Source organism: Variovorax ureilyticus, assembly GCF_050632185.1.
GTDB lineage: Bacteria > Pseudomonadota > Gammaproteobacteria > Burkholderiales > Burkholderiaceae_C > Variovorax > Variovorax ureilyticus_A.
Genome location: NZ_CP192579.1, coordinates 57,672 through 112,759, shown reverse-complemented (window position 1 = coordinate 112,759; position 55,088 = coordinate 57,672). Strand labels below are relative to the sequence as shown.

General features: G+C 68.0%; 51 protein-coding genes and 6 pseudogenes (2 of these 57 cut by a window edge). 26 read left to right on the top strand and 31 right to left on the bottom strand.

Translation table 11 applies throughout. The annotated features are described in order from the left end of the window. The 4 genes from paaA to ACQ858_RS00510 all read right to left on the bottom strand — a co-directional run. Positions 1–733 carry the 5' portion of a 1,2-phenylacetyl-CoA epoxidase subunit PaaA gene (gene paaA / locus ACQ858_RS00525; RefSeq protein WP_431274955.1) on the bottom strand. Its footprint begins 281 nt before the window's first position, so the window shows 733 of its 1,014 coding nt (coding positions 1–733); it begins with the start codon at positions 731–733; its stop codon lies off the left edge, out of view. A 33-nt stretch (positions 734–766) separates the two neighbouring features. Beyond that, the gene (gene paaK, locus ACQ858_RS00520) at positions 767–2,083 is read right to left on the bottom strand and encodes a phenylacetate--CoA ligase PaaK (protein WP_431276943.1); all 1,317 of its coding nucleotides are present in this window, start codon (positions 2,081–2,083) and stop codon (positions 767–769) included. Positions 2,084–2,109: 26 nt separating this feature from the next. Beyond that, on the bottom strand, positions 2,110–2,559 hold the full coding sequence (gene paaI / locus ACQ858_RS00515) for a hydroxyphenylacetyl-CoA thioesterase PaaI (protein ID WP_431274954.1): 450 nt from the start codon (positions 2,557–2,559) through the stop codon (positions 2,110–2,112). Between the two features lie 160 nt (positions 2,560–2,719). Continuing rightward, positions 2,720–3,520: an enoyl-CoA hydratase-related protein gene (locus ACQ858_RS00510; RefSeq protein ID WP_431274953.1), complete on the bottom strand. Its 801-nt coding sequence runs from the start codon at positions 3,518–3,520 to the stop codon at positions 2,720–2,722. A 186-nt stretch (positions 3,521–3,706) separates the two neighbouring features. Here ACQ858_RS00510 and ACQ858_RS00505 point away from each other — a divergent pair, with 186 nt between their 5' ends. Continuing rightward, positions 3,707–4,309, top strand: coding sequence for a phenylacetic acid degradation protein PaaY (locus ACQ858_RS00505; protein WP_431274952.1), 603 nt, complete (start codon positions 3,707–3,709; stop codon positions 4,307–4,309). Positions 4,310–4,377: 68 nt separating this feature from the next. Here ACQ858_RS00505 and ACQ858_RS00500 read toward each other — a convergent pair whose 3' ends face one another. Then, positions 4,378–5,091 carry a PH domain-containing protein gene (locus ACQ858_RS00500; protein ID WP_431276942.1) on the bottom strand — a complete coding sequence of 238 codons (714 nt, stop codon included), beginning with the start codon at positions 5,089–5,091 and terminating at the stop codon, positions 4,378–4,380. On the opposite strand from ACQ858_RS00500, the gene ACQ858_RS00495 reads away from it, so the two are divergent. Continuing rightward, complete coding sequence (locus ACQ858_RS00495; protein WP_431274951.1) at positions 5,090–6,877, top strand: carboxylesterase/lipase family protein; 1,788 nt, start codon at positions 5,090–5,092, stop codon at positions 6,875–6,877. The genes ACQ858_RS00500 and ACQ858_RS00495 overlap by 2 nt on opposite strands. A 10-nt stretch (positions 6,878–6,887) precedes the next feature. On the opposite strand, the pseudogene ACQ858_RS00490 reads toward ACQ858_RS00495, so the two are convergent. Together ACQ858_RS00490 and rpe are read right to left on the bottom strand one after the other, a co-directional pair. Then, positions 6,888–7,887 (bottom strand): annotated as a pseudogene (locus tag ACQ858_RS00490) (succinylglutamate desuccinylase/aspartoacylase family protein). A gap of 80 nt (positions 7,888–7,967) precedes the next feature. Further along, entirely contained in the window at positions 7,968–8,663 is a 696-nt protein-coding gene (gene rpe / locus ACQ858_RS00485) for a ribulose-phosphate 3-epimerase (RefSeq protein WP_431274950.1), read from the bottom strand. Between rpe and apaG the strand changes: the two are divergent. The 4 genes and pseudogenes from apaG to thiL all read left to right on the top strand — a co-directional run. After that, positions 8,559–9,014: pseudogene (apaG, locus tag ACQ858_RS00480) on the top strand (Co2+/Mg2+ efflux protein ApaG); the annotation flags it as partial. The gene rpe and the pseudogene apaG sit on opposite strands and share 105 nt — an antisense overlap. 249 nt (positions 9,015–9,263) lie before the next feature. Continuing rightward, the gene (locus tag ACQ858_RS00475) at positions 9,264–10,532 is read left to right on the top strand and encodes a cation:proton antiporter (protein WP_431276941.1); all 1,269 of its coding nucleotides are present in this window, start codon (positions 9,264–9,266) and stop codon (positions 10,530–10,532) included. 124 nt (positions 10,533–10,656) lie between these two features. Beyond that, the gene (locus tag ACQ858_RS00470; RefSeq protein WP_431276940.1) at positions 10,657–11,802 is read left to right on the top strand and encodes a YbdK family carboxylate-amine ligase; all 1,146 of its coding nucleotides are present in this window, start codon (positions 10,657–10,659) and stop codon (positions 11,800–11,802) included. 76 nt (positions 11,803–11,878) lie between these two features. Next, positions 11,879–12,841: a thiamine-phosphate kinase gene (gene thiL, locus ACQ858_RS00465; protein WP_431274949.1), complete on the top strand. Its 963-nt coding sequence runs from the start codon at positions 11,879–11,881 to the stop codon at positions 12,839–12,841. Between the two features lie 24 nt (positions 12,842–12,865). Here the strand turns inward: thiL and ACQ858_RS00460 are convergent, their stop codons facing one another. Beyond that, the gene (locus ACQ858_RS00460) at positions 12,866–14,683 is read right to left on the bottom strand and encodes an ATP-binding response regulator (protein WP_431274948.1); all 1,818 of its coding nucleotides are present in this window, start codon (positions 14,681–14,683) and stop codon (positions 12,866–12,868) included. Beyond that, positions 14,683–15,303: a response regulator gene (locus ACQ858_RS00455; RefSeq protein WP_431274947.1), complete on the bottom strand. Its 621-nt coding sequence runs from the start codon at positions 15,301–15,303 to the stop codon at positions 14,683–14,685. The genes ACQ858_RS00460 and ACQ858_RS00455 overlap by 1 nt, the downstream gene beginning before the upstream one ends. Here ACQ858_RS00455 and ACQ858_RS00450 point away from each other — a divergent pair. Further along, positions 15,302–15,640, top strand: a complete 339-nt coding sequence (locus tag ACQ858_RS00450) for a hypothetical protein (protein ID WP_431274946.1) — start codon at positions 15,302–15,304, stop codon at positions 15,638–15,640. The two genes, ACQ858_RS00455 and ACQ858_RS00450, sit on opposite strands and share 2 nt — an antisense overlap. Before the next feature lie 15 nt (positions 15,641–15,655). Here ACQ858_RS00450 and ACQ858_RS00445 read toward each other — a convergent pair whose 3' ends face one another. After that, the gene (locus tag ACQ858_RS00445; protein ID WP_431274945.1) at positions 15,656–16,561 is read right to left on the bottom strand and encodes a LysR family transcriptional regulator; all 906 of its coding nucleotides are present in this window, start codon (positions 16,559–16,561) and stop codon (positions 15,656–15,658) included. A gap of 94 nt (positions 16,562–16,655) precedes the next feature. On the opposite strand from ACQ858_RS00445, the gene ACQ858_RS00440 reads away from it, so the two are divergent. Genes ACQ858_RS00440 through ACQ858_RS00410 form a run of 7 tightly spaced genes read left to right on the top strand, consistent with a single transcriptional unit; the run spans position 16,656 to position 21,757 of the window. Then, complete coding sequence (locus ACQ858_RS00440; RefSeq protein WP_431274944.1) at positions 16,656–17,645, top strand: Bug family tripartite tricarboxylate transporter substrate binding protein; 990 nt, start codon at positions 16,656–16,658, stop codon at positions 17,643–17,645. Between the two features lie 7 nt (positions 17,646–17,652). Then, positions 17,653–19,323, top strand: a complete 1,671-nt coding sequence (locus tag ACQ858_RS00435) for an FAD-dependent oxidoreductase (RefSeq protein WP_431274943.1) — start codon at positions 17,653–17,655, stop codon at positions 19,321–19,323. Positions 19,324–19,377: 54 nt separating this feature from the next. Further along, entirely contained in the window at positions 19,378–19,938 is a 561-nt protein-coding gene (locus ACQ858_RS00430; RefSeq protein ID WP_431274942.1) for a phosphatidylglycerophosphatase A family protein, read from the top strand. 5 nt (positions 19,939–19,943) lie between these two features. Further along, on the top strand, positions 19,944–20,453 hold the full coding sequence (locus ACQ858_RS00425) for a CinA family protein (RefSeq protein WP_431274941.1): 510 nt from the start codon (positions 19,944–19,946) through the stop codon (positions 20,451–20,453). A 3-nt stretch (positions 20,454–20,456) separates the two neighbouring features. Further along, complete coding sequence (locus ACQ858_RS00420) at positions 20,457–20,954, top strand: nuclear transport factor 2 family protein (RefSeq protein WP_431274940.1); 498 nt, start codon at positions 20,457–20,459, stop codon at positions 20,952–20,954. 16 nt (positions 20,955–20,970) lie between these two features. After that, positions 20,971–21,279, top strand: coding sequence for a GNAT family N-acetyltransferase (locus ACQ858_RS00415; RefSeq protein WP_431274939.1), 309 nt, complete (start codon positions 20,971–20,973; stop codon positions 21,277–21,279). A 34-nt stretch (positions 21,280–21,313) separates the two neighbouring features. After that, entirely contained in the window at positions 21,314–21,757 is a 444-nt protein-coding gene (locus ACQ858_RS00410; protein ID WP_431274938.1) for a GFA family protein, read from the top strand. Between the two features lie 7 nt (positions 21,758–21,764). Here ACQ858_RS00410 and ACQ858_RS00405 read toward each other — a convergent pair whose 3' ends face one another. Next, on the bottom strand, positions 21,765–22,943 hold the full coding sequence (locus ACQ858_RS00405) for an MFS transporter (protein ID WP_431276939.1): 1,179 nt from the start codon (positions 22,941–22,943) through the stop codon (positions 21,765–21,767). A 58-nt stretch (positions 22,944–23,001) separates the two neighbouring features. Beyond that, positions 23,002–23,753, bottom strand: a pseudogene (locus ACQ858_RS00400) (UPF0149 family protein); the annotation flags it as partial. Positions 23,754–23,970: 217 nt separating this feature from the next. On the opposite strand from ACQ858_RS00400, the gene ACQ858_RS00395 reads away from it, so the two are divergent. Further along, positions 23,971–24,825: a hypothetical protein gene (locus ACQ858_RS00395; protein WP_431274937.1), complete on the top strand. Its 855-nt coding sequence runs from the start codon at positions 23,971–23,973 to the stop codon at positions 24,823–24,825. A 31-nt stretch (positions 24,826–24,856) separates the two neighbouring features. On the opposite strand, the gene ACQ858_RS00390 is transcribed toward ACQ858_RS00395, so the two are convergent. The 5 genes and pseudogenes from ACQ858_RS00390 to ACQ858_RS00370 form a co-directional block, all read right to left on the bottom strand. After that, positions 24,857–25,192 (bottom strand): FAD-dependent oxidoreductase, encoded by a 336-nt coding sequence (locus ACQ858_RS00390; RefSeq protein WP_431274936.1) that lies wholly within the window; start codon positions 25,190–25,192, stop codon positions 24,857–24,859. A gap of 112 nt (positions 25,193–25,304) precedes the next feature. Then, positions 25,305–26,093 (bottom strand): annotated as a pseudogene (locus ACQ858_RS00385) (flavin monoamine oxidase family protein); the annotation flags it as partial. A gap of 9 nt (positions 26,094–26,102) precedes the next feature. Beyond that, positions 26,103–26,504 (bottom strand): putative toxin-antitoxin system toxin component, PIN family, encoded by a 402-nt coding sequence (locus tag ACQ858_RS00380; protein ID WP_431274935.1) that lies wholly within the window; start codon positions 26,502–26,504, stop codon positions 26,103–26,105. Between the two features lie 21 nt (positions 26,505–26,525). After that, positions 26,526–27,230, bottom strand: coding sequence for a glutathione S-transferase N-terminal domain-containing protein (locus ACQ858_RS00375; protein ID WP_431274934.1), 705 nt, complete (start codon positions 27,228–27,230; stop codon positions 26,526–26,528). 99 nt (positions 27,231–27,329) lie between these two features. Beyond that, entirely contained in the window at positions 27,330–28,601 is a 1,272-nt protein-coding gene (locus ACQ858_RS00370; protein WP_431274933.1) for a THUMP domain-containing class I SAM-dependent RNA methyltransferase, read from the bottom strand. A gap of 56 nt (positions 28,602–28,657) precedes the next feature. Here ACQ858_RS00370 and ACQ858_RS00365 point away from each other — a divergent pair, with 56 nt between their 5' ends. After that, positions 28,658–30,466 (top strand): hybrid sensor histidine kinase/response regulator, encoded by a 1,809-nt coding sequence (locus ACQ858_RS00365; RefSeq protein ID WP_431274932.1) that lies wholly within the window; start codon positions 28,658–28,660, stop codon positions 30,464–30,466. A gap of 51 nt (positions 30,467–30,517) precedes the next feature. Here ACQ858_RS00365 and ACQ858_RS00360 read toward each other — a convergent pair whose 3' ends face one another. The 6 genes and pseudogenes from ACQ858_RS00360 to argS all read right to left on the bottom strand — a co-directional run bounded on the left by ACQ858_RS00360 (position 30,518) and on the right by argS (position 36,888). Next, a complete protein-coding gene (locus ACQ858_RS00360) occupies positions 30,518–32,101 on the bottom strand; it encodes an RNA polymerase factor sigma-54 (RefSeq protein ID WP_431274931.1) in 1,584 nt (527 codons plus the stop codon). Between the two features lie 21 nt (positions 32,102–32,122). Beyond that, the gene (gene lptB, locus ACQ858_RS00355; protein ID WP_431274930.1) at positions 32,123–32,917 is read right to left on the bottom strand and encodes an LPS export ABC transporter ATP-binding protein; all 795 of its coding nucleotides are present in this window, start codon (positions 32,915–32,917) and stop codon (positions 32,123–32,125) included. Next, positions 32,914–33,588: a lipopolysaccharide transport periplasmic protein LptA gene (lptA, locus tag ACQ858_RS00350; RefSeq protein WP_431276938.1), complete on the bottom strand. Its 675-nt coding sequence runs from the start codon at positions 33,586–33,588 to the stop codon at positions 32,914–32,916. Before lptA ends, lptB begins: the two co-directional genes overlap by 4 nt. 140 nt (positions 33,589–33,728) lie before the next feature. Further along, positions 33,729–34,370, bottom strand: a complete 642-nt coding sequence (locus ACQ858_RS00345; RefSeq protein WP_431274929.1) for a thiol:disulfide interchange protein DsbA/DsbL — start codon at positions 34,368–34,370, stop codon at positions 33,729–33,731. A gap of 76 nt (positions 34,371–34,446) precedes the next feature. After that, entirely contained in the window at positions 34,447–35,199 is a 753-nt protein-coding gene (locus tag ACQ858_RS00340) for an SPOR domain-containing protein (protein WP_431274928.1), read from the bottom strand. A 14-nt stretch (positions 35,200–35,213) separates the two neighbouring features. Then, positions 35,214–36,888: pseudogene (gene argS, locus ACQ858_RS00335) on the bottom strand (arginine--tRNA ligase). A 132-nt stretch (positions 36,889–37,020) separates the two neighbouring features. On the opposite strand from argS, the gene ACQ858_RS00330 reads away from it, so the two are divergent. After that, on the top strand, positions 37,021–37,278 hold the full coding sequence (locus ACQ858_RS00330) for a hypothetical protein (protein WP_431274927.1): 258 nt from the start codon (positions 37,021–37,023) through the stop codon (positions 37,276–37,278). 124 nt (positions 37,279–37,402) lie between these two features. On the opposite strand, the gene ACQ858_RS00325 is transcribed toward ACQ858_RS00330, so the two are convergent. Genes ACQ858_RS00325 through ACQ858_RS00310 form a run of 4 tightly spaced genes read right to left on the bottom strand, consistent with a single transcriptional unit; the run spans position 37,403 to position 42,051 of the window. After that, positions 37,403–39,433, bottom strand: a complete 2,031-nt coding sequence (locus ACQ858_RS00325; protein WP_431274926.1) for a spermidine synthase — start codon at positions 39,431–39,433, stop codon at positions 37,403–37,405. A gap of 4 nt (positions 39,434–39,437) precedes the next feature. Continuing rightward, positions 39,438–39,896: a DUF2214 family protein gene (locus tag ACQ858_RS00320; protein ID WP_431274925.1), complete on the bottom strand. Its 459-nt coding sequence runs from the start codon at positions 39,894–39,896 to the stop codon at positions 39,438–39,440. Further along, on the bottom strand, positions 39,893–40,852 hold the full coding sequence (locus ACQ858_RS00315; RefSeq protein WP_431274924.1) for a LysR family transcriptional regulator: 960 nt from the start codon (positions 40,850–40,852) through the stop codon (positions 39,893–39,895). The genes ACQ858_RS00320 and ACQ858_RS00315 overlap by 4 nt, the downstream gene beginning before the upstream one ends. Before the next feature lie 11 nt (positions 40,853–40,863). Further along, complete coding sequence (locus ACQ858_RS00310) at positions 40,864–42,051, bottom strand: CaiB/BaiF CoA transferase family protein (RefSeq protein WP_431274923.1); 1,188 nt, start codon at positions 42,049–42,051, stop codon at positions 40,864–40,866. Between the two features lie 218 nt (positions 42,052–42,269). Between ACQ858_RS00310 and ACQ858_RS00305 the strand changes: the two genes are divergently transcribed. Further along, positions 42,270–44,444, top strand: coding sequence for a malate synthase G (locus ACQ858_RS00305; RefSeq protein ID WP_431274922.1), 2,175 nt, complete (start codon positions 42,270–42,272; stop codon positions 44,442–44,444). 64 nt (positions 44,445–44,508) lie between these two features. Here ACQ858_RS00305 and ACQ858_RS00300 read toward each other — a convergent pair whose 3' ends face one another. Next, positions 44,509–45,315 (bottom strand): ProQ/FINO family protein, encoded by an 807-nt coding sequence (locus ACQ858_RS00300; protein ID WP_431274921.1) that lies wholly within the window; start codon positions 45,313–45,315, stop codon positions 44,509–44,511. Between the two features lie 66 nt (positions 45,316–45,381). Continuing rightward, positions 45,382–46,317: a LysR substrate-binding domain-containing protein gene (locus tag ACQ858_RS00295; RefSeq protein ID WP_431274920.1), complete on the bottom strand. Its 936-nt coding sequence runs from the start codon at positions 46,315–46,317 to the stop codon at positions 45,382–45,384. A gap of 80 nt (positions 46,318–46,397) precedes the next feature. Here ACQ858_RS00295 and ACQ858_RS00290 point away from each other — a divergent pair, with 80 nt between their 5' ends. The 8 genes and pseudogenes from ACQ858_RS00290 (at position 46,398) to ACQ858_RS00255 (ending at position 54,031) form a co-directional block, all read left to right on the top strand. Further along, positions 46,398–46,715 carry a DUF2917 domain-containing protein gene (locus ACQ858_RS00290; protein ID WP_431274919.1) on the top strand — a complete coding sequence of 106 codons (318 nt, stop codon included), beginning with the start codon at positions 46,398–46,400 and terminating at the stop codon, positions 46,713–46,715. A 90-nt stretch (positions 46,716–46,805) separates the two neighbouring features. Next, positions 46,806–47,984, top strand: a complete 1,179-nt coding sequence (locus tag ACQ858_RS00285; RefSeq protein ID WP_431274918.1) for an acetyl-CoA C-acetyltransferase — start codon at positions 46,806–46,808, stop codon at positions 47,982–47,984. 1 nt (position 47,985) lies between these two features. After that, positions 47,986–48,783, top strand: a complete 798-nt coding sequence (locus ACQ858_RS00280) for an enoyl-CoA hydratase-related protein (RefSeq protein WP_431274917.1) — start codon at positions 47,986–47,988, stop codon at positions 48,781–48,783. Positions 48,784–48,788: 5 nt separating this feature from the next. Next, positions 48,789–49,952 (top strand): acyl-CoA dehydrogenase family protein, encoded by a 1,164-nt coding sequence (locus ACQ858_RS00275; RefSeq protein WP_431274916.1) that lies wholly within the window; start codon positions 48,789–48,791, stop codon positions 49,950–49,952. Between the two features lie 56 nt (positions 49,953–50,008). After that, a complete protein-coding gene (locus tag ACQ858_RS00270; RefSeq protein ID WP_431274915.1) occupies positions 50,009–51,265 on the top strand; it encodes a 6-phosphofructokinase in 1,257 nt (418 codons plus the stop codon). Beyond that, positions 51,265–51,483, top strand: a complete 219-nt coding sequence (locus ACQ858_RS00265; RefSeq protein WP_431274914.1) for a cysteine-rich CWC family protein — start codon at positions 51,265–51,267, stop codon at positions 51,481–51,483. The genes ACQ858_RS00270 and ACQ858_RS00265 overlap by 1 nt, the downstream gene beginning before the upstream one ends. A 112-nt stretch (positions 51,484–51,595) precedes the next feature. Further along, positions 51,596–53,064: pseudogene (locus ACQ858_RS00260) on the top strand (DHA2 family efflux MFS transporter permease subunit). 130 nt (positions 53,065–53,194) lie between these two features. Beyond that, on the top strand, positions 53,195–54,031 hold the full coding sequence (locus tag ACQ858_RS00255; RefSeq protein ID WP_431274913.1) for a class II glutamine amidotransferase: 837 nt from the start codon (positions 53,195–53,197) through the stop codon (positions 54,029–54,031). A gap of 50 nt (positions 54,032–54,081) precedes the next feature. On the opposite strand, the gene gshB is transcribed toward ACQ858_RS00255, so the two are convergent. Together gshB and ACQ858_RS00245 are read right to left on the bottom strand one after the other, a co-directional pair. Further along, complete coding sequence (gene gshB, locus ACQ858_RS00250; RefSeq protein ID WP_431274912.1) at positions 54,082–55,032, bottom strand: glutathione synthase; 951 nt, start codon at positions 55,030–55,032, stop codon at positions 54,082–54,084. Between the two features lie 36 nt (positions 55,033–55,068). Then, positions 55,069–55,088, bottom strand: partial view of a benzoate/H(+) symporter BenE family transporter gene (locus ACQ858_RS00245; protein WP_431274911.1) — the 3' portion only. 1,192 nt of this gene lie beyond the right edge of the window; 20 of the gene's 1,212 nt are visible here — the last part of the coding sequence; its start codon lies off the right edge, out of view — the gene reads right to left on this strand; it ends in the stop codon at positions 55,069–55,071.

Genomic DNA, 55,088 nt, shown 5'->3' with positions numbered 1-55,088 from the left:
CGTTCGAGATGCGCTTGATGCCCCAGCGCATCGATTGCGCGGAGTTGGGCGACTGGTCGTCCGGCGGGCCGAACATCATGATCGACGGCCACCACCAGCGGTTGACCGCGTCCTGCACCATGGCCTTCTGCGCCTCGGTGCCGTGCTGCATCATCGTGAGCAGCGCCTCGAAGCCCTGGCGCTGGTGGAAGCTCTCTTCGCGGCAGATGCGGATCATCGCGCGCGCATACGGCGCGTAGGAGCAGCGGCAGATCGGCACCTGGTTCATGATCGCGGCGCCGTCGACCAGCCAGCCGATGGTGCCCATGTCGGCCCAGTTCAGCGTGGGGTAGTTGAAGATCGAGCTGTACTTGGCGCGGCCGGTGTGCAGCGCCTCGAGCATCTGGTCGCGCGAGGTGCCGAGCGTCTCGGCGGCCGAATACAGATACAGACCGTGGCCGGCTTCATCCTGGATCTTGGCGAGCAGGATCGCCTTGCGCTTGAGCGTCGGCGCGCGCGTGACCCAGTTGCCTTCGGGCAGCATGCCGACGATCTCGGAGTGCGCGTGCTGGCTGATCTGGCGCAGCAGCGTCTTGCGGTAGTGCTCGGGCATCCAGTCCTTGGCCTCGATGAAATCGCCCGCGTCGATGCGCGCGTCGAAGCGCTCTTCGAGCTGCATTTCATCGGCCGAGCGCACGGCCTTCTTGCCGTCCTCGGGGTCCTTGCCCATCGTGTCCATGGCTTGGGTGTACATGGCGATCCTTTCGGTTTGTTCAGTCCTTGACCGTCACTTCGGACGGTGGTCATTCACGCGCTTGGCCTTGCCAGTCAGCGTGCGTTCGATCGAATCCGGCGCGAGCACCTGCACCCGCGTGCTGATGCCGACCAGCGTCTTGATGCGGTGTTGCAGCCAGCCCGAGATTTCGCGCAGCTCGGCCGCATCGACCGACGCGGCCGCCGGCTGCAGCTCGCAGCGCACTTCCACCTCGTCGAGCAGGCCCGAGCGGCTCACGTTGATCTGGTACTGGCCGGAGAGCTTGGCGTGCTGGAGCACGATCTCCTCGATCTGCGTCGGGAAGACGTTCACGCCGCGGATGATCAGCATGTCGTCCGAGCGGCCGACGATCTTGCCCATGCGGCGGAACGAGCGCGCGGTGGGTGCGAGCAGGCGCGTGAGATCGCGCGTGCGGTAGCGGATGATCGGCAGCGCTTCCTTGGTGAGCGAGGTGAAGACCAGTTCGCCTTCCGAGCCCTCGGGCAGCACTTCGCCGGTCTCGGGGTCGATGATCTCGGGATAGAAGTGGTCCTCCCAGATCACCGGACCGTCCTTGGTCTCGATGCATTCGCTCGCGACGCCGGGGCCCATCACTTCGGAGAGGCCGTAGATGTCGACCGCATCGATGCCGGCCTTCGCCTCGATCTCGTGGCGCATCGCTTCGGTCCACGGCTCGGCGCCGAAGATGCCGACCTTGAGCGAACTTTCGCGCGGGTCCAGTCCCTGGCGCACGAACTCCTCCACGATCACCTGCATGTAGCTCGGCGTGACCATGATGATGTCGGGCTTGAAGTCGCGGATGAGCTGCACCTGCTTCTCGGTCTGGCCGCCGGACATCGGCACCACCGTGCAGCCGAGCTTCTCGGCGCCGTAGTGCGCGCCGAGGCCACCGGTGAAGAGGCCGTAGCCGTAGGCCACATGCACCATGTCGCCCGCGCGGCCGCCCGCGGCCCGGATCGATCGCGCAACCAGCGTGGCCCAGGTGTCGATGTCGCTGCGCGTATAGCCCACCACCGTGGGCTTGCCCGTGGTGCCCGACGACGCATGGATGCGCGACACCTTCTCGCGCGGCACCGCGAAGAGACCGAAGGGATAGTTGTCGCGCAGGTCCTTCTTGGTCGTGAACGGGAACTTGGACAGGTCGCCGAGCTGCTTCAGATCGCTCGGATGCACGCCCTTCTCGTCGAAGGCCTTGCGGTAGTGCGGCACGTTGTCGTAGGCGTGCTGGAGGGTCCAGCGCAGGCGCTGCAGTTGCAGCGCCTGGATCTCGTCGCGGCTCGCGGTCTCGATCGCTTCGAGTTCGCCGGGGCGGGGTTGCTTCACGGGCATGAGCATGGATGTCTCCTGGTGGCGGCTCACGCGGCGACGGCCGGCTTGCCTTTGAGGGTGTAGGAGCGGCCGCGGAAGACCGCGATGCGCTCATTGCGCTGGTTGGTGATCTCGCAGTCGTAGACGCCGGTGCGGCCGGCCTTCGACACTTCGAAGCTGCGCGCGGTGAGCACGTCGCCTTCGCGGCCGGGTGCCATCAGGTCCACCGAGAAGCCCGAGGCCACGGTGAGCTCGTTGTACGAGTTGCAGGCGTAGGCGAAGGCGGTGTCCGCGAGCGTGGTGATCAGGCCGCCGTGGCAGATGTCGTGGCCATTGAGCATGTCGGTGCGCACGGTCATCGATACCGTCGCGTGGCCGGGCGTGCATTCGACGACCTGCATGCCGAGGCCTTTGGCGGCGCGGTCGTTGGCGAACATGCGTTCGCGGACCAGGTCGGCGATCTGCTGCGGGGTGCGTTCGGAATAAGGTGTGGGCATATCAGGTTTCCAAGGCCCCGCGCATCGCCCGCGTCGCATGACAACGGCACAGCCGAGACCAGAAACCCCGCGGAACCGGCTTTGCCGGGCCGCCGGGGTTGCCCCCGGAGAGGGGTGTCCGAGCCACACGAAGTGGGCGAGGCTGGGGGTGAACTTCATTTCAGCGGTCAGTGAACGTGGGCGTGCGCTTTGCGCCGAACGCGGCGACACCTTCGAGGTAGTCGTGCGCGCGGCCCAGCTCGGCCTGCAGCGCGGCTTCGTGGTCGAGCGCCTGGTCGAGCGTGAGGTGCTGCGCCGCATCGATCGCGGCGCGCGTGGCCGCCAGCGCCTTCACGGGCATGGCGGCGAGGCGCTCCGCGAGCTTGCGTGCCTCGTCTGCGAGGGTTGCGTCTTCGACGCATTTCCAGATCAGGCCGATGCGTTCGGCTTCGACAGCGGTGAGCTTGTCGCCCAGCATCGCGAGGCCCAGCGCACGCGCGCGGCCGACGATGCGCGGCAGCAGCCAGGTGCCGCCGGTGTCGGGCACCAGGCCGATCTTCGCGAAGGCCTGAATGAAACTCGCCGACTGCGCGGCCAGCACCAGGTCGCAGTTGAGCGCGAGGTTCGCGCCCGCGCCGGCCGCGACGCCGTTGACGGCGGCGATCACCGGCACCGGCATCGACTTGAGGCGCTTCACCAGCGGCGTGTAGTGCAGTTCGATGGCGCGGCTCAGGTCCTTGGGCGGCTCGCCGGCGGGCGACGGCGCGACCATCGGATCGGCCAGATCCTGCCCGGCGCAGAAGCCGCGGCCGGCGCCTGTGAGGACCACGCAGCGCACGGCGGCATCCGCCGCCGCCGCATCGAGCGCGGCGCGAAGCTGCTCGTGCATGGCGCCGTTGAAACTGTTGAGCGCGGCGGGCCGGTTGAGCGTGAGCGTCAGAACCGGGCCGTCCTGCGAGGCGAGGACGAGTGCGTCGGACAAGCGGTGTCTCCAGTCGTGGGAACGGGGGTCGGGGCGCCGGCCGGGTCTTGATCTGCGTCAAGAGTATTATTGACCGACCGGTCGGTGAATCATAAGATCGCCACCAATCCTGACGCAAGTCAAACTTGCACAGGGTTAACCCTTGACTCGAAACGGCCCGTAACGGCCCAGAAACAGGAGACAACCTTGCCCTGCTATTCCATCGAAGGCGTGGTGCCGGTCATCGACCCGAGCGCCTACGTGCACCCCACCGCCGTGCTGATCGGCGACGTGATCGTGGGGCCCGAGTGCTACGTCGGCCCGTGCGCCGTGCTGCGCGGCGACTTCGGCCGCATCGAGCTCAAACGCGGCTCCAACCTGCAGGACACCTGCGTGGTCCACGGCTTTCCGCAGCAGGACACGGTGGTGGAAGAAAACGGCCATATCGGCCACGGTGCGGTGCTGCACAGCTGCATCGTGCGGCGCAACGCGCTGGTCGGCATGAACGCGGTCGTGATGGACGAGGCCGAAGTGGGCGAAGCCGCGATCCTCGCGGCCTGTGCCTTCGTGCCCGCCGGCAAGAAGATCCCGCCGCGGTCGCTCGCCGCGGGCATGCCCGCGAAGGTGATCCGCGAGCTGACCGATCAGGAAGTCGCGTGGAAGCTCGAAGGCACGAAGACCTACCAGGACCTCACGCGGCGAAGCCTCGCGAGCATGCAGCAGGTGGAGGCACTCACCGCGGTCGAGGAGAGCCGACCGCGCGTGCGCGCGCCGGATGTCAAGCCGCTGATCGCGACGAAGCGGGGGTAGCTTTCAAGGCGGCTTTTCCCACGCAACCATGGTGTGAGGCTCGCCCTTCGAAGTCCCTGCCCGAGAAATCAACTTGTGGGTGCATTCGTGATCGTCAGCGCTTTTGCAGCGGCATGGTTGTCCGAGAACTCGAGTGCCAATCGTGGTTTGCCGTCGACGTCAACCAGCAAGTAAGGGCCGGTGATGCGATCCACGAACAATCTGCCACCCGCCCGAGAGTTGAACCAGCCCGATCTGAAGCCGGGGAGCCCCACCCCATTGACTCGAAAACCGACAGCGTCGTCTGCAGACCCTGGCGTCACTTCGCGAACGTCGGTGATACTGGCCAGAGGCACGTCGATCGAATAGAAACTCGACTTGACGGTCAGATGAGCGTCCCGGATGGTTACGCTTCGATTGAGCATCGAGAAACCTATGACCGCCAACGTGAGCACGCCGATGGCCAGGATGCTCCAGATAGCGATGTGGCTGGCGCTGCCTGCCTGACGCTGGAGCACCATGCCTGCCACGATCGGCCCGATGGCAAGGATCGCAAACAAGGTGGCGAAAGACTTCACGCCGATGTCTTGAAATTGCATAAGAACTGTTCCCTCAGTCGAGTGCTGCTGCCGCGGCGCGATGTCCTGAATGTCGCTCGCCGTCGGCGTCCCCGCGAAGATCATCCGCGAAATGACCGAACAGGGAGTGGCCTGAACCCGCCACGCGAGTCGGGTTTCCCCCGTAGTCGCGCCGGCCCGCCAGCCCTTACCGTTGCGCCCTTCTTCTGGAGGGGACAAGACCATGATGCTCAAGGCCGGCTTGGTGGCGGGATGTGTCGCGATTCTTTCTCAGACGCCCTGCTGGGCGCTCGGGCGCGCGGACGTCATGCGCGACACGCAGTTCGGGAAGGTCGTCGGCATCGACGACTCGGATCGCACGGGAACACTGGCATGGAAGGGCGTGCCCTTCGCGAAGCCGCCGATCGGTGAGCTGCGCTGGAAAGCACCCGCTGATCCAGAACCCTGGCACCGCCCCAGGGCCACCCAGCAGTTCGCCAACGCGTGTGCCCAATACGGCCGCATCTACGGCCCCGGGGCCAACAACCGCTACGACGCGACGATCGGCACCACGCTGAACCAGGCGGTGGGCAGCGAAGACTGCCTGTACCTGAACATCTGGCGCCCGGCGAAGAACGAGCGCAAGGGCGGCAATGGGGACGACAACCCGGGCCAGGGCAACGACAAGGGCGACGACCTGCCGGTGATCGTCTTCGTTCACGGCGGCAGCGATGTGTCGGGCTACACGGCGGACCCGGTCTACGACGGCGCCGCACTCGCCAAGGCCGCGAATGCGGTCGTGGTGACGGTGAACTACCGCCTCGGGATCTTCGGCTTCCTCGACCTGCCGCAACTCAAGTCCGGCACGAGCGGCGTGGGCGACTCCGGCAACTTTGCGCTGCTCGACATCGTCAAGGCGCTCGAATTCGTTCGCGGCAACATCGAAGCTTTCGGGGGCGATCCGCGCAAGGTCACCTTGATGGGCCAGTCAGCGGGCGCCATCAACGTCTATGCGCTGCAGACCTCGCCGCTGGTGACGAACGCGCGTCAGCCGCTCTTCCACCGGCTGGTGCCGCTGAGCGGCGGCATCTCGCTGGCGACCAACCTTCCGCCGGGGCGCATCCCGACCCTCAGCCCGAAATCGACCTACGCGGCCCAGGGCAGCGCCCTGCTCACCCAGCAGCTCATCGCCGACGGGCTCGCTACCGACGCCGCGTCCGCCGCGGCCTACGCCGCGAGCCAGACACCCGCGCAGATCGCCGCCTATCTGCGCTCGAAGAGTCCGGCCGCGCTGTTCACCACGCTGCTGACGCGGCTCGCGCCGCTCGGACTGGCGGGTTCCGGCCCGATACCCGACGGCATCGTCCTGCCGGTCGACCCGATCGCCGCGATCCAGGCCGGCAACTACCTGCGGGTGCCTGTTCTGGCGGGAAACACCCGCGACGAGGCCAAGCTGTTCCCCACCTTCCTCGCGCTGTCACCTGCGCTCGGCGGCGTCAGCGGTCGGCTGGTGAGCGACGCCCTGCTCTTCTCGACACAGTTCGGCTACAACCCGGACGCCCCGCCGACGATCACCATCCCGCAGTGGATTCCGACGGTCTATCTTCCGGTGACGACGCCGGTCACGGGCTTCAATGCGAGGACGGACCTGCTGAACCAGATCTTCTTCATCGCAAGCCGCGACAACGTCCTCAACGCACTGAAGGCGCAGCAGAACGAGGTCTGGTACTACCGCTTCGACTGGGATGAGGAGCCCGCCCCGTGGAACGACATCTACGGTGCCGCGCATGCCTTCGACCTGCCGTTCATCTTCGGCAATTTCGGGCCGTCGCTGTTCTCGAACATCGCGAACTCGACGGCCAACAAGCCGGGCCGGCTCGATCTGTCCGACGCGATGATGAAGAGCCTGGGCGCCTTCGCCAGACGGGGCGATCCCAATGCGCCGGCGGTACTGGGCGTGTCCTGGCAGCCCTGGCCCTCGACGCTCATCTTCGACGCCTCGCCCACGAGCAAGGCGATCTCGCTGCAGTAGGCGACGGGGCCTAGCGGCCCTGTCGCGTCAGGTCCCTGTCGCTCTCCACCGCAAAGTAGAACCACTCGGTTCCCGGCAACGCCTCCGCGTTCGGGAACACGATGAATCCGTCGCGCTCCGCGTGGAGCACGCTGCCGTCCTCGCGCACCGCGATCGGATCGCCGCGCGAGACCGGGTCGAAGGTGGCCCATTCGCGCACGAACTGGTCTTCTTCGTGAAAGCGGTCGACCACGCTGACCAGGCGCAGCAGCGAAGGCTTCGGCGGCGGCACCGCGCCCGGCTCGGGCGCGATCATGCCGAGCAGGCGCAGCGCCGAAAGAATCGCCTCGTAAGCCAGTGCCGGGCGCGGCCGGGTCCTCGTGCTGGCCGCACTCGAGCGTGACGCCGTAGCCGCCGCGGCTACGCATGTATTCGTTGGTGCCCTTGCCGAAAGCCACGTCCATGGGATCGACCGGCCTGCCGCCCGCGCGCTGCGCGACACCCGCCGCGTAGATGTCGAGCCACCCTTCGACCACGCGCGGCGTGCGCAGGTGCAGCGCGAGCTGGCCTTCCTCGAAAGCACGCGCGAAGGGCTCCAGCGTGCCCTGGTTGTCGCGCGGGCCGATCATCGCGAAGGCCTCGCCGGCGCTCTGGAAGGAATGGAGATCGAGCAGCACCTCGTGCCGGTCAAGCAGCGGGCACAGCAGGTTGGTGATGCGGGCCTCGTAGTCGGCCGGCGCCTGGCCCGGTGCGGTGGGCTCGAAAAGGCGGTTGAGGTTGCGCTCGCCTTCGCGCCGCAGACGCCGGCGCGCGAGCGGATTCGCGACCGGCACCATCGTGAGTTGCCCGCGCAGCAGACGCAATGCGCCCGAATCGAATGCGGCCACCGCGCGCTCGATGCCCGCGGTGCCGCAGGTCTCGTCGCCATGGACGCCGCCGAGCACGATGAACTTCGGACCGGGTTCGATCGCGCCGTAGGCGTGGATGCGAAGCGTGTCGTTGGCGGTGAGTGCGGCTGTGGAGGCGGTCATCAGCCGGCCATCCTACAACGCGGGCCCAGGACGGTCCTACCGTGTTTCCCGCGATGGCGCGAACGAGGCGCGGAGCGGGCTCAGGCCTTGAGCGAGGTGTCGAGCTGCTCGCGCATCGCGGTGATCACGCTCTTGTAATCCTTGGCGTTGAAGATGGCGCTGCCGGCCACGAAGGTGTCCGCGCCGGCGCTCGCCACGCGCGCGATGTTGTCTGTCTTGATGCCGCCGTCGACTTCGAGACGGATGTCACGGCCGGTTTCGTCGATGCGCTTGCGCGCGAGTTCGATCTTGCGCAGCGCCGAGTCAATGAAGCTCTGGCCGCCGAAACCGGGGTTCACGCTCATGATGAGGATCAGGTCGATCTCGTCGATCACCCAGTCGAGTGCCTCCAGGCCCGCGCCGGGATTGAACACCAGCCCCGCCTTGCAGCCGGCCGACTTGATCGCCTGGATGCTGCGATGCATGTGCGGCGAGGCGTCAGGATGGAAGCTGATGTAGTCGGCACCGGCCTGCGCGAAGGCCGCGGCAAGCGCATCGACGGGCTCGATCATCAGGTGCACGTCGATCGGCACCGGCGTGCCGTCGGGTGTCTTCGCGTGCGGCTTGAGCGCCTGGCACACCATGGGGCCGAAGGTCAGGTTCGGCACGTAATGGTTGTCCATCACGTCGAAATGGATCCAGTCGGCACCCGCGGCGATGACGTCGCTCACTTCGGCGCCGAGGCGCGCGAAATCGGCCGAAAGAATGGAGGGGGCGATGCGGAAGGGACTGCTCATGGGGTGAATTGTCGCAGTGCCGCAGCCCGGGGGCGATGTAGGATGTCCGGGATGGCCAGCTTCCCAATGACCGTGCAGGTCGAACCCCGATTCCTGCCCGACCAGTCTTCGCCCGAAGACGGTGTGTTCACCTTTGCTTACGCAGTGACGATCACCAACAACGGTGATCGGGCGGCCCAGGTCATTGCCCGTCACTGGTTCATCCAGGATGCCGCAGGCCGCACGCAGGAAGTCGCCGGCCTCGGCGTGATCGGGCAGCAGCCGCTGCTCTCGCCCGGCGAAACCTTCCGCTACACCAGCGGGTGCCGGCTGCAGGCATCGGCCGGTACCATGCACGGCAGCTTCTTCATCGTGACCGAACGGGCCGAACGCTTCGACGTGCCCATTCCCATGTTCGTGCTGGAAGCCGATGCGGGGGCATGCCCACCTCGCGCGTGCTGCACTGAGGTACGTTGCCCACCCCCAGCCTCGCCCACTTCGTGTGGCTCTGCACCCCTCGAGGGGGCGCACCCGGCGGGCCGGCGAAGCCGGTTCCGCGGGCGCCCTGGAACGGGCCACGCCAGTTTCATAGGTCGTGCAAAGCGCGGCGGAGTATTGAGAATGAGTTCTTTCTTTTCCAGTGACCTGCTGGGTTTCTGGGCCGAGTGGGTCCGACCTTCCGCCGGCCTGCCCACCGTGCTGTGGGCCCTCCTGCTGGCGGCTGCCGCGGCGGCCGGCCATCTCATTCAGCGCTACATCGGCATGCCGAAGGTGCTCGGCTATTCGATCGTCGGCACCGTGGTGGGATTCGCCGGTTTCGAAGGCGCGATCTGGCCCCTGCAGGGCATCAGCCTGTTCCTGGTCGAGCTCGGCGTGGCGATCGTGCTGTTCGAGGCGGGCGGCCGGCTGCCGCTGCGCTGGTTTCGCCACAACCCGATGATCCTCGTGCAGAGCATCCTCGAATCGACGCTGACCTACTTCGGCGTCTTCTGGACGCTGCACTGGCTCGACGTACCCGACCCGGTGGCCAATCCCGTCGCGCTGATCGCGATCGTCGCCTCGCCCGCAGTGCTGACGCGCGTGGTGATCGATACGCGCGCCTCCGGCCCCGTGACCGAACGCGCGATGACGCTGGCGACGCTCAACACCTTCTACGCGCTGGCGCTCGGCTATGCGCAGGCCGGCCTGATCGAGCATGCGCCGATCGGCCTCATCCAGAGGCTGCAACCCGTTTTCGTGGTGCTCGGCATGTCCTTCGTGGTCGGCGCGCTGATGGCGCTGTCGCTGCGCTCGGCGCTGCGCGTGATGAGCCCGACCAGCGAGAACACCTCCATCCTGCTGCTGGCGATCATCGCCGCGGGCGCCGCGCTGGCGGCGCACTTCGGCGGCTCCGCGCCGCTCGCGGCGCTCATCGGCGGGGTGCTGCTGAAGGCGCTCAATCCCAGGCCGTGGACGTGGCCGCGCCAGCTCGGCACCGCCGCCACGCTGATCACGATGATGATGTTCGTGCTCGTCTCCACCGTGGCTGCGCAGGCCGACTGGAGCTTGCCGGTCGCGGGCATGGTGCTGGCAATGATCGGCGTGCGCGCCTTCGCCAAGATCGCGGGCGTGGCGATCGCCAATCCGGGCAGCGGTGCCAGCTGGAAGCAGGCCCTGTGGGTGGGCTGCGCGATGTCGCCGCTGTCGTCGATCGCCCTCCTGATCGCGTCGGCTTTCGTGACCGCTTCGCCGCTGCTGGGTGCGATGATCACGCAGATCACGCTGCCGGCCATCCTGCTGATGGAAGTGCTCGGCGCGGTGTTCGCGACGATCGCCATCCACGGCGCCGGCGAGAGTTCCAAGCCCTGGTTTCCCGAGGCCTTCCGCGCCGTGGAGGACACGCAACGATGAGCGCAGCGCCGGACCGCCCCAAGCAAGCTCGCGGCCCCTCGGGGGGCCGAGAGGACGCGCAGTGCCGAGTGTGGGGGCCCCTATGAGCTTGCGCACCCCTCCCGCGCCGTCGAACGCCGACGAGATGCCCAACACGCCGGCAAGCCGCGTGGTGCACATGGAGCGCTTCAACAAGTCGGTCGCGCTCTCGCTCGGCGTCGAGCTCGAACTGCAACTCGTCAACACGCACGACTACGACCTCGCGCCCTATGCCGAAGACATGCTGCGGCTGATGGCGCAGACGCAGCTACCGGGCAGCGTGGTGCCGGAGATGACCTCCAGCATGATCGAGATCTCCACCGGCGTGTGCCACTCCGCGCAGGACGTGCTGGACCAGCTCACGCCGATCCGCGACGCGCTGGTGCGCAACGCCGACAAGCTCAACATCGCGGTGGTCGGCGGCGGCACGCATGCCTTCCAGCAGTGGCACGAGCGGCGCATCTACGACAAGCCGCGCTTTCGCGAGCTGTCGGAGCTCTACGGCTACCTCTCGAAGCAGTTCACCATCTTCGGCCAGCACGTGCACATCGGATGCCCCGACGCGGATGCGGCCTTGCTGATGCTGCATCGCATGTCGCGCTACATCCCGCACTTCATCGCGCTGTCGGCGTCCTCGCCCTTCGTGCAGGGACAGGACACGCAGTTCGATTCGGCGCGGCTCAACTCGGTGTTCGCGTTTCCGCTCTCGGGCCGCGCGCCGTTCACGCTGTCGTGGAAGGAGTTCGAGAACTACTTCATGCGCATGACGCGGACCGGCGTGGTGCGCAGCATGAAGGACTTCTACTGGGACATCCGCCCGAAACCCGAATTCGGCACCATCGAGATCCGCGTGTTCGACACGCCGCTGACCGTCGAGCGCGCCGCCGCGCTCGCGGGCTACGTGCAGTCGCTCGCCGCGTGGTTCCTGCAGGAGCAGCCCTTCACGCCGGTCGAGGACGACTATCTCGTCTACACCTACAACCGCTTCCAGGCCTGCCGCTTCGGGCTCGATGCGGTCTACGTCGATCCGGCGAGCGGCGAGCACATGCCGCTGCGCGACCATATCCTGATGACCATGACCCAACTCGAATGGCACAGCGAGGCGCTCAACGCCACGCAGGGATTGGCCGAACTGCGCACCAGCGTGGAGGCCAATCGCAACGACGCCCGATGGCTGCGCGAGCGGCAGGGCAGGGAAAAGCTGCTGGCCGAGGTGGTGCGGCAGGCGGCGCTGCGCTTCAGGAATGGCTGACCCCAGCGGCCCGGCAAAGCCGGTTCCGCAGGACTCCCGGGATCAGGTTGGGTTTGTGTAGAGAGGAGAGGCAGACATGGGCGAATTCGATTTGATTGCACGCTACTTCACCCGGCCGGTGAAGCGCTCGCCACTGGGCGTGGGCGACGACTGCGCACTGCTGGCGCCGGCCGCGGGCATGCAGCTCGCGGTCTCTTCCGACATGCTGGTCGAAGGCCAGCACTTTCTCTCGACCGTCGATGCCGAGCGGCTCGGCCACAAGTCGCTCGCGGTCAATCTCAGCGACCTCGCGGCCTGCGGGGCGAAGCCCCTCGCGTTCACGCTCGCGCTCGCGCTGCCTGCGGTCGATGAAGAATGGCTCTCCGGCTTTTCGCGCGGCCTCTTCGCGCTGGCGCACCTGCACGACTGCGAGCTGGTCGGCGGCGACACCACGCGCGGGCCGCTCAACATCTGCATCACGGTGTTCGGCGAGGTGCCCGCCGGCGGCGCACTGCTGCGCTCGGGCGCGAAGGCGGGCGACGACGTCTGGGTCAGCGGCACGCTCGGCGATGCGCGGTTGGCGCTCGAAGTGTTCCGCGGCAAGGTGTCGCTGCCGGGCGATCTTTTCGAGCGGGCCCGGGCCCGCATGGAGCTGCCGACGCCGCGCGTCGCGCTCGGGCAGGCGCTGCGCGGCGTCGCGTCCGCCGCGATCGACATCAGCGACGGGCTGGTGGGCGATCTCGGCCACATCCTGAAGGCCAGCAGCGTGGGCGCAACGCTGGATGCCGACGCGGCTGCGGGACTGGTCGGGATCGAGGAATTCGCCAACGATCTCGGCATCGACGCCCTGCGCGCGTGCGCACTCGCAGGCGGCGACGACTACGAACTCGCCTTCACCGCACCGCCGTCGGCGCGCGAGGCGGTCGAGCAGGCCGGCCGCGACGCGTCGGTGCACGTCACGCGCATCGGCCGCATCGAGGCGGAAGCGGGGTTGCGCCTCGTCGATGCACTGGGGCAGCCGGTCGCGCAGCACTACGCCTCCTTCGACCACTTCAGTTAGCCGCCGCGGCCGGGCGGCGCGCGGTCAGGCCCGCTTCAGGCTCGAGCCGGGCGTTGCGTCGAGCAAGGCGAAGGACGAGTCCAGCTCGACATTGTTGAGCACGCACACCAGCCCGTGGTAGAGCTGGTTCGGCGACACCGGCTTGTGCAGCAGCGGCACGCCGCTGGCACGCGCCTCGCGCAGGCGCTGCGGCGCGGTGTCTCCGGTGATGAGCAGTGCCGGCAGCGCCTGGCCGAATTCCGCGCGCAGTGCCGCGATCGCTTCCGCGCCGGTACGCAGTTCACGCAGGCGGTAGTCGCTGATGACGAGCCCCGGCGGACGCAGCCGCGCGAGCGCCAGCGCCTCCTCGATCGAATCGGCCACGTCGCATTCGCAGCCCCATGCGGTCAGCAGCTGTCGCATGCCGGCACGGATCGAGTCGTCGTCGTCGATGACCAGCGCGCGCACGTCGAAGACACGCGAATGGCCGGGAATGACCTCGACGCCGCGGCTCACCACGCCCATCTGGGCCGTCGGCAGTGCGAGGCGAAAGACACTTCCGCGCCCCGGCCGCGAAGCCAGCGTGAGCGCGGTGCCCAACGCGCGCGCCAGCCCCTGCGCGATCGCGAGGCCCAGCCCCAGGCCCTTGCGCCGATCACGCTCCGCATTGCCGAGCTGGTGGAACTCGCGAAAGATGTCCTCGTGCTGCGAAGCCTCGATGCCGATGCCGGTGTCCCACACCTCGATCACCGCACGGCCGCCCCGCTCGCGGCAGGCCACCAGCACGCCGCCGCGCTCGGTGTAGCGGATCGCATTCGACACCAGGTTGCGCAGGATCAGCGCGACCAGCGCCGAATCGGAGCGCACCGCCACATGGGTTTCATGCGAGCGGTAGACGATGCCTTTCGCATCGGCCTGCGGCGCGAGCTCGTTCTCGATCTTGTTGAAGAGCGGCTGCAGCGGGAACACCTGCATCTGCGGCTCGACCACGCCGGCCTCGATGCGCGAGAAGTCGAGCAGCGTGTCGAGCATCTCGGCCGACGCCTGCCGGGTGGCGCGCGCATTGGCGAGCGCGTCCTGCTGCGAGGCCGAGAGCTTGCTGCGCGCGAGCACCTCGAGGAAGAGACCCTGCGCGTGGATCGGCTGGCGCAGATCGTGGCTCGCCGCGGCCAGGAACTTGGACTTCGCGAGATTGGCCTGGTCCGCCTGCTGGTGCGCGGCCTGTGCGTGCTCGGTCTCGACGCGCAGGCGCTCGATCAGCTCCACGTTCTCGAAGCGCAGCTTGATGGCCGCCAGCGCCGCCTTGCCGCTGTTGCGCGCCTGCCCGAGCAGCGTCGCGACGTAGAGAAAACCGGCCACGCCCAGCGCGTTGTAGGCCGGATCGCCCAGCGTCCAGAGCTTGGCGGCGAGCACGGCGAGCTCGGTACTCCCGAACACGATGAACACGGGCAGTACCGGCGCCAGCGAGGACATCGAACTGCCGGCCACGCCCGCGAGCACCGCGACCACCAGCACGCTGCCTGCCATCGTCGTGGTGCCGAGCGCGGCCCAACCCAGCGCACCCCAGATCGCGCCATCGACCGCGTTGAGCACCGTCTGCTGCCACACCAGGCCCGGCGCACGGTCAGGCGGGATCTCCATGGCCAGCATGCGCCGCGCCTCCCGCGCGCACCAGAGCTTGCACAGGATCACCGCGCCCGCCCACGCGCGCAGCCCGGTCGCGTTGTCTTGGTTCGACAGCACCCACACCAGCAGCAGCGCCACGAGGATGGTCGGGACCACCGAGCTGCCGACGTTGCCCAGCAGCAGACGCAGTTGCTCCACCAGCGTGCGCCCTTCGGCGAGGCGCAACGGATTGCGCATCAGGAGACGAGCCCCCTGCGGCGCGCTTCGAAGCCGGCTTCGGAGCGGCTCGACACCTCGAGCGCCGCGAGCACCGCCTGCACGTGGCCGCGCACCGTGTTCTCCGACAAATCGAGACGCCGGCCGATCACCTTGTTCGACAGGCCCTGGCACAGCAAGTCGAGCACCTCGAACTGTCGCGGCGTCAGCAGTTGACGCGCCTGCCCGCCGTCGGCCGGCGGCGCATCGGCGTGAACCGGGGTCTCGACTTCCTGCCCGCGGCGCAGCTTCTCGATGACCGCAAGAATGTTGTCGGCCGTCTCGGCCTTGGAAACGAACGCCGCGGCCCCGCGATCCAGCGCGAGGCGCACGCTCTGCGGCGTGGCGTCGGAAGACAGGATGACCACCGGCGCATCGGGCCACTTGCGCCTGACGAGCGCGATGCCTTCGAGGCCGTTCAGGCCGTGGAGCTGGATGTCGAGCAACACCAGCCCGGGATCGGGCATGGCGGTCTTCATCGCCTCTTCCAGCGAGCCGGCTTCGGCCACTTCCACGTCGGCGATACCGGAGGAAAGCACCATCCGCAATCCGCAGCGGAACATGGCGTGGTCATCAATGAGAAGGATCTTGGCCGGCAGCATGACCCGCGCATTCTGCGCGAAGTCGGTCCGGTCCAAATGGACTATTTACCTCCCGCGGCCGCGTGCCGATGATCTCCTTGTCATGAAGCCAGTGCTCGAAATCCGCCGTGTCGAATCAGACGCCTATTCCTATCGCATCGGCGATCAGGAAGCCGGCGGGTTCTTCGCCTCGATCGAGCACTGCCTGATCGACGCGGCCGCTTCGCTCGGCCACTACTTCGCGAGCGTGGAGCTCAACTTCGAGGGCCTGTTCCTCGGCGCCTGCGCCATCGAGGCCATGCGCCGCACGCCGAAAGCAGTGGCCCAGCGCATCGAGCAGCACTTCCAGCCGGCCTGAGCGGGCGGCGCCTCCTCAACGCTCCTTCAGGGCGAGCCGCAGCGTCTCGATGAAGCTGCGACTCGCCATCGACAGCGAACGCCCCGGCTTGGTCACCACGAAGATGTCGCGCGAGACACGCGGCGCGGCGATTGGCTTGATGATCAACGCCGGATTGCCCACCGCCTTCGCGAAGGCCGAAGGCATGATCGACGCGCCCATGCCACTTTCCGTCATCCAGATCGCGGTCGAGAGAAACGACACCTCGTTGACGACGTTGAGCTCCACGCCCGCGCCACGGGCCGTGCTGTCGATCAGCGGTCGGATGCCGTAGCCCGGCCGAACGGTGATCAGCGGATGGCCGCCGAGGTCACTCCAGCGCACCGCCTTCCTGCCGGCCAGCGGATGGTCGCGCAGGCACACCAGGCTCAGATGGTCGCGCAGCAGGGTCTCGGTCTCGACCGCCGCGCCGGGCCGCTCAGGCGTGCCGATGCCGAAGTCCACGTGCTCGCCGATGATGCGCGAGACGAATTGCTCGGGCGCGCAATCGTCCACCAGGACACGCACCTGTGGATGCGCCTCGCCGAAGCGGCGGATCGCCGACGGCATCAGGAATGAGGCCAGCGTCGGCGTGATCGCGAGACAGACACGGCCGCGCTGAAGCGTTGCGAGCTCGCGAAAGCCCGCGCTCAGGGAATCGACGTCGCGAAGGATGCGCTCGGCCGTCGCGAGCATCTCCTCGGCCGCCGCCGTGGGCTGCAGCGAACGCGTGGTGCGGTCGAACAGCCGCGTGCCCAGGCCCTCCTCGAGTTGGCGGATCAACATGCTCACCGCTGACTGCGTGACATACAGCCTCTCGGCCGCGGCGCTGAGCTTGCGCAGTTGATGCACGCAAACGAAGGCACGCAGCTGCCTCACCGTGGGACTGAAGTTCTGATTCATCAGAAAACATCATATTTCGTTCTGAATTTTTTGATTTACGAATGAATTTCCCCGTCGTCCAATGCGCGCTGGAGACAACTTGAGGTATCGACCCATGAAAAGATTCGCACGCGCCGCGGCGCTGCTGGGCATGGCCTGCGCGCTGGTCGCCGGCACCGTGCAAAGCCAGGCTGCCAGCGGCAGCGATTTCCCCGGCAAGCCGATCCGGATGATCGTCACCTTCCCGCCAGGAGGAAGCGCCGATGCGGTGGTCCGCATGCTGGTGCCGAAGCTGAACGACAAGCTCGGCCAGCCGGTGGTGGTCGACAACCGCCCCGGCGCCGGCGGCAACGTCGGCCTCACGGCCGTGGCGAAGGCGCCGGGCGACGGCTACACGCTGGGCGTCGGCGCCGCCGGGGCGCTGTCGGCGAACTCCAGCCTGTACCCCAACATGCCCTTCGACCCGCTGAAGGATTTCAAGCCGGTGGGCATGCTCGCCGCGATTCCGTTCGTGATCGTGGGCCATCCCTCGGTGCCAGCGAAGACGCTGCAGGGCCTGATCGCACTCGCGAAGGCCCAGCCGGGCAAGCTGTCGATCGGCCACGGCGGCAACGGGACGGCCATGCACCTGTCGGCCGCACTCTTCGGCCAGATGGCGGACGTGAAGCTGGTCGAGGTGCCGTACCGCGGCTCGGGCCCCGCGGCGCTCGATGTGCTGGCGGGCCAGATTCCGCTGGCCGTCGTCGATCTGCCTTCGGCCCTGCAGCAGATCAAGGCGGGCAAGCTGATCGCCTACGCAGTGACCAGCCCGGCCCGCCTGCCGATGCTGCCGGACGTTCCCACCGTCGCCGAAGCAGGATTGCCCGGCTACGACTCGACGGGCTGGTTCGGCGTCGTTGCCCCGGCCGACACGCCGGCGTCGATCGTCGAGCGCCTGAATGCGGAGATCGTCGACGCACTAAGAGACGAGCAGGTCAAGGTCGCGATGCGCAATCTCGGCGTGGAGCCCGCGCCAGGCACACCCAAGGACTTCGACAACTACATCCGCACGGAAACGAAGAAGTGGGCCAAGGTCATCAATACCGCGGGCATCAAGCTGGACTGAGAAACCGATGAAGAACGAAGAACTCCTTGCCGACGTGCTGATCGTCGGCGCCGGCCCCGTGGGCCTGACCCTGGCCATGGACCTGGCCTCGCGCGGCGTGAAGGTCACGATCGCGGAGACCCGCCGCTTTGCCGAGCCGCCCAACGTGAAGTGCAACCACGTATCGGCCCGCACGATGGAAGTGTTCCGTCGCCTGGGCGTGGCGCAAAAGCTGCGCGACGCCGGCCTGCCCGCCGATCATCCGAACGATGTGGTGTTCCGCACCAGCGTGACGGGCATCGAGCTCACACGCATCCCGATCCCCTGCCGCCGCGACCGCTACAAGGAGACCGAAGGCCCTGACGCTTGGTGGCCCACGCCGGAACCGCCGCACCGCATCAACCAGATCTACCTTGAACCGATCCTGCTGCAGCACGCGGCCGAGCTGCCGAACGTGACGCTGCTCAATCGCACGCAGGTCACGGATTTCGAGCAGGACGACGAGGGCGTATCCGCCACCGCCGTCGATCTCGACAACGGCACCGCTCGCACCATCCGCTGCCGCTTCCTGGTGGGCTGCGACGGCGGCAGCTCGGGCGTGCGCAAGAAGATGGGCGCGAAGCTCGAAGGCACCGCCGTGATCCAGCGCGTGCAGTCGACCTTCATCCGTGCACCGGAACTGCGCGCGATGATCCCCGGCAAACCGGCGTGGTCCTACTATTCCGTGAACCCGCGCCGCTGCGGCACCGTGTTCGCCATCGACGGCCACGAGACGTGGCTGGTACACAACCACCTCAATGCCCACGAGCCCGAGTTCGATTCGGTGGACCGCGACTGGGCGATTCGCGAAATCCTTGGCGTCGGCGCCGACTTCCGCTACGAAGTGATCAGCAAGGAAGACTGGGTCGGGCGCCGGCTCGTTGCCGACCGCTTCCGCGACCGCCGCGTGTTCATCGCGGGCGACGCCGCGCATCTGTGGGTGCCGTACGCGGGCTATGGCATGAATGCGGGCATCGCCGATGCCATCAACCTGTCCTGGCTGCTCTCGGCCTGCGTGCAGGGCTGGGCGGACGAGCGCATCCTCGACGCCTACGAGGCCGAGCGGCAGCCGATCACCGAACAGGTGTCGCATTTCGCGATGGACCACGCGCAAAAGATGATCCGTGCCCGCCGCGCCGTACCCGCCGACATCGAGGCCCCCGGCGCCGAAGGCGACGCGCTGCGCGCCGACGTCGGGCGAGAGGCCTACGAGCTCAATGTGCAGCAATTCTGTTGTGGCGGCTTGAACTTCGGCTACTACTACACGGGCTCGCCGATCATCGCCCCCGACGGCGAGGCGCCGCCGGCGTACTCGATGGGCAGCTTCACGCCCTCCACCGTGCCGGGCTGCCGCGCGCCGCATTTCTGGCTCGGCGACGGGCGTTCGCTGTACGACGCCTTCGGTCCCGGCTACACGCTGCTGCGCTTCGATCGCGCGACCGATGTCCGGGCGCTGGTGCGGGCTGCGGCGTCGTCGGGCATGCCGCTGACCGTGATCGACATCGATGCAGCCGACATCCCGCCCGCTTACCGTCACCGGCTGCTGCTCTGCCGTGCCGACCAACATGTCGCATGGCGCGGCGATCACGTGCCGCAAGACGTGGGCGGACTCGTGGCTCGCCTGCGCGGCCAGCCGGTGCGGGAGACGGCCACCGCCTGAGCCCGTTCTCCATTTGCACCGGCGTCGGCGCAGATGGGCGACACTGTCGCCCTCATGTCCGCAGCTTCCCCACCGGGCGCCACGCCCGACTTCTCACCACGTCGCGCCACGGTGCGCTTCATGTTCGCGCATCCGGCGCACCTGATCGCCCTGGGCTTCGGCTCGGGCCTGCCGCGCCGCGCGCCGTGCACCATCGGCACGCTGTGGGCGTGGGCGGCCTACCTCGTCATGCACCTCTGGCTCCCCCACGCGACGATCGGCTGGGTGATCCTCGCATCGCTGCCCATCGGCTGGTGGGCCTGCACCGTGACCGCCCGCCACATGAACGTGGCCGACCCCGGCAATGTCGTGTGGGACGAAGTCGTGGGGTTCTGGATCGTGCTCTGGCTCGTCATGCCTGCCGGACTGCTCATGCAGCTCTTCGCCTTCGCGCTCTTCCGCTTCTTCGACGCGGTCAAGCGCGGTCCCGTGGGCTGGGCCGACCAGCTCTTCAAGCAGAAGGGCGCGACGCCCGAGACGATGCGCTGGCGCGCAGCCGGATTCGGCATCCTCTTCGACGATCTGGTGGCGGCCTTCTGCACGCTGCTGGTGATCGCCGTCTTTCGCGCATGGTGACCACGATGCCCCAGACACCCGCCCTGTCCGATCTCGACACACCCGCGCTGGTGCAGACGCTCGCCGACCTGCTGCAGCGCAAGCACTGGATGATGGCCACCGCCGAGAGCTGCACCGGCGGCCTCATCGCCGGCGCGTGCACCGACCTGTCGGGCTCCAGCAACTGGTTCGAGCGCGGCTTCGTCAGCTATTCGAACGAGGCCAAGGCCGAGCTGCTCGGTGTCGACCCCGCGCTGATCCAGGTGCACGGCGCGGTGAGCGAGCAGGTCGCGCGCGCGATGGCGGCAGGCGCCATCGCGCATTCGAGGGCGCAGGTGGCCGTGGCAGTCACCGGCGTCGCAGGCCCGACCGGCGGCTCGCCGGAAAAGCCGGTGGGCACGGTGTGGTTCGGCTGGTCGGTGGACGGGCAGGTGCGCACCGAGCGCCGCCGCTTCGACGGTGATCGTGCGGCCGTGCGTGGCGCCACCGTTCACATGGCCCTGCAGACGCTGGCCGAAATGATCCTCAAGGCCTGAACCATGACGGCCCCGACCCGCAACGAACAGACCATCCGCCGCTTCTACGACGCCTTCGCACGGCTCGATGCGGACACCATGGCCGCCTGCTACGCAGAGGATGCAAGCTTCGACGACGAGGCCTTCTCGCTGCGCGGCGCGCGCCAGATCGGCGGCATGTGGAAGATGCTGTGCAGCGGCACGCGGGCCAAGGGTGCATCGGTCTGGAAGCTCAGCTACCGTGACGTGCAGGCCGATGCGACCCGCGGGCAGGCGCACTGGGACGCGCACTACCTCTTCAGCGCGACCGGCCGCATCGTCGACAACGCGATCGACTCGCGCTTCACCTTCACGCCCGAGGGCCTCATCGCCACGCAGCGCGACCGCTTCGACTTCTGGCACTGGTCCCGGCAGGCGCTCGGCACGCCAGGCCTGCTGTTGGGCTGGTCGCCGATGCTGCGCAACAAGGTGCGCGCGACGGCCGCCGCCAATCTTGCGACCTTTCTCGCACGTCAACCCTGAACCTCAGGACACACGCATGACCGACATCACGATCACCGACAAGCCCGAGCTGCACCGCTACGAAGCGACCATCGGCAGCGAGCTCGCCGGCTACTGCGAATACAACCTGCTGAGCAATGCGATCATGTTCACGCACACCGAGGTGCTGCCGGCGCACGAGGGCAAGGGTGTCGGCTCCGCGATCGCGCGGCACGTGCTCGACGAAGCGCGGGCACAAGGCCGCCCGGTGATTCCGGTCTGCCAGTTCATCGCCGGATGGCTGCGCAAGCACCCCGAGTACGTGGACATCGTGCAACCCGCGTCGCGGCGCGCTTTCAACATCTGAACCGTCGATCCCGCATCCGACAGAAGGGTCCGCCATGCTGATCCAGGGCGGTTGCCATTGCGGCAACATTACCTTCGACCTCACCTGGGAGCCCGACCCCGCCGAGATACCGGCGCGCGCCTGCGGCTGCTCGTTCTGCGTCAAGCACGGCGGCGTGTGGACGTCCCATCCGGCCGGCACGCTTCGGGTGACGGTGCGCGACCCGTCGCTCGATCCGGGCTACTTCTTCGGAACGCGCACCGGCCGCTTCCACGTCTGCAGCCGGTGCGGCGTGGTGCCGCTCGTGACCTGCCTGCTCGACGGGCGCACCTACGCGGTCGTGAACGTGAACAGCTTCGGCAACGTGGACCGGTCGCTGCTGCGGCCGGTGCCGGCGTCGTTCGAAGGCGAGGACATCGACGCACGCCTCGCGCGCAGAAAGCGCAACTGGATCGGCGACGTGCGCTTCGCCGCGCCGCCGCCGAACGCGGCCGCCTGAGGCGCGTTCAAGCGTCGCTCTTCGGCGCCGGCAGCCACGCGAACGCGATCGTCGCGCCCACCAGCAGCACCGCGATCGTCGCGAGCACCGCCCGGAACGGATCGGCGCCGTGCGCCTGCGCCACCGACGCGGCGACGCCGGTGACCCACTGCATCAGCGCCACGCCGAGGAACATCGCCATCGTGAACACCGCCATCGCCCGGCCGGTGATGCCCGCCGGATACGCCGCGCGCACGTCGGCGTACTGCCAGACGATGAACCCCGACACGAATCCGATCAGCACCGCGCACACGACGTCGACCCACGCACGGGTGAAAAGCGCGATCGCGGCGAAGAAGCCCGCATACGCGACGGCGCAGGCCACGATGCGCCGCCGACGCGCCGGGCCGCCGCGGTCCATGCGGCCGAAGAGCGGCGCACCGAACAGCGAGATGACCGACACGATCAGCGCCACGTTGCCGCTTTGCACCAGCGTGAAGCCGTGGCGCTCCTCCAGCAGGGGACCGAGCCACAACCCACGCAGCGAAATGAAGGCCGCGTAGGTCACCGCGCCGAGCACCATGATGCCGAGCGTGTGCGGCATTGCGAACAGCGCGCCGAACTGCCGCAGCGCCGCCATCACCGATTCGCGCGGCCCGCCGCCCGTCGGCGCAGGCTCGCGCACCCACCAGAGGATCGACAGCCACGCGAGCACCGAAGCGGCCGCGAGCACCGCGAAGCCCATGCGCCACGAATGCTCCTGCACCAGCCACGCGAGCGGGGTGCCGGTCATCAGCATGCCCACGCCGCCGATGCTGAGCACCAGCCCCGAGATCGACGCGAATCGCGTCACCGGAAAGTGCCGCGCGATGAACACGGTGCACACCAGGAAGGCCGGCGCGCAGCCGACGCCGATCAGCACCTGCCCCACGACGAGCAGGCCGTAGCTCGGGGCGAACGCAGAAAGGACGGCGCCAGCGATCGCAAGCGGGAAGGCGGTGAGCATCGTGCGCCGCACACCATGAAGGTCGATGCCGATGCCCATGAAAAGCTGCATCGCGCCGAAGGCGAAATGGAACGCGGCCGAAAAGATCCCAAGCGCCTGCGCCGACAGCCCGAATTCCTTCTGCAGCGGCCCCGCCATGATCGCGCCCACCGTGCGGAAGGCCTGGCTGAGCGCGAAGGCGGTGCACAGCGCGAACACCATGGCCCATGCGGTGCGCGCCGGCAGCGCGGGGGCGGGGTGACTCAGGCCGGTGCTTGCCTCAGGCACCGTGGCACTTCTTGTACTTTTTCCGCTGCCGCAGGGGCAGGGGTCGTTGCGGCCCGGCGTCGCTTCCTTGCGGATGGTCTCCACGCGCGGGCCCATGCTGCGCCAGAGCTGCCGCAGGTCGTACACCGCCCAGATGGCGGCGCCGAAATCGTCCACGCGCTGCTGGCTCACGCTGGGCGGGCCGTCCTCGGCGTACATCGAGACCGTGGGCTGGCCCTTGTCGTCCTCGGTGAGCGTGACGATGGCGTCGAGCGCGTCGTCGAGCATCTGCGCCGCTTCCTTGTCGCGCGGGGCAGCCCATTCGTCCGGCCAGTTCTCGACCGCGTACATGAAGCCGAGCGCCCATACCTGGGCGAAGGACGGGATGGCCTCGCCATCCATCTCGCCACGCTCTTCTTCAGGCAACGCGGCGATGGCGCCGCGTGTGTCGAGCACCTCGGGCTGGAAGGTGCGTTCGTCCTCGAGCGATTCGACGTCGGCGTCGAGCGCGGTCTCGATCTCGCGCCAGCGGCGCTTCCAGCGCCAGACGAACTCCATGTGCTGCGCGGGCGCGAAATCATCGCCGAGCAGCACGGGCCAGTATTCGGCAGGCTCGATCGGCCGGCGCGAGCAGACCAGCGCGGCCATGAAGCCTTCGCAGAATTCCCACTGCGGAATCTCCTCATCGTGCTCGCGCATCGCGTCGAGCGCATTGTCCTGCGCGTCGAAATCGTCGGGGCCGAGCGGCGTGTCCGGGGATGGGGTGGTAGGGGGTGTCGGGAAGGGTTGTCATCTCAGTGCACAGGCAGCCCTCTATGATGCAGCAAGGTTCCCGAAAGACCGCTATTCCTACCCCGTCGATGCCGCCGTTCCCAGCGGGCTGCGCCGCCTTTTCGCATGACGAAATCGCGCAGCCCCATCAGCAGCTGATCCTGTCCGTATGAGCGTTGTCAGACGGAGCGGGATTTCTTCCCGCGTTCAGATGCGAAAAGGCACGGCCTCCGCGCCCGCGCCCCTCGAGGCGGACGGGCCGCCGCAACCCGAGGATTACGCCGAATTCCTGCGCCTCATGCTGCCGCAGCAGGCCAAGGCGGTGTCGAGCCACCGCTTCGGCGGCCAGCGCGTCTGGCTGAAGAAGGCCGGCCCCCGCCACGGCAAGGCGCGCTACCGGCTGCTCGCGGCGATTTCCGGCGTGCTGCGGCTCGATGTGCTGTCGCCGGTGCCCAATCCGGGCGGCGAGGCGGCGATCGAGATCGAAGCGCGGCGGCTGCGCCAGCTCGGCGATGCCGGCCTGCGCGTACCGGCGGTGCTCGCGCAGCAGACGGACGGCATGCTGATTTCCGACCTCGGCGAAAGCGGCCGGTCCGCGGTGGTGCTCCAGGAGCGGCTCGATCAGGCGGCCGCTGCCGGCCCGGCCGCACTGCTCGCGGTCTGGCGCGACGGCCTGGATGCGATCGCCCTCGTGCATTCGCGCGACGCCTACCTGAGCCAGGCCTTTGACCGCAATCTCGTGCAGTGCCCGGACGGCACCATCGGCTACATCGATTTCGAGGACGACCCGGGCGAGACGCTGCCCCTGCCCGAATGCCAGACGCGCGACTGGCTCAGCTACCTGCACTCGACCGCGATGCTGGTCGATGCGGCGTCGCCGCATGCGGCCGCCCAGCATTGGCATGCGGTGCTGGCCGATGCGAGCGACGAGGTGCGCGACCGCCTCACCGTCGCCGCGCGCCGCATGCGCTGGCTGCGGCACCTGCCCTCGGGGCGGCGCTGGGGGCGCGATACGCAGCGCGTGCGGGCGGTGGCGAGCCTGCTGGCGCGCTGGTACGGGCGATAGGCCCGGGCGCGCGACCGCACGCCGGTGCACTTCAAGCCAGCCGGTCCGCGATCCTGAGCCCCGACAGAAACGCACCGCCGCAGGTCTGCGCGAGTTCGAGCGAGGTCGCTTCGCCGGCGAAATGCAGGTGCTCGTCGACGGATGCCGCGAGCGCCACCCGTGCCTCGCCGCCGTCCGGAACGAGATAGGCATAGCTGCCGTGGAACAGCGGATCGGTGGTCCAGCCGGTCACCGCACTGCGGACGAGCCTGCGGCCATGCAGCCCGCCGATGCAGGCCTCGAGGCGGCCGAGAACCTCCTGCGTTGCGTCGGCCTCGGCCGCGCGCGACAGTGCTTCGCCGTACGAACCGCCGGCCAGCGCCACCACGAGCGTGGCGCCATGGGGATGACAGAGAAAGCTCAGCGCGCGGCCCTGGCGCCCGCGCCTCTGAAGCCCAGCCGCTCGGCACGAGCCCCGGCACCGGCGCGTCGAATTCGAGGATCACCTTGTTGAAGTGCCCCATCGGCAGTGCGTCGAGCGCGTTCAGCTTCGCCAGCGGCAGACCCGGAACGAAACGGATGGCCTCTGCACGCAGCACGCCGGTCGAGACGGTGACGATGCAATCGCGTGCGTCGACGACGCCACCGGTCGTTTGGACCTTGATGCGCGGGCCGCTGAAATCGATCTCGCGCACCCACACGCCCAGCGCCACGGGCACGCCGTCCGCAAGCCGCGCGACCAGTGCGCCGAAACCTTCACGCACGAGCCAGTTGGGCGAAGTCGAGCCCTGCTGGCGGAGTCCGCGCACCGACAGTTGCGCGCTGTCGGCGCCGGCGTCGAGCGGGCCGATCGAGTCGCAGGCCCACTGCATCGGCCAGTCCGCGTTGTTGCAGAGCGCCGCGAGAGAAAGATCGTCGCCCGCGTGCTGTGCGATGCGCCGCTCCAGCGCATCGACCGCAGCCTCGACCCGCTTCATCTCGGCGGGCGCCACCGGCCGCCCGTGGTCATGGATCGCGTGCGGTGCGTCCTCGTGGTCCACCAGCGTCATGCCGTGCGACCGGGCCATGTCGGTGAACGGATTGCGATCGGCCTGATGCAGCCACGAACAGCCGCGATCGACCGGAACGGAAAAGCTCTGGCGATCAGTCCACGCGCGCCCACCGACGCGCGAACCGGCTTCGAGGACCAGCACCGACCTGCCGAGCGCCTGAAGCCGCCGCGCCGCCGACAGGCCCGCCGCGCCGGCGCCGACGACGACCACATCGACGGAAGACGCAAGGGGCGGCATGGCGACTCGCTAGAGGGTCGAAACAGCGACGCCGTGCGCCGCGAGCCGCTTGTGCAGCGAGAGCACCGCGCGATCCTTGCTCAGCAGCCGCGCACCATGCGCCACCGCGAGGTCGATGAATATCTGGTCGTCCGGGTCGCTGCACACGCAGGGCGCGCGGGCGGGAACGCCGTCGACCATGTGCGCGCGCGCATCGAAGGCGGCGAGCACTTCGGCGGTCTCCCGGCCGACGGCCGCCAGCCGCAGGGCGATCAGCGGATAGCCGAGCACGCGCTCGAATTCGTCGCGCATCGCGGCCGTGGCAAGCCAGCGCAATTCGCCGGCGGCCAGCGCAGCCCCGAGCGGCGCCCGCTCCGGGTCGTCGAACACCAGCAGGTCGAGGACGATGTTGGTGTCGAGGACAACCACCATGCCGGCGTCCGGGGCGGGTGCTCAGCCGCGGCTCGGGATGTTGAGCCCGGCGATCACTGCCGGACGCGCGACAAAGGCCTCCAGCACGCGCGTGACCTGCGGGAAGTCGGCAATGCCGACGAGGTCCGCCGCGCCGTAGAAGCCGACCAGATTGCGCACCCACGGAAAGATCGCGATGTCGGCGATGGTGTAGTCGTCGCCCATCACCCACTGGCGGCCTTCGAGGTGCTGGTTGAGCACGCGCAGCAGACGCTTGGATTCGTCGACGTAGCGGTCGCGCGGGCGCTTGTCGTCGAAGTTCTTGCCGGCGAATTTGTGGAAGAAGCCGACCTGGCCGAACATCGGCCCGATGCCGCCCATCTGGAACATCAGCCACTGGATGGTCTGGTAGCGCGCCGCCGGGTCCTTGGGCATGAGCTTGCCGGTCTTGTCGGCGAGATAGAGGAGGATGGCGCCGGATTCGAACAGCGGCAGCGGCTTTCCGCCGGGGCCGTCGGGATCGATGATGGCCGGGATCTTGTTGTTGGGATTGAGCGAGAGAAACGCCGGCGACGTCTGGTCGTGCGATTCGAAACTCACCAGATGCGGCTCATAGGGAAGGCCGGTTTCCTCCAGCGCGATCGACACCTTGACGCCGTTGGGCGTGGGCAGCGAATAGAGCTGAAGCCGGTCGGGATGCTGGGCCGGCCACTTCTTCGTGATGGGAAACGCGGAAAGATCGGTCATGTCGTGATGCAGTGAAGTGATGCGGCTCGGAGCCGCGAGGGCTGCATTCTGGCCCAGGCATGCCCGAAGCGTGCGTCGACGGGAATCGCGCGCACAGCCCTACGGCTGAGACGGCGGCGTCGATGGGGCCGGCGCCCGGTCGCGCGCCGAGCCGGCCACCATGTCGAAGCGGAACAGGCGGCACTCGATCGGCCCGTTCCACATCGGCACGCGGCGCGACTCCTTGAGCCGCATGCGCTTGGGCAGCTGCATGTCGGGCGTGAGCACCCAGGCGGTCCAGCCGGCGTAGTTCTTCTTCCAGTGGCTCGCGAGCTGCACGAAGAACTCGCCGCCCTCCTCCGTCTGGGCTTCCTCGCGTCCGCGTGCCGGGGCGTCCGCGCGCCGGCCGCGCGTGACGCCGCCGACCTCGATGCGCTCGCCATACGGCGGGTTGAGCACGATCACGCCCGACGCCGCCGGCGGCATGCGCTGCAGGGCATCGCCGCCGCGGAACTGCACCGCCTGCGCGACACCCGCGCGCTCGGCATTGCGCTCGGCGAAATCGACCATGCGGTGCGACACGTCGGAGCCGAAGACCGGCGTCGGTCGCCGATCGGCGCTGGGAGCGGCCTCGGCCTTCAGGGCGGTCCACACGTGCGACTGGAAGGGCAGCAGCTTCTCGAAACCGAATCGCCGCTGCGACCCCGCCGCGATGCCGGAGGCGATCTGCGCCGCCTCGATCGCGATGGTGCCGCTGCCGCAGCAGGGGTCGTACAGCGTCTGCGGCGAGACCTCGCCGGTTTCCGGGTTCCACCAGCCGCTGGCGGCGAGCATCGCGGCGGCCAGGGTTTCCTTCAGCGGCGCATCGCCCTTGTCCTGCCGCCAGCCGCGCTTGAACAGCGGCTCGCCCGAGGTGTCGATGTAGAGCGTGCAGAGGTCGGTCGTCAGGTGGGCGAAGACCCGCACATCCGGCCATTGCGTCTCGATGCTGGGACGCACGCCATGAGCCTTGGCACGAAAGCGGTCGGCGATCGCATCCTTGATGCGCAGGGTGGCGAAGTTGAGGCTCTGGAGTGGGCTGTGCTGGGCAGTGGTCTCGATCTTGAAGGTCTGCTTCGGCGTGAACCAGACTTCCCAGGCGACGCCGCCCGCGATGGCGTAGAGGTCGTTCTCGCTGCGGTAGGGCGCGTGCGCGACCTCGATCAGCACGCGCTGCGCGAGCCGGCTGTGCAGATTGAGCTTGAGCGCGTCGCGCCAGCCGGCACGCACGCGGACACCACCGCGCGCCGAAAGCAGGTCCTGGCCGACGCGCCCGGTGAGCGCGTGGACTTCCTGCGCGAGGAAGTCCTCCACACCGGCGGCACACGGAAGAAAAAGCGAGAGTTCGTTCACAAGTGCGATTGTCGCCGCGTCTCGATGCTGTTCTACTCCGGACTCAGCAGCAGCCGATGAGCACTTCGACCCATCCCTCAGCGTCCGAGGCTTTCAAAGCCGATCGTTTCGCCGTTCGTTGCGAGGTGTTGCGGCTCAGCGCGCAGCCCAGCGGTGGCATGCTGCTCATCCAGTTCCTGCTCGATTGCGGCGTCGCGGCGCTGTTCGGATGGCAGTACTCGGTGCGCAACGCGGTGATCTGGATCACCCTGATCGCGATCACCACCGCCTACCGCGCCTTCTTTCCGCAGCGCCTTCCCGATCCGCTGACGCGCGACAGCCTGCCCGGCGCGCTGCGCCTGCACACGTTGCGCATCGCGATCCACGAGGGCGCGCACGGCGCGGCGGGCATCCTCCTCTTCGACCCGGCCAACGCGACCACGCAGCTCATGATCGGCGTGGTGGTGATGGCGATGACCCTGTCGTCGGTGTTCTCGGTCTCGTACTTCGCGCCCGCGATGCAGCTGGCGATCACGCTGCTGCTCGCGCCGCTCATCCTGATGAGCGTCGCCTTCGGCGCCCCCATGATGACGACGCTCGCGCTGCTGGGCATCGGCCTCCTGGCCATGGTGTGGCGCCTGGTCGGCGAACGCTCGCGCCAGCTCGAGGAAAACATCGGCCTGCGCCACAACGAAAGCACCTTGCGCGAGCAGGCAATGGCCGGTCTGCGCCAATCGCAGCAGGCGCAGGCCGAGCGGCTGCGCTTCTTCTCGGCCGCCAACCACGACCTGCGTCAGCCGGTGATGGCGATGGGCCTGCAGGCCGAGGTGCTGCGCCACCAGCTCGACGCGGGCGAGGACCCGGTCACGGTGCAGCACACGCTTGCGGCGCTCTCGCGCGCGCAGCAGGCGCTCGAAGGCCTGACGAACCAGCTTCTCGAGATCGGGCGCATCGAGGCCGCGGCCGATCCGATCTCGCCGGTCGCGGTCGCGCTCGCGCCGCTGCTGAATGAGCTGGCCCGCCAGACGGGGACCGGCCGCGTGCGGGTGCGCTGCCCGGACGATGCAGTGGTGTGGACCGACGTGGTCGCCCTGCGCCGCATCCTCGGCAACCTGCTGGACAACGCGCTCAAGTTCACGCCGAGGGGCCGGGTGCTGCTGGCCTGCCGGCGGCGCGTCGACGGATGGCGCGTCGAGGTGCGCGATTCGGGCATCGGCATCGCGCCCGAGTCGCAGGACCGGGTTTTCGGCGACTTCGAGCAGATCGGCAACGTGGAGCGCAACCTGCAGCGCGGCCATGGGCTGGGGCTCGCGATCGTGCGGCGGCTGGCGCTCCGGCTGGGCGTGCAGATCACGCTGCGATCGGCGCCGGGGCGCGGGTCGGTGTTCGGCTTCGAGCTGCCGGCCGCGCCACCGGATGCGCCGATCACCACCGGGATGGGGCTTGCCGCCGAGGCCGCTGCCGCAACGGCGCACGACGCGACGCCACTGCGCCCCGATCTCTCGGTGCTCATCGTGGAGGACAACGCGGTCGTCGCCGACAGCATCGCGGCGCTGCTGCGGCTCTGGGGCGCCCGCGCCCACGTGTGCGGCAGCGCGGTCGAGGCGCTCGCGCTGACGACGCTCGGGGGCTTCAACATCGCCCTGTGCGACATCCGCCTGCCGGGTTCGATCGACGGCATCACGCTGGCGAAGGAACTGCACCGGCGGGCGCCGACACTGGCAATCGCGCTCGTTTCGGCCGACATCGACGACGCCACGCGGGAGCTCGCGAGCCTGCGGGGCTGGCAGGCGCTGCGCAAGCCCGTCCAGCCGGCGGCCCTGCGCGCGCTGCTGGTGCGCATACAGGGCCCGACGCAAGCCGAAAGGGCGGAAAGGGCAAGGTGAGACTGCTGGTGCAGGTCGAGGCGATCAACACCCAGTAGCCGTGAGCACCCCCTAGAGCGCCTTGCGGAGATTCGCCGGCGCGATGCGCAAGGCTTCGCGGTACTTGGCCACGGTGCGGCGCGCGCACTCGATGCCCTGCTCCTTGAGCATCTCGGAGATCTGGCTGTCCGAGAGCGGCTTCTTCTGGTCCTCGGCGGAGACGAACTGCTTGATGAGCGCGCGCACCGCGGTGCTCGATGCGTTGCCGCCGGTCTCGGTGCCGAGCGCCGAGCCGAAGAAGTACTTGAGCTCGACCGTGCCGAAGGGCGTCGCCATGTACTTGGCGGTGGTCACGCGGCTGATGGTCGATTCGTGCAGGCCGAGCTCGTCGGCGATCTCGCGCAGCACCAGCGGGCGCATCGCGAGCTCGCCATGCACGAAGAAGTTCTTCTGCCGCTCGACGATCGCGTTCGACACCCGCAGGATGGTGTCGAAGCGCTGCTGGATGTTCTTGATGAACCAGCGCGCCTCCTGCAGGCGCTGCGACAGCGCCTGGCTGCCCTCGCCCTTGTGCTGCTTGAGCGCGCCGGCATAGATGTCGTGCACGCGCAGGCGCGGCATCACTTCGGGGTTGAGCATCACGCGGAACTTCGCGTTGCTGCCGTTGCCCACGCGCGTGACGATCACGTCGGGCACGATCACGTTGCGCTCCACGTCCACGAAGCGGCGGCCCGGCTTGGGTTCGAGCCTGGCGATGAGCTGCAGCGCCGCGCGGACTTCCTCTTCGTTGCTGTGGGTGAGCGTGGCGAGCCGCTTGAAATCGCGCTTGGCGAGCAGCTCCATCGGCTGCTTGCAGATCGCGATCGCGGTCTTTCGGATCTGCTCTTCCTCCTCGGTCTCGTCCTCGTGCGCGAGGGCGCGAAGCTGGATCGTGAGGCACTCGCCGAGATTGCGCGCGCCCACGCCCGCGGGCTCCAGGCTCTGCAGCAGGCCGAGCGCGACCTGGAAGTGGTGCACCAGGTCGTCGAACTGGTCGTTGTCGTCGCCGGCCAGCCCAGAGGCCAGCGCGGGCAGCGAATCTTCGAGATAGCCGTCGTCGTTGAGCGATTCGATCAGGAAGCGCAGCGCGGCGCTGTCGGTCTCGCTGAGCCGCAGCGCCAGCGCCTGCCGGTGCAGGTAGGACTGGAGCGACTCCTGGCTGCGCGCGAGCTCGGTGGCGTCGGCGCGCTCGTCGTCGCCCTGGTTGCTGGTGCGCGCGGGTGCATCGCCGCCCCATTCGCTGTCGTCGGGCGCGAGGTCGACGGTGCCGTCGCCCTCCCAGTCGGGTTCGCCGTCGAAGCTCTCGGCGACTGCGGGCTCGGCCTCGCCGGTCGCCGTGGCGGTGTCGGACACTGAAGACGATGCGGCGCTGGCGAAGTCGCCTTCGCTTTCCGCGAGCCGATCGTCTTCGCGCACCGGTGCATCGGCGGTTTCAAGGCCGAATTCCTCTCGCGGCGCTTCCTCGACGGTGCGCTCGAGAAAGGGGTTTTCGTCGAGCATCTGCTCGACTTCCTGCGAGAGCTCCAGCGTGGAGAGCTGAAGCAGCCGGATCGACTGCTGCAGCTGGGGAGTCAGCGCGAGATGCTGCGAAACCCGCAGCGAGAGACCCTGTTTCATGACGACCCTGAAGTCCCCGCCTTACATACGGAAATGCTCGCCGAGGTAGACGCGACGCACCTCGGCGTTGTCGACGATCTCCGACGGCGTGCCCTGCGCCAGCACGTGCCCGTCGCTGATGATGAAAGCGTGATCGCAGATGCCGAGGGTCTCGCGCACGTTGTGATCGGTGATCAGCACGCCGATGCCGCGCTCCTTCAGGAAACTGATGATCCGCTGGATTTCGATGACCGCGATCGGATCGATGCCCGCGAACGGCTCGTCGAGCAGGATGAAGCGCGGCTGCGTGGCGAGCGCACGGGCGATCTCGACGCGCCGGCGCTCGCCGCCCGACAGCGCCAGCGCCGGAGAATCGCGCAGGTGGTCGACGCGCAGGTCGGCCAGCAGTTCGGCCAGGCGCTCCTCGATGCGCTGCTTCGACAGCGCCACCGGCCGGCCGCCGGCATCGGGTTCGCGCTGGAGTTCGAGCACGGCGCGGACGTTCTCCTCCACCGTGAGCTTGCGGAAGATCGAGGCTTCCTGCGGGAGGTAGCTCAGGCCCATGCGCGAACGGCGATGGATCGGCATGTGCGCGATCGGCTCGCCGTCGATGGTGATCTCGCCGGCATCGGCACGGACCAGCCCGACGATCATGTAAAACGAGGTGGTCTTGCCCGCGCCGTTCGGGCCGAGCAGGCCGACCACTTCGCCCTTCTGCACGCCCAGCGACACGTCCTTGACCACCTTGCGGCTGCCATAGGACTTCTGCAGGCCGCGCGCCTCGAGGCGGCTGCCGGCGAAATCCGCGCTCTCGTTGAAGCCAGCGGTTTCGATCACTTCTTTGCTTCCCCGCCCAGGGTGGTTGTCGCGCGCAGGCCCTTGCCCGGAGCGGGCGCCTCGGCCGCCGGCGGGGGCGCCTTGTCGCCGGCCGCAGGTTGCGCGGCGGGCTTCGGCGTCAGGATCGCGCGCACGCGCCCGCTCGGCTGACTCGCTACACCGGCATTCGGCGGCAAGCCGGAACCGTTGACGGTGAAGGTGTCGTTGCTCTGGTCGTAGACGATCAGCGGGCCGCTGCTCTCGTCGTTGGGCGTCGCGCCGATCAGGCGGCGCATGACCGCGCGGCGGATGAACTTCACGTTGTCGGCGCGGCTGTCGTATTCGATGGTTTCGGCTTCGCCCTCGATCCACTCGTCGCTGCCGGCGTCGCGCTTCTGCTTGTAGTAGGCGAGCTTGCCGGGTGCGGCGGTGACCACGCCGTATTGGTAGCCCTCCGGGTCCTGGCGCACGTCGATGCGCTCGCCGCGGATGATGATCGTGCCCTTCGTGACGACCACGTTGCCGGTGAAGACGCTGGTCTGCTTGAGGTCGTCGTAACGCATCGAGTCCGCCTCGATGTTCATCGGCTTGGCCCGGTCGGCCTTTTCAGCCTGGGCGACCGATCCGACACCCGCCAATGCCAGGGCCAGCAGGACCGCGCGGCAGAGATGACGAAAGGGGGAATGTGGGATGGCGAATTCATAAGGCACGAAACTTGCAGCACGATTGTATGCGTCCGTTGGACAGGTTTCGCGGCCAGGATGAAAAAGCCCGCCAAGGCGGGCTCTTCGAGGAAGAAGGACGACCGGAGCGACCGTCCCCGGCGATGCGCTCAGCCCTTCTTGGCTTCGCCGATCAGGTAGTCCACGACCTGCAGCGCACGGTCGAGCGAGCCGGCGGTGTCGCCGTCGACGTACCAGCGGCCGGCCACGCCCAACGCCGGAACGCCGGCCACGCGGTAGTCGTTGGTGAGCTGCGCCGCGCGCTTGGCCTTGCCGACCACCGAGAAGGACTTGAACAGCTCGGCGAACTTCTTGGCGTCCAGGCCGGGCTGCTTCTCGGACCACGCGAGGATCGCCGCGTCGCCGAACAGCGGTTGGCGCTGCTTGTGGATGGCATCGAAGATCTGGGGCTGGAATTCATCCACCTTGCCCATCGCCTCGAGCGTGTAGTAGAGGCGCTGCTTGGCTTCTGTGTCGTTGCCCACGAAGGGCACCGGGATGCGCCGGAAGACCACGTTGGGCGGCAGCTTCTTGACCCAGGCTTCCATTTGCGGCTCGAAGGCGGCGCAGTGCGGGCAGTTGTACGAGAAGAATTCCACCACCTCGACCTTGCCGGCCGGTGCATCGACCGGCATCGGCTTGCCGAGCACGATGTAGTCGGTGCCGGCCTTGGGCGGGCGCTGCTGCGCGTGGGAAACCAGGGGAAGAAGACCGAGCGAAGCAGCGGCCAGCGAAAAGTCACGACGTTTCATTGATGAAATTCTCCTTTGCGGCTGAAAGAGCCTGCGCTCCGGGGCGAGTTCCCCGGACACGCGAAGTAAAGAAATGTCAACGCTGGACCCGGACCAGCGCGGATTCGAGTCCGCCACCGTCGAGCCGCTCCTTGAGCAGGTCGGCGTCTTCCTTCTTGTTGAAAGGACCCGCGCGCACCCGGTAGACGGTGCGGCCGGCCTGCTCGCGCTCGGTCACCTTGGCCTCGACGCCCATCAGCGAGAGCTTGGCGCGCTGGGCCTCCGCGTCCTCGGAGGTGCGGAACGCGCCGGCCTGGACGAAGTAGATGAACGGATCGGCGCCCGAGCTCGAACCCGCGCTGGCGTGAGCGGTGGTCGTGCCGGGGCCACCGATACCGGCGCGCGCGCGGGCAAGGTCGCCGAGCGGATCGCTCGACGGCGTCGCGTTCGCCTCGGCGGGAACCGGCGCCGTGCGCGGGCGCGCGGGGGCGGTGTCGGTGCTCTTGGCGCCCGGGGCCACCACGACGGGCACCGGGGCACTTGATGGGTTGAGCGGCCCGACGGTGGCCGGCTGGGGCGCGGCGGTCGTCGGACTCGCGCTCGCGGTCGTCGCGGGCGGACGCGCGGGCTGCTGCTGGGCGGACTTGCCCGCAAGCGGCGCGTTCGGGTCCCAGTCGCGGTTCTTGCGCGCCTCGGCTTCGTCCTGTTCGGGGCCGCCGCGCTGGGTTTTCGTCATGAACGGGATCGGGACCTTGGTCACATAGACCGCGATGCCCAGCGCCACGCCCAGGCCGAGCACCAGTCCGATGATCAGGCCGATGACGGTGTTGCCGCTTTGTCTTTGCTTCATGGTGGGAGTCGAAATCACATCTTCTGCGGCGCGCTCACGCCAAGGACTGCCAGGCCATTGTGCAGCACCTGCGCAGTGGCGGCGACCAGCGCGAGGCGCGCGAGCTTGACGGGTTCCTCGTCGACCAGGATGCGCTCGGCGTCGTAATAGCTGTGATAGGCGGCAGCCAGTTCGCGCAGGTAGAAGGTGACGTCGTGCGGTGCGAAGTCCTTGGCCGCACCGGTGAGCATGGCCGGGTATTTCGCGATTTGCAGCAGCAGCGCCTGCGCGGCCGGGCTTTGCAGCGGCGACAGGTCGACGTCCTTGAGCGATGCCACATCGCCACCCCACGCCGCGAGCACCGAGCAGATGCGCGCATGCGCGTACTGCACGTAGTAGACCGGGTTGTCGTTGTTCTGCGCGAGCGCGAGATCGATATCGAAGGTGTATTCGGTATCGGGCTTGCGGGAGAGCAGGAAGAAGCGCACCGCGTCGGTGCTGGTCCATTCGATCAGGTCGCGCAAGGTGACGTAGCTGCCGGCGCGCTTGCTGATCTTGACCTCTTCGCCGCCGCGCATCACGCGCACCATGGTGTGCAGCACGTAGTCGGGATAGCCGGCCGGAATGCCCACGCCCGCCGCCTGCAGCCCGGCGCGCACGCGCGCAATGGTGCCGTGGTGGTCGGTGCCCTGGATGTTCACCACCTTGTGGAAGCCGCGCTCCCACTTGGCGATGTGATAGGCCACGTCGGGCACGAAGTAGGTGTACGTGCCGTCGCCCTTGCGCATGACGCGGTCCTTGTCGTCGCCGTACTCGGTCGACTTGAGCCACAGCGCGCCGTCCTGCTCGTAGGTCTTGCCGGCGTCGACCAGCTTCTTGACCGTCGCCTCGACGCGGCCGCTGGTGTAGAGGCTCGACTCGAGGTAATAGTTGTCGAAGCGGACCTGGAAGGCCTTGAGGTCCAGGTCCTGCTCGTGGCGCAGATAGGCGACGGCGAACTGGCGGATCGAGTCGATGTCCTCGACGTCGCCGCTCGCGGTGAATTCGCGGTCGTCCGAGCGCACCGTCTTCTTCGCCTTGAAGTCCGCGGCGATGTCGGCGATGTATTCGCCGTTGTAGGCCTGTTCGGGCCAGCCGGCGTCGCCCGGCTTGAGGCCCTTGGCGCGCAGTTGCGTGCTGTTGGCCAGCGTCTGGATCTGCACGCCGGCGTCGTTGTAATAGAACTCGCGATAGACGTCGTGGCCCTGCGTGGCGAGCAGGTTGCAGATCGCGTCGCCGAGCGCCGCCTCGGCGGCCGTGGCCGACGTGCAGCGGGCCGGTCGGGTTGGCGGAGACGAACTCGACGAGCACGCGCTCGCCATCCTTGGGCTGTTCGCCGAAGTGGTCACCCGCGGCGAGCACCTCGCGCACGACCTGCTGCTTGGCGGCCGTCTTGAGGCGGATGTTGAGGAAGCCGGGGCCGGCGATCTCGATCGCATCCACCCACTGGGCGAACACGGGCGTCGCCATCAGCGCCGCGCTGATCTGTTCCGCCAGTTCGCGCGGCTTGCGCTGCAGGGGCTTGGCGAGCTGCATGGCCGCCGTGCAGGCGAAGTCGCCATGCGCCGCGACCTTGGGGGACTCGAACGCGGCCTTGCTGCCGGCGCCGGGCGAGAGGGATTCGAGCGTGTCCGCGAGTGCCGCGAGCAGCTCCTGTTTGACCAATAGCATCGCGGGATTTTACGAGGGCAGGATGACGATCTGTGACGATCGTCATCCAAGAGTCAACATGGGCCGTTAGGGTGGACAGCCCCGGCGGCGGGGGACCACCTGTCGCAACCCATCCTCAAGGATTCTTCCATCATGAAAAAACTCCTTTCCGTGCTGGCCCTGGGCGCCTCCCTCTTCGTCGGTGTGGCTCACGCGCAGACCTGCGACGCCCAGGCCGCCGATAAGAAACTGAGCGGCGCCGCCAAGAACAGCTTCGTCAAGAAATGCGAGAAGGACGCCAAGGCGGCCGCAGCGGCCACCTGTGCCACGAAGGCCGTCGACAAGAACGGCAAGGCGCTGGCAGGCGCAGCCAAGAACAGCTTCATGAAGAAGTGCGAAAAGGAGGGCTGACCCCCAGGCTCGCGCACTTCGTGTCGCTCTCCACCCCTTCCAGGGGCAACCCTAGCGGCCCGGCGAAGCCGGTTCCGCGGGGTTCACCGAACGGGCCTGGCTGCGCCGGCCGCTCGTTCGAGACTTACTTCAGTACGCTGAACAGGTTGTTGTAGTCGTCGGTCCAGGCCTGCAGGCCTGGGATCGGCGCGATGTCCGAACTGGCGCCGCGAATGGGCTCGCGCTTGAGCACCTCCGGGTCGCGCGCGACGAGCACCCAGTCGGTGTTGCGCAGCGCCGGGTCGGCCGGCTCGTCGTGCACGAAGGCGACGTGCAGGCCCTTCGCCAGCGCGATCTTCTCGACCACCGGCGCGAGCGCGAGGAAGCGGTTGGTGACATGGAACGCCACGATGCCATCCGGCTTCATGTGCTTCCAGTAGATGTCCATCGCCTCGCAGGTGATCAGGTGGATCGGCACCGAATCCCCCGAAAAGGCATCGACCGCGAGCACGTCGAAGGACATCGGGCTTTCGCGCTCCAGCGCCAGTCGCGCGTCGCCGAGCACGCGCTCGATGCGGGCACGGCTGTCGGCGAGGAAGCTGAATTCACTGTCGGCCAGCGTGAACACCTCGGGGTTGATCTCGTAGACGCGGTAGACGTCGCCGGTCCGCCCATAGGCGGCCAGCGTGCCGGCGCCCAGGCCGATTAGGCCGACCCGGCGACCTTTCGCAGGTGCGGATTCGATCGCGAGGCCGATGCCGGACGACCGGCCGTAGTAGGTGGTGGGCTCGTGCCGGCGAGAAGCCGCAAGGTACTGCTCGCCGTGCTTGACGGAGCCGTGGTACATCTGGCGGACCTTCTCCTTCGGATCGCCACGGAACGTATCGAGCGTGAGCAGCGTGCCGTAGAAGTTGCGCTGCATCCGCCGCGCCCCCGCCGCGTCCCCCGCCACCTGCAACACCAGGAACCACGCACACGCGGCGGCCAGGCCGAGCGACGCGACCATGCCCACGCGGCGCTGCCGCCACAGCACCGCGGCGATCAGCGCGCACAGCGTCAGTCCCACGCCGAGCTCGTAGTAGGCCGGCAGCACGTGCGGCGCGACGAGCCCGACGCTCACGCCGCCGAGCGCGCCGCCCAGCGACAGCATCAGGTAGAAGCGCGTGAGATACGGCCCGCCCGGCCGCAGCCGCGCCATCTCGCCGTGAAGGAACATGCACAGCGCGAACAGGCCGACGACATAGATCGGCAGCGCGGTCCGCAGATTGGTCCCGAGGCTGTCCTGCAGGCCGAAGGCGCACAGTGCGAGCATCGCTGCGGCCAGCGGCACGAAGACCGCGCGGCGATACCAGCGGTCGCTTTCGAAGGTCAGCACGAAGGTCAGCAGGTACACCGACAGCGGCAGCACCCAGAGGAAGGGAATCGCCGCGACGTTCTGGGTGAGGTGGTTGGTGATCGCCAGCAGCAGCCAGGACCCGAGCGCCGGCAGCGCCAGCCACATCAGGTAGTCGCCTGCCGCCGGTCCGGCCGATGGCGCAACGGTCGCGCCGGACGCCGCGACCGGCAACGGGGCCGGCCAGCGCCGGGAGACGTGCAGCGCCGTGCCGGCGCACAGCAGCACGAACGCTGCATAACCAGCCGACCAGCCCCACGCCTGCTGCACCAGCGAGCTGCGCGGCTCGATCACCACCGGGTAGGCCAGCAAAGAGGCGAGCGAGGCGAAATTCGACAGCGAGAAGTAGCGGTAGACCTGCGTGCCCCAAGGTGTGCGCGCGACCCAGGACTGCACGAGCGGACCTGTGGTCGACAGAAGGAAATAAGGCAGCCCGATCGTGCCGAGCAGCAGACCGAGGATCCACAGCGTCGGGTCCTCGGTGCCGGTCGGCTTCCAGCGCGCATTCGTCACGATGGGCAGGAATGCGAGGCTCGCCAGCAGCAGCCCGACGTGCAGTCGCGCCTGGGCACGGGACGCCAGCCGCCGCGTCACCCAGTCGGAATACGCATAGCCCGCCAGCAGCACGACCTGGAAGAACACCATGCAGATCGACCACACCGCCGCCGAGCCGCCGAACCACGGCAGGATCTGCTTGGCGATCAGCGGCTGGACGAGAAAGAGCAGGAAGGCGCTGGTGAAGATGGTGCCGGCGAACAGCGCCCTGGAGGTCGCCGGCGACATCGCGCTAGCTCCTGGCGCCGAAGCCGCGCGCGAGGAACACCGCGGCCAGCGGGATCAGCGCGATGATGTGCGCCTGGACCATCACCTGCTTGCGCGTCTTGCGCACCTCGGCCTCGGCCGGCAGCGCGCCGCTCGAGCGCAACGCCTTGCGCCAGCGCGAATAGGTCATCGTCGGCCGGATCGACAGCAGGCCGACGACGATGAAGAGCGTCAGCTTCAGATGCAGCAAGGGGTTGGTCCAGTACCACGCCGTGCCCTTCATGCCCCACCAGGTGCGCGCGACGCCGGTCGCGAGCACGGCGATGGCCGCGATGCCGTAGACCCTGTCGACCCGACCGAGCCGCTCGACCACCGCCGCATTCATCCATTCGACCCGGCACAACGCCGCCTCGCTGGAGATGAAGACCACCATCGTCAGGATGGCCAGGATATGCAGGTACGCCAGGATGGCTTCGAGCGTCATTGATGAGATTCCTCGGTTGTCGACGGCCGAGCGATTGTGCCGCCCCAGAACTCCGGACGCGCATAGTGCGCCTTCAGAAAATCGAGCCACAGCCGCACCCGCAGCGGCAGGTGCTTGCGCTGCGGGAAGACCGCGAAGATGCCGTTCGGCGGCGCCGCGAAATCGTCGAGCAGCGGCACCAGCAGGCCGGCGTCGATCTCCGCTTCGACCTCCCAGGTGCTGCGCCACGCGATGCCGTGGCCGGCGAGGCACCAGTCGTGCAGCACCTGGCCGTCCGAGCAATCGAGCGGGCCCGAAGGCTTGAGATGGATGACCTCGTGCTCGCCTTGGCCGGTCGGCACGCGAAACGCCCAGCCGCGCGTCTGCGAGGCATCGCTCGACAGGCTCAGGCAATCGAAGCGCGCCAGCTCCGACGGATGCTTCGGCGCACCATGACGGCGCACGAACTCCGGCGTCGCGACGCAGCGGCGCCGGTTGTCGGCGAGGCGAACGCTCACAAGCGACGAATCCGGCAGATCACCCACCCGCACCGCGCAATCGAAGTTCTCCCCGGCCACGTCGACCACGCGGTCGCTGAGGTTGAGTGAAATGGTGACTTCCGGATGCAGCTGGTGAAAGCGCGGCACCAGCGGCGCAACATGCCGGCGCCCGAAGCCCGCCGGCGCGGTCACGCGCAGATGGCCGCTGGCCTTGACGCCTCCGGCGCTCACGCTCGCCTCGGCGTTGGCGAGCTCGGTCAGGAGCCGCTGGCAATCCTCCAGGAACGCACTGCCCTCGTGCGTGAGCGTGATGCGCCGCGTGGTCCGAATCAGCAGCTTGACGCCGAGCCGCTCTTCGAGCGCATCGATGCGCCGCCCGACGATGGCCGGCGCCACGCCTTCGGCCTTGGCCGCCGCGGTGAGGCTGCCGCGCGCGGCGATCAAGACAAAGGTTTCGAGTTGCTTGAGTCTGTCCATGGAGCGCGTTGCTAGCCCCGCGCGACGGCGCGCGACTTCAACGCGCCGATCTGCGCGTCGCTGTAGCCGACCTCGCGCAGCAGCTCGTCGGTGTGCTCGCCGATCAGCGGCGGCTGCTGGCGGATGCCCAGCCGCTCGCCCCCGAGGGTGAAGGGCATCAGCGGCACCCTCGACTCGCTGCCGTCGTTCATGCGCACCGGCGCAAGGCCGCCGGTGGCGTTGAGGTGCGGATCATCGAACAGCTCCTGCGGCTTGGTGATGGGCGCGAAAGGCAGTTCGTTCTCCTCGAACACCGCGCTGAGTTCCGCCGCGCTGCGATCCGCGAGGCGCGAGCGCAGGACCGGCATCATCCATTCGCGCGCGAGCACCCGGTCGTTGTTGGTGGCAAGGCGCGGATCGGCCCACATCTCGTCGAGCCCGAACGCCTTGCAGAAGATCGCCCATTGCTTGTCGCTGACCACCGCGAGGAAGATCTGCTCGCCGTCCTTCACGGTGAAGACGTCGTAGATGCCCCAGGCCGAGATGCGGCTGGGCATCGGGTCGGCGGCCTTGCCGGTGGCGGCGAACTGCATCATGTGCTGCGCGACGAGGAAGATGTTGTTCTCGAACAGCGCCGATTGCACCTCGCAGCCTTTGCCGGTCCGCTCGCGCTGGCGCAGCGCGGCCATCGCGCCGATCGCGCCGAACATGCCGCCCATGATGTCGTTGACGCTGGTGCCGGCGCGCAAGGGGTCGCCCACGCGGCCGGTCATGTAGGCGAGGCCGCCCATCATCTGCACCACTTCGTCGAGCGCGGTGCGGTGGTCGTAGGGGCCGGGCAGGAAGCCCTTGTGGCTCACGTAGATGAGCCGCGGATTCAGCTTGCGCAGGCTCTCGTAGTCGAGCCCCAGCTTCTTCATCGTGCCGGGCTTGAAGTTCTCGCTCACGATGTCGGCGGTGGCGATCAGGCGCAGCGCGGCTTCGACGCCCTCGGGCTGCTTGAGGTCGAGCGCGATGCTCTTCTTGTTGCGGTTGAAGGTCGGGAAAAAGCCCGCGCCCGACCCCAGCAGCCGGCGGGTGTCGTCGCCCGCGATCGGCTCGACCTTGATGACCTCGGCGCCGAGGTCGCCCAGCAGCATGCCGCAGGTCGGCCCCATCACCATGTGGGTGAATTCGACGACGCGGACGCCGGCGTAGGGCAGCTTGTCGGGAGGATTCATTGGAACTGTCTTCAGTGGTTGCATGGAATTCTCGCTCGACGGTAGCGCCCGGCGCTGGAAGCCGGCGACCGCCCGGCGTAACCTCGTGGATGACGGAGCCCCGCCCCGATTACCCTCATTTTGGTCATCAATCAAACCCGATTTCGACTATTACTCGCCAGCCAGGTATCGAATAAAGTTCCCGGCTGAATCCCGCATTCCCCCAGGAGAAAGAAACCATGACCGCCCGCACCCAAGTCCACGGCCTCCAGGTCGCCAACGAGCTACACCGCTTCATCGAAGACACCGTGCTGCCCGCCACCGGCGTCGACAGCGCCACCTTCTGGAAGGGCTTCGACGCGATCGTCAGCGAGTTCGCGCCGAAGAACATCGCGCTCCTGGCCGAGCGCGACCGTATCCAGGCCGAGATGGACAAGTGGCACAAGGCGCACCCCGGCCCGATCGCCGACATGCCGGCCTACCGCGCCTTTCTCGAATCGATCGGCTACCTGCTGCCGCAACCCAGGGACGCGAAGGCGACCACCGCCAATGTCGATGCCGAGCTGGCGCTGCAGGCCGGCCCGCAGCTCGTGGTGCCGATCCTGAACGCGCGCTATGCGCTCAACGCCGCGAACGCACGCTGGGGCTCGCTGTACGACGCGCTCTATGGCACCGACGCGATTCCCGAAACCGGCGGCGCCGAAAAGGGCAAGGGCTACAACCCGTTGCGCGGCGCGAAGGTGATCGAATTCGCGCGCAACGTGCTCGACCAGGCCGCGCCGCTGGAGAACGGCTCGCACAAGAACGCGACCGGCTACAAGATCGAGAACGGCAAGCTGGTCGTCGCACTGCAAAGCAGCAGCACGGGCCTCAAGAACCCCGAGCAGTTCATCGGCTACCAGGGCGATGCGGCCGCGCCGAAGTCGGTGCTGCTCAAGCACAACGGCATCCACCTCGACATCCAGATCGACCGCAGCACGCCGATCGGCAAGAGCGATGCGGCCGGCGTCAGCGACGTGGTGCTCGAAGCCGCGCTCTCGACCATCCTCGACCTCGAGGACTCGGTGGCCGTGGTCGACGCACAAGACAAGGTGCTCGCCTATTCGAACTGGCTCGGCATCCTGCAAGGCACGCTGACCGAGGAGGTCACCAAGGGCGGCAAGACCTTCACCCGCGGCCTGAATCCCGACCGCGAATACACCGGCGCCGATGGCAAGCCGGTCAAGCTGCACGGCCGCTCGCTGATGTTCGTGCGCAACGTGGGCCACCTGATGACCAATCCGGCCATCCTCTACGAGGGCGGCAAGGAGATTCCCGAAGGCATCATGGACGCGGTCATCACCACGACCATCGCGACCATCGACCTCAAGCGCAAGGGCAACTCGCGCACCGGCAGCGTCTACATCGTCAAGCCGAAGATGCACGGCCCGGCTGAAGTCGCTTTTGCGAGCGCGCTGTTCGGCGCCGTCGAGAAGGTGCTCGGCCTTGCGGCCAACACGGTGAAGCTCGGCATCATGGACGAGGAGCGCCGCACCAGCGTGAACCTCAAGGCCTGCATCGCCGAGGCCGCCGCGCGGGTGGCCTTCATCAACACCGGCTTCCTCGACCGCACCGGCGACGAAATGCACACCGCGATGTACGCCGGCCCGATGCTGCGCAAGGGCGACATGAAGACCACGCCGTGGATCCAGGCCTACGAGAAGAACAACGTGCTGGTCGGCCTCTCGTGCGGCCTGCGCGGCAAGGCGCAGATCGGCAAGGGCATGTGGGCCATGCCCGACCTGATGGCCGCCATGCTCGAGCAGAAGATCGGCCACCCGAAGGCCGGCGCGAACACCGCGTGGGTGCCCTCGCCCACCGCCGCGACGCTGCATGCGCTGCACTACCACCAGGTCAGCGTGGCCGACGTGCAGAAGCAGCTCGAACAGATCGATGCCGACGCCGAGCGCGACAACATCCTGGGCGACCTGCTGAAGGTGCCGGTCGCACCCTCGGCGAACTGGACCGAAGCCGAGCGCCAGCAGGAGCTCGACAACAACGTGCAGGGCATCCTGGGCTACGTGGTGCGCTGGATCGACCAGGGCGTGGGCTGCTCCAAGGTGCCCGACATCCACAACATCGGCCTGATGGAAGACCGCGCGACGCTGCGCATCTCGAGCCAGCACATCGCCAACTGGCTGCTGCATGGCGTGGTGACGAAGGCCCAGGTCGATGCGACCTTCCAGCGCATGGCCGCGGTGGTCGACCAGCAGAACGCCGGCGACCCGCTCTACAAGAACATGGCCGGCAACTTCGGCACCTCGTTCGCGTACAAGGCGGCGCAGGATCTCGTGTTCAAGGGCGTCGAGCAGCCGAGCGGCTACACCGAGCCGCTGCTGCATGCGTGGCGGCTGAAGGTCAAGGCCGGGGCCTGATCCGCACCTGCGCATGAAGAAAACGGCACCCCGGGGTGCCGTTTTTCTTTGGTGCGCCGGATCGTTACGCGGTCTTCTGTGCTGCCGCTTGCTGCAAGGTCCGCTCGACTTCCACTGGCTTCATGCCGTACATCTCGGCGAATTCCGCGACGGACTTGCCGCTGGCCTCGAAAGCGCGGCGAAGCGCCTCGCGCTTCGCGGTGCGCGCGCCGACCTCCGCGAAGGCTTCATCGAGCACTGCATTCGACGTCTCGTCGCCGCCGCGCATCGCGAGAACGTATTCCTCGCGCGAAAGGCCCGAGGCCTCGATGGCCGCGACGAGCCGCTCGCGCAGCTTGGGGCGCAGGTCCTCGCTGGTGCGTGCTCGGCGGCGCTTGAAGACCTCAAGGATCGCGTGATGCACATGCTCCGGCGCGACCGGTTCGACGGGCACGCCGTTCAGGTCATGCCGCTGCTCGCCGGCGGCAACGGCTTCCAGGTAGCGCGTGGAGCGCGCATGCAAGCCGAGCGCGATCTTGAGGTCTTCCTTTTTGAACTCGTCGGGATGCGCCGCGAGCAAGTCCTGGTAGGCGCCGAGCTTGAGCGGCAGGAAACGCGCGCCGAACATCTTCGGGTAGAGCTCGAAGAGGCGCTCGAGCACCGGGTGCACCTTGCGCGCGGGCTTCTGGCCTTTCTGGGTCTTTGGGGCCTTCTGGGTGGTTTGCTGCGCAGCTTGCTGGTCGGCGGCCTTCGCGTCGGCAGGCCCGGCCTTCTGCGAGCCACCACGGCGGCGGCGCTTTCTGGGAGCGGCAGTCGCGTCAGGTGCGCCAGGCGCCGCAGGTACAGCAGGAGCCGCGGGCGCGGCAGCGTCGTTGTCGATCGTCGAAGTCATCGGAATATCGGGTGGGTGGATGCAGGACCGCCAAAACGGCCAAGCCCTCCACTTTAATGCGCTTGTTCACCCACTCTGCGCAGCCGCGGCCTCGGCGCGCAGCCAACGCACGAAATCCTGCGCATCCGCGTTGTTCGGGGCGCGGCGCGATGTCTCGATGAAATAACCCCTGCGCGATGCCGCCCCCGCGTCGAAAGGCGCCACGAGCTGGCCCGAACGCACCAGCTCGCGCAAGAGCGGAAGCCGCCCGATCACCACGCCCTGGCCCGCCACCGCAGCGGCGACCGCGTCTGCGTACTGCGTGAAGCGCATGGTGTTCTTCATGCGCAGGTCGGTCAGGCGCATCACTTCGAGCCACGGCTCCCAATCGGCGGTAGGCGCTTCGGCGTGGTTCGGCAGGTCGACGGTGAGCAGGGTCTGGTCGACGAGATCGCCCGGCGCATGCAGCGCGGCAGCCACGCGCGGCGCGCACAGCGGCATCACGGACTCCTCGAACAGCGTAGGGCCGGTGCCACGCTCGATCGGCACGAAGCGCACCGCGACATCGATGCGGCTGCGTTCGAGGTCCAGCACGTCGAGCGTGGCCGAGACGCGAACGTCGACCATCGGATGATCCGCCGTGAAGCGCGCAAGACGGGGAATGAGCCACAGGGACGCGAAGCCCGGCGTGGTGGTAAGCGCGACCTGTCGCGGCGCCGGCGCGGCGCGCACGCGGGCCGAGGCGTCGCGCAACCGCTCCAGGCTTTCGACGACCGCCCGCTGGTAGATGCGGCCCGGCTCGGTGAGCGCGAGCGCGCGATGGCGGCGCTCGAAGAGCATCACGCCCAAGCTCGCCTCGAGCTGCTGGATCTGCCGGCTGACCGCGGACTGGGTGACGAAGAGCTCGCCCGCGGCCGCGGTGAAGCTCAGGGTGCGCGCGGCGGCCTCGAAGCTGCGCAGAAGCTCCAGCGGCGGCAGGTCCGCCATCGGTGACGGCAGCGGTTTCGCATTCTCTGGACGCATGCAACGAGTTCCGAATGACCGTATGAAAGAGGAAGGCGCGATGACTATATTCATTCGCATAGTGAATGCAAGGAGCCTTCATGAACACCCGTCCGCAACGTCTTTCCCTCAGCCTGCCGAAGAAGGCGATCTTCACGCTGCCTGATGCGCATGAAGTCGACATCGAATGCCAGAGCGGCGCGGTGTGGATCACGATCGACCACGACCGGCGGGACATCGTGCTGAACCCCGGCGATCATTTCCGAAGCGACTCGCACGCACGCGCGCTGGTCGCGGCGCTGGAGACGTCGTGCGTGCGCTTCTCCGCGAAGCGGCTCTCGGTCGCGGTCGCACAGGAGGACCCGCGCCCCACGGCGTCGCCTTGGCGACTCTGGCTCCACGGGATGTCCCCGGCTTGACCTGACCGGCCGGGCGTCGAACCATCGGCGTTTGCCCGGCTTTGAATAGCCCTTCGCGCCGGGTCTCATCACTCGGACGAAGGACTCTCCATGGCAGAAGCATTCATCGTGGCCACCGGCCGCACCGCCGGCGGCCGTCGCGGCGGCAAGCTCGCGGGCTGGCATCCGGTCGATCTCGCGGCGCAGGTCATCGACGCGCTCATCGCGCGCAGCGGCATCGACCCGGCCGCCGTCGAAGACGTGATCCTCGGCTGCGTCAGCCAGGTCGGCGAACAGGCGACCAATGTCGCGCGCAACGCGGTGCTGGCCTCGAAGCTGCCCGAATCGGTGCCCGGCACCTCGGTCGACCGGCAATGCGGCTCGTCGCAGCAGGCGCTGCATTTCGCCGCGCAGGCGGTGATGTCGGGCGCGATGGATGCGGTGATCGCGGCCGGCGTCGAAAGCATGACCCGCGTGCCGATGTTCACCCCCAATGCGCTGCCCGCGAAGGCCGGTCTCGGCATCTACATGAGCCCCGCGATGCAGAAGCGCTATCCGGGCGTGGAGTTCAGCCAGTTCACCGGCGCTGAAATGATCGCGAAGAACTACGGCATCGAGAAGGAAGCGCTCGACCGCTATGCCCTCGAAAGCCACAGGCGCGCGATCGCGGCCACGCGCGAGGGCGCATTCAGGGACGAGATCGTGCCGGTCGAGATCCGCCTCGCCGACGGCTCCGCGAGCGGCGAGATGCACACCATCGACGAAGGCATCCGCTTTGATGCCACGCTGGAGTCCATCGCGGGCGTGAAGCTGATCGCCGAAGGCGGCCGCTGCACCGCCGCGACCGCGAGCCAGATCTGCGACGGCGCCAGCGGCGTACTGGTGGTCAACGAGCGCGGCCTGAAGGCGCTGGGCGTGAAGCCGCTGGCGCGCATCCACCACATGAGCGTGATGGGGCACGACCCGGTGATCATGCTCGAGGCGCCGATCCCGGCGACCGAACGCGCGCTGCGGAAAGCCGGCATGAAGATCGACGACATCGATCTCTTCGAGGTCAACGAAGCCTTCGCGCCGGTGCCGCTCGCGTGGATGCAGAAGCTCGGCGCCGATCCGGCCCGGCTCAACGTCAACGGCGGCGCGATCGCGCTCGGGCATCCGCTGGGCGCATCGGGCACCAAGCTCATGACCACGCTCGTCAACGCGCTCGGCCAGCGCGGCAAGCGCTACGGCCTGCAGACCATGTGCGAAGGCGGCGGCATGGCCAACGTCACCATCATCGAGCGGCTGTGACATGAACGACAGCGTTCTCTACGAGGTCGATGAAGGCATCGCGACGATCACGCTCAACCTGCCGTCCAAGCTGAACCCGATCGCGCTCGAACTGCAGCAGGGCCTGCGCGACCGTCTCGCGCAAGTTCGCACGCATCCCGAGATTCGCGCGGTGGTGCTCACCGGGGCCGGCAAGGCCTTCTGCGTGGGCGCGGACCTGAGCGCGATGAATCCGCCCGATGACGGCAAGACGCTCGGCAACCGCACCGCCGACTGGATGCAGCAGATGAGCCATCCGCTGATCGAGGAGATCCGCGCGCTGCCGGTGCCGGTGGTCTGCGCGGTGAACGGCCCCGCGGCCGGCGCGGGCGTGGGTGTGGCGCTGGCCTGCGACATCGTGGTCGCGGCGCGCAGCGCGTATTTCTATCTGCCTTTCCTGCCCAAGCTCGGGATCGTGCCGGACCTCGGCTGCACCTGGTTCATTCCGCGCCGCGTCGGACCGGCGCGCGCGATGGGCATGGCGCTGCTCGACGAAAAGCTCGGCGCGGAGAGGGCGGCGCAATGGGGCCTGATCTGGGCCTGCATCGACGACGATCTGCTGCTGCTCGAAGCACAGCAGATCGCCCAACGCCTCGCGCGCCTGCCGGCGCATGCGGTCCTCGAAGCGCGCAAGGCGATCGAAGCGTCGGAGCAGCACACGCTCTCCGAACAGTTGCACTACGAGAGCGAGCGCCAGCGCGAGCTGCTCGACAAACCCACCTTCGCCGAAGGTGTGACGGCCTTCCTGCAGAAGCGCACGCCCGTCTTTCCCCCGCGGTGAGCCCGATGATCGAACGCACTCTTTTCACGCCCGACCACGAGGCCTTCCGCGACAGCTTCCGCCGCTTCATGGACAAGGAGATCGCGCCTTTCCACGACGCCTGGGAAGACCAGGGCTACGTCGATCGCGCGGTCTGGAACAAGGCTGGCGAGAACGGCTTTCTCTGCATGGCGCTGCCGGAGGAATACGGCGGCTCGGGCGCCGACCTGCTCTATTCGGTGATCCAGTTCGAGGAGCTGTGGGCACGCGGCTTCACCGGCATCGGCTTCGGGCTGCACAGCGAGATCGTGGCGCCGTACATCCTCCGCTACGGCACCGAGGCGCAGAAGAAGAACGTACTGCCCAAGCTCGCGAGCGGCGAGATGATCGGTGCGATCGCGATGAGCGAGCCTTCCGCCGGCAGCGACCTGCAGGCGGTTCGCACCACGGCGATCAGGCAGGCGGACGGCAGCTATGTGCTCAACGGCAGCAAGACCTTCATCACCAACGGCTGGCACGCGGATCTCGTGATCGTGGTCGCGAAGACCGATCCGGCCGGCGGCGCGAAGGGCACGAGCCTCTTCCTCGTGGAGCGCGGCATGCCCGGCTTCGAGAAAGGCAAGCGCCTGAAGAAGCTGGGTCTGAAGGCACAGGACACCTCGGAGCTGTTCTTCAACGACGTGCGGGTGCCGGCGGATGCGCTGCTCGGCGGTGCGGCGCAGGAGAATCGCGGCTTCGTCTGCCTGATGGAACAGTTGCCGTGGGAACGCCTTCAGATCGCGATCGGCGCGGTGGCCGCCTCGCAGTCGGCGATCGACCAGACCGTTGCGTACGTGAAGGACCGCAAGGTGTTCGGCCAGCCGGTCGCGGCCTACCAGAACACGCGCTACACGCTCGCCGAACTGCAGACCGAAGTGCAGGTGGCGCGGGTGTTCGTCGACAAGTGCATCGAGCTGCTCATGCAGGAGAAGCTGGACACCGCGACCGCGAGCATGGCCAAGTACTGGACCAGCGATCTGCAATGCAAGGTCATGGACGAGTGCGTGCAGTTGCACGGCGGCTACGGCTTCATGTGGGAGTACCCCGTGACGCGCGCCTATGCCGATGCGCGGGTGCAGCGCATCTACGGCGGCACGAACGAGATCATGAAAGAGGTGATCACCCGCGCGATGGGCCTGCCCGGCCGCTGAGCCGGCGCGACATTTCCGCGCTGGCGTCGTGCGGAGGGACGCGGGAGAATGCCGCAATGTCCATCCCCAACGCCTTCTACGCCCAGTCCGGCGGCGTCACGTCCGTGATCAATGCGTCGGCCTGCGGCGTGATCGAGACGGCACGCCGGCACCCCGACCGCATCGGCACCGTGTACGCGGGCCGCAACGGCATCCTCGGCGCGCTCGCCGAGGATCTCATCGACACCGGCCGCGAATCGGCGGACGCGATCGCCGCGCTGCGGACGACGCCTTCCGGCGCCTTCGGCTCGTGCCGCTACAAGCTGAAGTCGCTCGAGAAGAACCGGCGCGAGTACGAGCGCCTGATCGAGGTCTTCAAGGCGCACGACATCGGCTATTTCTTCTACAACGGCGGCGGCGATTCGGCCGACACCTGCTTCAAGGTGAGCCAGCTGTCGCAGTCGATGGGCTATCCGCTGCAGGCCATCCACGTGCCGAAGACCATCGACAACGATCTGCCGATCACCGACTGCTGCCCGGGCTTCGGCTCGGTCGCGAAGTACGTGGCGGTGTCGACGCTCGAAGCCTCGATGGACGTGCGCTCGATGGCGGCCACCTCGACCAAGGTGTTCGTGATCGAGGTCATGGGGCGGCATGCCGGATGGATCGCGGCGGCCGGCGGGCTGGTGGCCGACCAGGGCATTCCGGTCGTGATCCTGTTTCCGGAGATTCCCTTCGACCAGCCGGCCTTCCTCGCGCGCGTGGACGCGCTGGTGAAGCACCACGGCTATTGCACCGTGGTGGTCTCCGAAGGCTGCCACCATCCCGACGGCACCTTCATCGCCGAGCAGGGCACGAAGGACGCCTTCGGCCATGCGCAGCTCGGCGGTGCCGCACCGGTGGTGGCGCAGATGGTCAAGGAAGCGCTGGGCCACAAGTTCCACTGGGCCGTCGCGGATTACCTGCAACGGGCCGCGCGGCACATCGCGTCGGCCACCGACGTGAAGCAGGCCTATGAACTCGGGCAGCGCGCGGTCGAGCTGGCGCTGGAAGGCAGGAATTCGGTGATGCCGACCATCGAGCGCATTTCCGACGAACCCTATCAGTACCGCATCGGCGCCGCACCGCTCGACGCGGTCGCCAATACCGAGAAGTTCATGCCACGCGATTTCATCTCGGAAGACGGGTACGGCATCACCGACAAGTGCCGCCGCTATCTGCTACCGCTGATCCAGGGCGAGGACTACCCGGCTTACAGCCACGGCCTGCCGGTGTACGTGACGCTCGCGAACCACGCGGTGCCGAAGAAGCTGCCGGCTTTCGAGACAGCGTGATGGGCAATTCCGCGAGCCTGGACGCATCGCGCTGCCCGCTGTGCGGCGAGGCCAACCGCTGCGCAATGGAGGTCGAGCGCGAAACCGGCCAGAAGCAGCCGCCATGCTGGTGCATGGCTGCGGCGTTCAGCTTCAGCCCCGAGCTGCTGGCCCGGGTACCCCAGGAGAAGCGCGGCCTCGCGTGCGTCTGCGCACGTTGCGCGGCAATCACCGGGTGAAGGTGCCGGGCTCGGCGCCTTCGTGCGTGGCGGGCGCGAGCGGCACCACGCCGAGCCGCCCGCTCAAACGCCGATATGCTTGCGGGACGGCCCGAACCGGCTTTCGCCCCACATGAACAGTCCTCCCGCGCAATCCCTGAGCAGCCGCTACGGCGAGCGTTACCGCTGGCTCCTGCTCTTTTCCGTGATGGTGGGGGTGATGGCCTCGATCATGTCCTCCACCATCGTCAACGTGGCGATCCCCGGCATGAGCCACCATTTCTCGCTCGGGCAGGAGCGCGCGCAATGGGTGAGTTCGGGCTTCATGGTGGCGATGACGGTGTCGATGCTCACCACGCCGTGGCTGCTCGCACGCTACGGCTACCGCCGAACCTACGTGGGCACGATGGTGCTGCTCCTGGCCGGCGGCATGACCGGGGGCTGGCGACGAATTTCTCGCTCGTGCTGCTCGCGCGCGTGGCCGAAGGACTCGCCGCGGGCGTGGTGCAGCCGATCCCCGCCATCATCATCCTGCGCGCCTTCCAGCCCCACGAGCAGGGCCGTGCGAGCGGCATCTTCGGCATGGGCGTGGTGCTGGCGCCGGCGGTGGGGCCGAGCATCGGGGGCGTGCTGGTCGACCTGTTCGGCTGGCGCTCGATCTTCTTCATGGTGGTGCCGTTCTGCGTCACGTCCGTCTGGCTGGCCTACAAGTTCGTTCCGACCACCGCGCCGGGCGGCGTGGCCGCCATGCGCAGCAGCGGGCTCGACTGGCGCGGCCTCGCGCTGGGCACCATCGGCACGCTGTGCCTGCTCAATGGCCTGGTCGAGCTGCGCAGCGATTCGACGGTGCAGGCCACCGCGCTGCTCGCCGCCTCGGGCGTGGCCTTCGGCGCTTTCCTCGCGTGGCAGCGGCGATTCGCGGCGGCGGGCGGCGAGCCGCTGATGAACCTCGCACTCTTCAAGCACCGGCAGTTCGCGATGGGCAGCATCGTGGCCTTCATCTACGGTACCGCGCTGTTCGGCTCGACCTATCTGCTGCCCGTGTACATGCAGGTCGGCCTGCAGCTTTCGGCGTCGCATGTGGGCACCATCCTGCTGCCGGCGGGCATCGTGCTCGCGTTCACCATCGCCGGGGTCGGGCGTCTTGCGGACAGGCATCCGACCTATCTGCTGGTCAGCGTCGGCCTGCTGCTGCTGGCCGCCTCGTTCGCGCTGATGATCACGCTCCACCTGGACAGCGGCCTCTGGCTGCTGGTCGCGTTCGCCGTCATCGGGCGCATCGGCCTCGGGTTCATTCTTCCGTCGCTCAACCTCGGCTCGATGCGGCCCTTGCCGAAGCCGATGATTCCGCAGGGCGCCAGCTCGATCAATTTCCTGCGCATGCTCGGCGGCGCCGCCGGCGTCAGCCTGTGCGCGATCGTTCTCGAATGGCGCCTCGCCGCGCACGGCGACTCGCTCGCCAATGCCGCGAGCAGCGCAGCCCGGCTCGCGGCGTTCGACGAAGTCTTCGTCATGCTCGCCGGCCTTTGCGCCCTGGCGATCTGCGCGGCCCGGCAGTTGCGCGAAAAGCCATCGACCCTCGACGAGCAACCAGCGAACTGACCCAACGGCCGCGCACAGCGCGCCGCGTTCGCAGGCTCCCGCGGAACCGGCTTCGCCGGGCCGCCGGGAGCGCCCCTGAAAGGGGTGGAGAGCGACACGAAGTGCGCGAGCCTGGGGGTAAGCTATCAAGATGTGCCAGCTACTCGGGATGAACTGCAACACGCCGACGGACGTGACCTTCAGCTTCACGGGCTTCGCGCAGCGCGGCGGACGCACCGACCACCACGCGGACGGCTGGGGCATCGCCTTCTTCGAGGATCGAGGCCTTCGGCATTTCGTCGACCACCAGCCCGCCTGCGAATCGCCCGTGGCCGAGCTCATCCGCCGCTATCCCATCCAGAGCCGCAACGTCATCGCCCACATCCGCAAGGCGACGCAGGGCGCGGTCAATCTGCAGAACTGCCATCCCTTCGTGCGCGAGCTGTGGGGGCGCTACTGGGTGTTCGCGCACAACGGCGACCTGAAGGACTTCCGGCCGCGGCTGCACGGCAGCTTCCACCCGGTCGGCAACACCGACAGCGAGCACGCCTTCTGCTGGATCATGCAGGAGCTGGCCAAGTCGCATGCCGACGTGCCGAGCATCGAGGAACTCACGTTGACGCTTCGCGAGCTGGCGCCGCGGCTGGCGGCACACGGCACCTTCAACTTCATGCTGTCGAACGGGCAGGCCCTGTGGGCGCACGCCTCGACGAACCTCTGGTACATCGAGCGCAAGCATCCCTTCCTCACGGCGCAACTGGCTGACGAGGACCTCAGCATCGATTTCGCCCGGCACACGACGCCGACCGACCGGGTCGCAATCGTCGTGACCTCGCCGTTGACCACCAACGAAACCTGGACGCCCTTCGCGCCCCGGGAGCTCATGGTGTTCGTGGACGGGCGCCGGGTTCCTGGCCCACCCCCAGCCTCGCCCACTGCGTGTGGCTCTGCACCCCCTCAAGGGGGCGCACCCTGGCGGCCCGGCTGAGCCGGTTCCGCGGGTGCCCTGGCCGGGTGTCGGGCTCGGTGGAGGTGCCGTCAGGGCTTTTTCACGGCGGCTTCCAGGGCGTCGACGAACATGGCCGGCACGTCGAAGCCGGTCTGCTCGGTGATTTCCTGGAAGCACGTCGGGCTGGTGACGTTGATCTCGGTCAGCGAGCCGCCGATCACGTCGAGCCCGATCAGCAGCAGCCCGCGCTCGGCCAGCACCGGACCGATCGCTTCGGCGATGCGGCGATCCTGCTCGGTGAGCGGCTGCGCCACGCCCTTGCCCCCGGCGGCCAGATTGCCGCGCACTTCGGAACCCTGCGGAATGCGCGCGAGGCTGTAGGGCACGGCCTGGCCGCCGATCACGAGCACGCGCTTGTCGCCCTGTGCGATCTCGGGCACGAAGCGCTGCACCATGATCGTCTGCGCGCCGTCCTTGTTGAGCGTCTCGGTGATCGAACCGAGATTCAGCCCGTCGGCCTTGACGCGGAAGATGCCCATGCCGCCCATGCCGTCCAATGGCTTGAGGATGATGTCCTGATGCTCGGCATGGAAGGCGCGCACCGCCGCTGCATCGCGTGTGACCAGGGTGGGCGTGGTGAATTCCGAGAACTCCATGATCGCGAGCTTCTCGGGATGGTCGCGCAGCGCCCGCGGCTTGTTGATGACGCGCGCACCCTCGCGCTCGGCCTGCTCGAGCAGGTGGGTCGCGTAGATGTATTCGGCATCGAACGGCGGGTCCTTGCGCATCAGCACCGCATCGAAGGCATGCAGCGGGCGCTCGTGGGCGGACTCCTCGCGAAACCACGCATCCGGCGAGCCGGTCAACGTGATCTTGCGCACCCCGGCCGTGACCGGCTGGCCGCGCTGCCAGCGCATGTGGCGCGGCTCGCACACCGAGATCGCGTGGCCGCGCCGCTGCGCCTCGCGCATCATCGAGAAAGTGGTGTCCTTGTAGATCTTGAAGTGCTCGATCGGGTCGGCGACGAAGAGGAAGTGCATGTCAGTTGTCCGTGGCAGCGAGGCGGGGAGTGAGCTTCATCGGTCTATCTTGCGGG

Excerpts from the sequence above, each read along its gene's own strand:
- paaK (WP_431276943.1), bottom strand. The coding sequence starts at position 2,083 with ATGCCCGTGAAGCAACCCCGCCCCGGCGAACTCGAAGCGATCGAGACC.
- paaI (WP_431274954.1), bottom strand. The coding sequence starts at position 2,559 with ATGCCCACACCTTATTCCGAACGCACCCCGCAGCAGATCGCCGACCTG.
- ACQ858_RS00495 (WP_431274951.1), top strand. The coding sequence starts at position 5,090 with ATGATGCTCAAGGCCGGCTTGGTGGCGGGATGTGTCGCGATTCTTTCT.
- ACQ858_RS00500 (WP_431276942.1), bottom strand. The coding sequence starts at position 5,091 with ATGGTCTTGTCCCCTCCAGAAGAAGGGCGCAACGGTAAGGGCTGGCGG.
- rpe (WP_431274950.1), bottom strand. The coding sequence starts at position 8,663 with ATGAGCAGTCCCTTCCGCATCGCCCCCTCCATTCTTTCGGCCGATTTC.
- ACQ858_RS00475 (WP_431276941.1), top strand. The coding sequence starts at position 9,264 with ATGAGTTCTTTCTTTTCCAGTGACCTGCTGGGTTTCTGGGCCGAGTGG.
- ACQ858_RS00470 (WP_431276940.1), top strand. The coding sequence starts at position 10,657 with ATGCCCAACACGCCGGCAAGCCGCGTGGTGCACATGGAGCGCTTCAAC.
- thiL (WP_431274949.1), top strand. The coding sequence starts at position 11,879 with ATGGGCGAATTCGATTTGATTGCACGCTACTTCACCCGGCCGGTGAAG.
- ACQ858_RS00460 (WP_431274948.1), bottom strand. The coding sequence starts at position 14,683 with ATGCGCAATCCGTTGCGCCTCGCCGAAGGGCGCACGCTGGTGGAGCAA.
- ACQ858_RS00450 (WP_431274946.1), top strand. The coding sequence starts at position 15,302 with ATGACCCGCGCATTCTGCGCGAAGTCGGTCCGGTCCAAATGGACTATT.
- ACQ858_RS00455 (WP_431274947.1), bottom strand. The coding sequence starts at position 15,303 with ATGCTGCCGGCCAAGATCCTTCTCATTGATGACCACGCCATGTTCCGC.
- ACQ858_RS00445 (WP_431274945.1), bottom strand. The coding sequence starts at position 16,561 with ATGAATCAGAACTTCAGTCCCACGGTGAGGCAGCTGCGTGCCTTCGTT.
- ACQ858_RS00440 (WP_431274944.1), top strand. The coding sequence starts at position 16,656 with ATGAAAAGATTCGCACGCGCCGCGGCGCTGCTGGGCATGGCCTGCGCG.
- ACQ858_RS00435 (WP_431274943.1), top strand. The coding sequence starts at position 17,653 with ATGAAGAACGAAGAACTCCTTGCCGACGTGCTGATCGTCGGCGCCGGC.
- ACQ858_RS00430 (WP_431274942.1), top strand. The coding sequence starts at position 19,378 with ATGTCCGCAGCTTCCCCACCGGGCGCCACGCCCGACTTCTCACCACGT.
- ACQ858_RS00425 (WP_431274941.1), top strand. The coding sequence starts at position 19,944 with ATGCCCCAGACACCCGCCCTGTCCGATCTCGACACACCCGCGCTGGTG.
- ACQ858_RS00420 (WP_431274940.1), top strand. The coding sequence starts at position 20,457 with ATGACGGCCCCGACCCGCAACGAACAGACCATCCGCCGCTTCTACGAC.
- ACQ858_RS00415 (WP_431274939.1), top strand. The coding sequence starts at position 20,971 with ATGACCGACATCACGATCACCGACAAGCCCGAGCTGCACCGCTACGAA.
- ACQ858_RS00410 (WP_431274938.1), top strand. The coding sequence starts at position 21,314 with ATGCTGATCCAGGGCGGTTGCCATTGCGGCAACATTACCTTCGACCTC.
- ACQ858_RS00405 (WP_431276939.1), bottom strand. The coding sequence starts at position 22,943 with ATGGTGTTCGCGCTGTGCACCGCCTTCGCGCTCAGCCAGGCCTTCCGC.
- ACQ858_RS00395 (WP_431274937.1), top strand. The coding sequence starts at position 23,971 with ATGCGAAAAGGCACGGCCTCCGCGCCCGCGCCCCTCGAGGCGGACGGG.
- ACQ858_RS00380 (WP_431274935.1), bottom strand. The coding sequence starts at position 26,504 with ATGGTGGTTGTCCTCGACACCAACATCGTCCTCGACCTGCTGGTGTTC.
- ACQ858_RS00375 (WP_431274934.1), bottom strand. The coding sequence starts at position 27,230 with ATGACCGATCTTTCCGCGTTTCCCATCACGAAGAAGTGGCCGGCCCAG.
- ACQ858_RS00365 (WP_431274932.1), top strand. The coding sequence starts at position 28,658 with ATGAGCACTTCGACCCATCCCTCAGCGTCCGAGGCTTTCAAAGCCGAT.
- ACQ858_RS00360 (WP_431274931.1), bottom strand. The coding sequence starts at position 32,101 with ATGAAACAGGGTCTCTCGCTGCGGGTTTCGCAGCATCTCGCGCTGACT.
- ACQ858_RS00345 (WP_431274929.1), bottom strand. The coding sequence starts at position 34,370 with ATGAAACGTCGTGACTTTTCGCTGGCCGCTGCTTCGCTCGGTCTTCTT.
- ACQ858_RS00340 (WP_431274928.1), bottom strand. The coding sequence starts at position 35,199 with ATGAAGCAAAGACAAAGCGGCAACACCGTCATCGGCCTGATCATCGGA.
- ACQ858_RS00330 (WP_431274927.1), top strand. The coding sequence starts at position 37,021 with ATGAAAAAACTCCTTTCCGTGCTGGCCCTGGGCGCCTCCCTCTTCGTC.
- ACQ858_RS00325 (WP_431274926.1), bottom strand. The coding sequence starts at position 39,433 with ATGTCGCCGGCGACCTCCAGGGCGCTGTTCGCCGGCACCATCTTCACC.
- ACQ858_RS00320 (WP_431274925.1), bottom strand. The coding sequence starts at position 39,896 with ATGACGCTCGAAGCCATCCTGGCGTACCTGCATATCCTGGCCATCCTG.
- ACQ858_RS00315 (WP_431274924.1), bottom strand. The coding sequence starts at position 40,852 with ATGGACAGACTCAAGCAACTCGAAACCTTTGTCTTGATCGCCGCGCGC.
- ACQ858_RS00310 (WP_431274923.1), bottom strand. The coding sequence starts at position 42,051 with ATGAATCCTCCCGACAAGCTGCCCTACGCCGGCGTCCGCGTCGTCGAA.
- ACQ858_RS00305 (WP_431274922.1), top strand. The coding sequence starts at position 42,270 with ATGACCGCCCGCACCCAAGTCCACGGCCTCCAGGTCGCCAACGAGCTA.
- ACQ858_RS00300 (WP_431274921.1), bottom strand. The coding sequence starts at position 45,315 with ATGACTTCGACGATCGACAACGACGCTGCCGCGCCCGCGGCTCCTGCT.
- ACQ858_RS00295 (WP_431274920.1), bottom strand. The coding sequence starts at position 46,317 with ATGCGTCCAGAGAATGCGAAACCGCTGCCGTCACCGATGGCGGACCTG.
- ACQ858_RS00290 (WP_431274919.1), top strand. The coding sequence starts at position 46,398 with ATGAACACCCGTCCGCAACGTCTTTCCCTCAGCCTGCCGAAGAAGGCG.
- ACQ858_RS00285 (WP_431274918.1), top strand. The coding sequence starts at position 46,806 with ATGGCAGAAGCATTCATCGTGGCCACCGGCCGCACCGCCGGCGGCCGT.
- ACQ858_RS00280 (WP_431274917.1), top strand. The coding sequence starts at position 47,986 with ATGAACGACAGCGTTCTCTACGAGGTCGATGAAGGCATCGCGACGATC.
- ACQ858_RS00275 (WP_431274916.1), top strand. The coding sequence starts at position 48,789 with ATGATCGAACGCACTCTTTTCACGCCCGACCACGAGGCCTTCCGCGAC.
- ACQ858_RS00270 (WP_431274915.1), top strand. The coding sequence starts at position 50,009 with ATGTCCATCCCCAACGCCTTCTACGCCCAGTCCGGCGGCGTCACGTCC.
- ACQ858_RS00265 (WP_431274914.1), top strand. The coding sequence starts at position 51,265 with ATGGGCAATTCCGCGAGCCTGGACGCATCGCGCTGCCCGCTGTGCGGC.
- ACQ858_RS00255 (WP_431274913.1), top strand. The coding sequence starts at position 53,195 with ATGTGCCAGCTACTCGGGATGAACTGCAACACGCCGACGGACGTGACC.
- gshB (WP_431274912.1), bottom strand. The coding sequence starts at position 55,032 with ATGCACTTCCTCTTCGTCGCCGACCCGATCGAGCACTTCAAGATCTAC.